Source organism: Aeromicrobium phragmitis, assembly GCF_003674095.1.
In the GTDB taxonomy this organism is placed as follows: Bacteria; Actinomycetota; Actinomycetes; order Propionibacteriales; family Nocardioidaceae; genus Aeromicrobium; species Aeromicrobium phragmitis.
Map to the genome: position 1 here is coordinate 54,666 of NZ_RDBF01000007.1, position 54,402 is coordinate 109,067.

Consider the following 54,402-nt stretch of genomic DNA (forward strand, 5'->3'; position numbering starts at 1 on the left):
CGTTGTTGAGCACGAGCACGACGAAGCGCGGGTCCGCCCAGTCCTGCCAGCGTGTCGCGACGGTGATGAGCTCGGACAGCCCGTTCATCTGCATGGCGCCGTCGCCGGCGAGGGCGACGAGAGGCCGGTCCGGGTGCAGCAGCTTGGCGGCGATCCCGTACGGCATCGCCGATCCCATCGAGGCGAGCGTGCTCGACAGATGCGCCGGTACGCCCGGTGGCAGCTGGACGTAACGGGCGTACCAGTACACGACCGAGCCGACGTCGACCGACACCTGGGCATCGGCGGGCAGGTGCGCGCTCAGCTCCTGCACCACGCGCTGCGGATTGAGCGCGGCGGTCTCCTGCTGGACGCGCTGTTCGGCCACCTCCTGCCAGGTCTGCACGAACCCCTCCACCTCCGAGCGCCAGCCCTGCCGTTCGGGGAGCAGGGGGAGGAGGGCGTCGAGCGTGTCGGCGGTATCGCCCACGAGCGCCACTTCCACCGGGTACTTCGCGCCGATGTTGCGCGCGGTGATGTCGATCTGCACGGCGCGGGCCTGGCCGGGGGCCGGGTAGAACTCCGTCCAGGGGTCGTTGCTGCCGACGATCAGGAGGGTGTCGCAACCCGCCATGAGGTCGGCGGAGGCGGTGGTGCCCAGATGCCCCATGACGCCGCAGTGATACGTCAGCGACTCGTCGAGCGCCGGCTTGCCCAGCAACGACGTCGTGACGCCTGCGCCGAGACGTTCGGCCAGTGCGCACACCTGATCGGCCGCTCCCACCGCTCCCTGTCCGACGAGGACGGCGACGCGTTCACCGGCGGCGAGGACGTCAGCCGCATACTGCAGCTGCGGCTCGTGAGGAGCGTGGTGTCCGCGGGCGAAGGCCGTGGAGGACGCGACCAGTCCGTGGGCCTGCTGGTCTCCCTCGGGCAGGTCGGCCTGCTGGACGTCGTGCGGGACGATGACACACACCGGGCTCGAGGTGGCCCGGGCGGTGCGGAAGGCGTCGTCGAGGACGTGGGGGAGCTGTTCGGGCGACATCACCGTCTGCACGTACTGGGCGCACACGTCCTTGAAGAGCGTGTGGAGGTCGACCTCCTGGAGGTAACCGCTGCCGAGTGCCGTGCTGACGACCTGGCCGACGATCGCGACGACGGGTTTGCGGTCGAGCTTGGCGTCGTACAAGCCGTTGAGCAGGTGGATCGCGCCCGGCCCCTGCGTCGCCAGGCACACGCCCACCTCGCCGCTGTACTTGGCGTGGCCGGTGGCCATGAACGCGGCCATCTCCTCGTGCCGCGCGGTCACCAGCTCCACCTGGTCCTCGCGCCGCCGCAGCGCCGCGAGCAACGGGTCGATCCCGTCGCCGGCGAAGCCGAACACGCGACCGACGCCCCACTGCGTCAACCGCTCCACCATGCCGTCTGCCACCGTCGGTGTATCCATGCATCGACCCCTCGCGCCGGACGTTCTCGCCCGTGCTGTGCCCCCGATCGGGCCGTCTGCAACGTCGCCCGGGCTGACCTAGCGTGGAGACATGCGTGCCATCGGAGTGACAGAGCCCGGAGGACCCGAGCAGTTGCAGGTGCTCGACGTGCCCGAACGCGAACCCGGACCAGGCGAGGTGCGGATCGCAGTGCACGCGGCTGCGGTGAATCCCACGGACGTCGGTCTTCGTGAGGGGAAGGGCATTCCCGACGGGCTCGAACCGCCGCACATCCCCGGGATGGACGCGGCCGGGGTCATCGACGCGATCGGATCGGGCGTCGAACTGTCCGTGGGAGACCGTGTCGCGGCCGTGGTGAACCCGAGGCGGCCGGAGGGCGGCGCCTACGCCGAACGGATCGTCGTTCCGCAGTCGGGTGTCGCGCTGGTGCCCGACGATCTCGACCTCACCGCCGCGGCGACCGTCCCGCTCAACGGTCTGACCGCACTGCGCGCGCTCGACCTCCTCGAGCTGCCGCACGCCGGGACCCTCGCCATCACCGGAGCCGCCGGCGGGGTCGGCGGCTACGCCGTGCAGCTTGCAACGGCACGCGGCTATCACGTCGTTGCGGACGCCAAGCCCGAGGACGAGGACCTGGTGCGAAGCCTCGGCGCAGACACGGTGCTGCCCCGCGGCGACGGGTTCGCCGATGCCGTCCGCGAGGCGGAGCCCGGTGGGGTCGACGGACTCCTCGATGCCGCCCTGCTTGGCCGCGCCGCGCTCGGCGCCGTTCGCGACGGCGGAGCGATCGCTGCGGTGCGCCCATTCGAGGGGGAGGCCGATCGTGGGATCCGGATCGGGCTCGTGCAGCCGAAGGACTATCTGGAGCACGGGGACCGGCTGGCCGAACTCTTGACCATGGCGGTCGACGGTGAACTGACGCCCCGCATCGCGGACACGCTTCCGGCCACCCAAGCCGCCGAAGCCCAGCAGCGCCTCGCCGCCGGCGGGGTGCGCGGTCGCCTCGTGCTGTCGTTGTGACCGTGGCCACGCCGACGAGACCACGGGCCGTCGTGCTCGGCCAGATCGGGCGCGACCTGGTGCTCGTGCTCGACGAGCTGCCTCCCGGGGGTGGAGCGGCACCCGTGCGCGAACGGCACGAGTGGTTGGGCGGCAAAGGCGCGAACCAGGCGCTGGCCTGTCGCCAACTCGGGGCCGACGCCGCACTGATCGGTGCCGTGGCAGATGACGACGCAGGACAGGCCGCCCTGGAGCAGGCACAGCACGACGGCCTCGACGTGACCGGCGTGGTGCGTCGCAGTAACGCGAGGACCGCGTTGCTCATCGATGTCGTCGCGCCGCCCGGCACCCGGCGCCTGCTGGAGGACATCGGTCCAGATGTCACGCTCACGCCTGCCGACGTGGCGGCGGTGCACGGTCTCATCGCCGGGGCCGACGTGATGGTGCTGCAACTGCAGCAGCCGGCCGACGCCCTGCTCGCCGCCATCGAGGTCGTCGAGGGGACCGATGTGCTCCTGGTCGCTGACGGCGCTCCCCCCGACGAGCAGGTGCGCGAAGCCCTGCTGCGTGCCGGTGCCGTACTCCGTGCCGACCAGCGCGAAGCTGCTCTCCTCACCGGACGGGAGCTGGCCGGCGCACCGGACACCCTCGTCGCGGCCGAGGACCTGGTGCGCCGTGGTGCCCGCGCCGTCGCCCTCTCGGCCGGTGCCGACGGTGACGTGGTCGCCTGGTCCGGCGGCCACGTCGTCACGCCACTGCTGGGCGAGCATCCCGTCGACCCCACCGGTGCCGGCGACGCGGCGACCGCCGCACTGGCGGTTGCGCTGAGCACGGGCGAGAGTCCAGAGCGGGCGGCATGGTGGGCGGCGGCCGCCGCGGCCCATAGCGTCGTGCAGGCAGGCGGGCGTGCTCGCCTTGACGCACGCGAGGTTCGGCGGGCTGCCGAGGAGGCTGAATCCGCCTCGGTGGCGAGCCTTCGCAGGAGGTCGTAGCGTGGAAAACGAGGCCGCTGGCGCTACCGGAACGGCGGTCTGGCTCGCGCAGCCCCGACGTTTCCGATCGATGAGAAGGGATGCACGCGTATGACGTCGCAGAGCACCACCACCGATCACGACGAGATCCGCCGCTGGGTCGAGGCGCACGACGGCACACCTGCGAGCGTCCGGTCCACCGAATCCGGCGACGATCCCGGCGTGCTGCGCATCGACTTCCCCGGAGGTGCCGGCGAGGACGACCTCGAGCACATCAGCTGGGGTCAGTGGTTCGACAAGTTCGAGGAGAACAACCTCGCGTTCCTGTACCAGGAGCAGAAGTCCGACGGCAGCGACAGCACGTTCTTCAAGCTCGTCAGTCGCTGACCACTCCTGATAGCGAAGTGGCAAAGGGGGAGGCGTGATGCGTCGACGCGACGTTGCCTGGTCCGGCGTCGACGCCGACAGCCATGAGATCTGCCGGCTCGAGGTTTCCGACAGTGGAGTCGTCGCGTCGGGGTCCATCAGCGGGCCGTCCGTCTCCTGCACCTACTCGGTGACGACGACTCCCGACTGGCAGTTCCGGTCGCTGACGTTGAACAGTCACGAACGGGAACTGCAGGTCGACTTCGACGGTGTGCGGTGGTGCGTCAATCACGAGGAACGGTCCGATCTCGCCGACGCAACGGAAGTCGATCTGTCCGTGAGTCCCTTCAGCAACACCCTGCCGATCCGGCGCCTGGCCCTCGCGCCGGGTGACCGGGCAGACATCCTCACCGCTTATGTGACCGTCCCTGACCTCGTGGTGACGACGGATCCGCAGAGGTACACGCGCCTCAGCGAGGATGAATATCTCTACGAATCACGCGACAGCGACTTCAGCCGGACCATCAGCGTGGACGCGGACGGCCTCGTCGTCACCTACCCGGGGCTCTTTCAGCAAGAGGCGACGTCGATCTGAGCCCGCCATGCTCGCGCGAGGTGGTGTCGGCGGGTTGAGCGGCACCACGCGTCAACGATGGACGCCGCGATTCGGTTCTCCTGGGCATGGGCAATGGCAGCCCACGAGTCCCGATCCGAGGAGAAGACATGACGTCCCTGGCCGACCAGACCACCGAGGAGCTCGGCGGGCGGCTCAGTGTGCTGTGGCGACAGAAGAGCGACCACATCGAGCTCGACCGGCTGTTGAAGGAGCTCGACGCCGCCACGACTCGCGAGGAGGAAGACCGTGTGCTGCAGCGGATCTACCGTCTGGTGTTTCCGCACGCCTTCGCCGAGGAGACGGTGCTGTGGCCGGTCATCCGGCGTCTGCTGCCCGAGGGAGAAGCGCTGACGTTGGAGGTGGAGCAGGAGCACCAGGAGGTCAACGAGCTGGTCCGGAGTCTGGAGGACGAGAAGGAGCCTTCGGCGGATCGCGCGCTGCGGATCGAGCGGCTGGCGGCGGTGCTGCGCGAGGACGTGCGCGACGAGGAGGACGAGTTGCTGCCGCGGCTGCAGGAGAAGCTCAGCGTGCCGCAGCTGCGCGCATTGGGCGTTGCCTGGGAGGCGGTCCGGCGGATCTCTCCCACGCGGGCCCATCCGGTCGTGGCTCGCCGTCCTCCGGGCAATGTCTTGTCCTCACTGCCGCTGTCGGCGGTCGACCGACTTCGCGACGGAGCCGACGTCCTCGCTCGCGGCGACGTCGCGCCGCACCTGGTCGAGCCGGCGCAGCGGGGACTCACCCGAGCGGCGCGCCGCCTCGAAGGGGTGGGCCCGTTCCGCCGCGGTGAGCACCCCTCGACGCACTCTGGGGACTGAGCGCCGACACGGACGAGGGCGGCCAGCTGTCACAGCCCGACCGCCCTCGTCGCGTGTCTCATGTCGTCGCATACCGCCTCCGACGCACGACCTGCAGCGCATGCGAACGATGAATGCCACAGAACGCCGCGAACGGCGCCAGCACCACCCCCAGCCCGCCACTGACGAGCAGGACGGCGGCCAACGCGAACCACACCGCCAGGTACGACCACTCTGTCGCGGTCATGACAGCGCGTCCTTCGCCTTGTCGACGAGGCCCTTGGTCTCCGTCAGCGGGTTGGTGCCGTAGAGACGGGGATCGCCGGGCGCGAGCTCGCGGGCTTCGCCGGTCGCCTGAATCAACGCGGAGCGGAAGTCGCCGCCGCCGTCGGGCGCGGGGCCGTTCGCCCACCGGCCCTCGGTCGCCGCTTCACCATCGGACGCCTGGATGAAGGTTCGAGCGAACTCGCCGAACTCCTCCTCCAGGGGGAACGCCTCGGGCACCGGGACGTTGTCGAGTCCGTCGGCCTTCAGCTCCTCGATCGCCGACAGCCACTGCATCTGGTGCATGTGATCACGCGTGATGAGGAAACGGATCAGATCCTTCATCCCGGGGTCGTCGGTCATGTGGAACAGCCGCGACACCTGCAACCGTCCCTGCATCTCCGCGGTGACGTTGAGGTGGAAGTCGGCCATCAGGTTGCCGCTGGCGGTGATGTAGGCGCCCGACCACGGGATGCCGTTGCTGTCGTGCGGATAGGCACCGCCGCCGTTCACGATGGTGTGCTGCGGGTTCTGCAGCCCGAACTCCGACGACTGGGTCGACCCGGTCGTGTCGTCGGGGGCCATGGGAGGTGCCTTGTCGAGCAGTTGGTCGATCGCCGTGACGATCATCTCGACGTGCCCGAGCTCCTCGGTGCCGATCGCCATCAGCATGTCGCGGTACTTGCCGGGCAGGCGCGCGTTCCAGCCTTGGTACAAGTACTGCATCGCTACGGTCATTTCCCCCCACTTGCCGCCGAGCACCTCTTGGAACCGGCGCGCGAACGCGGGATCGGGAGCGTGGGCTTTGACGTCGAACTGCGGGGCCTTCTGGTGAGTGAACATCTGCATCCTCTTCCTTGTCGGGTGCGCGAGGTTCCCCCGAGCCTGAGGACGTCCTCGCACGTGTTGGGACGCCTGTACCCGATTGGGTGCGCAGCTAATCACCGATCTCGACCGGTTCATCGGCGCGAGATCGGGGTACCGACCCGACATGACTTCTGCACCGCACGAGCACGACGACGGCAAGGACCAGGACAGCGGCGACGGTCGCCAGCCCGCCAACCAAGGGCCGGTTCCGCCGGAGCCTGAAGAGATGCCCGACACCGGCGAGGGGACGCTCGCGCCGGAGATGGGGGACGGGGACGTCGAAGAGGAGCGCGGCCACCACGGCTGACTCTCGGCGGGCTGATCGGTACCGAGGCCGCACCAGACAGGAGACGAGCCGCGGATGGAGTTTCAGGAACTGGTCGAGACCGCCGGGCGGGCCGTCGATCTCGCCGGCGTCGGCGCCGTGCTGGGCGGGGCGGTCCTCGCCACCGCGCTCGCGGTCGCTCGTCTCGTCCGTCGCGAACCGGGCACGTACCGGCGTTTCCGGCGGTTCCTGGGACGTTCGATCCTGCTGGGGCTCGAGCTCCTGGTCGCGGCCGACATCATCCGCACCGTCGCCGTCACGCCGACGCTGGAAAGTGTGGCCGTCCTCGCCGGGATCGTGCTCATCCGAACGTTCTTGAGCTGGTCGCTGGAGCTGGAGATCACCGGCCACTGGCCGTGGCAGAAGGGCGCCGCTACGGACTGACGTCCTCGGTCAGCAACCAGGTGTCCTTGATCCCGCCGCCCTGCGAGGAGTTGAGCTAGTAGGAGATCAGCTCCGGAACATGGCGGTACATCGCCTTGTCGTCGCCACGCCCGTGCCCGGCGGGTTGGTGAGCACGACCTCGCGCTGTGCCGCGACGCTGAGAATCACTTCGCCCAGTGCCTCGCCGTCTGGGCCACCAGCTCGGTGAGCTGCTCGTCTAGCTGCGACGGGTCACACGAACAGCATGTTCACGACGGCGACCGTGCCGACCACCACGATGACCGCGCGCAAGGCCGCGGGGGAGAGGCGTCGGCCGAAGCGCGCGCCGAGCACACCGCCGCCAGCGGACCCGAGCGCGATCAGTGCGACGACGATCCAGTCGATCGCGTCCCACGCCACGAGCACGAACACGACGGCAGCGATGCCGTTGACGCCGGTGACCAGGAGGTTCTTCATGGCGTTGATCGACTGCAATGATGCTGCGGTCAACATGCCGAGCATGCCAACCAGCAGAATGCCTTGCGCCGCACCGAAGTAGCCGCCGTAGATCCCGACCACGAACGTCGCGACCGTGACCGCGGCCAGCCGCTTCCCGTGTGCACCGCCGCGCGGCACCCCGCCGTTCCTGCGAGCCGCGCGCCGTTGCACGGCGGGACCAGCGACCACCATGACCAGCCCGAGCACCACCAGCACCGGCACGATCGCCGCGAACGCCTCTGCCGGAAGCGCGAGCAGGAGGGCAGCTCCGGTGATACCGCCGGCGATGGAGGAGGGCAGCAGCCGGCGTAGTAACCGCGGATTGCCTCCGAGCTCGCGCCGATAACCGAACGTTCCCGCAAGGTTGCCGCCCAGCAACCCGATGCTGTTCGACACGTTGGCTGCCAGTGGCGGGTAGCCCAGCAAGAGCAGCACAGGAAACGTCACCAGGGTGCCGGAGCCGACGATGACGTTGATCATCCCGGCCCACACGCCAGCGCCGGCGATCGCCATCCACTCGGTCCACATACGTCCCCCTGACGGGTGACCCTATCGATCGGTCGTGGCAAGCCACCGCTTGGCTCACACCGTGCAGGTGTGCCATTCTGTGCGGGTTTACCCTGGAATTGAGGAAAGGCGATCCCTTGTCCGACCAGACCTACCAGCTCGCGGCGCTCGTGATCTACTTCGCCGCCATGTTGGCGATCGGCTACTACGCCTACCGGCGTACGTCCAGCCACGAGGATTACATGCTCGCCGGCCGCAACCTGCCCTCGTGGGCGGCGGCCCTGAGCGCCGGCGCCTCCGACATGTCCGGCTGGCTCATGATGGGCCTACCGGGCGCCATCTACGTCGCCGGCCTCATCGAATCGTGGATCGCGATCGGCCTGACGATCGGCGCTTACCTGAACTGGCGCTTCGTCGCCCCCCGGCTGCGCGCCTACACCGAGGTCTCGCGGAACTCGATCACCATCCCGAGCTTCCTCGAGAACCGGCTGCGTGACTCCTCGCGCCTGCTGCGCGTGGCCTCGGGGATCGTCATCCTCGTGTTCTTCACCTTCTACGTGTCCTCGGGCATGGTCGCCGGGGGTGTGTTTTTCGAGAGCTCCTTCGATTCCAGCTACCTGTTCGGCATGGGCCTCGTCGCCGGGATCACCTTGCTGTACACCCTGTTCGGCGGGTTCCTCGGCGCATCGCTGACCGACGTCGTGCAGGGGGTCATGATGATGATCGCCCTCATCGTCGTCCCGGTCATGGCAGTCATCGCCCTCGGCGGTCCGGGCGAGGCGATCAGCGCCGTGCGCGAGCTCGAGCCGGGCCATCTGTCCTTCGCCGGAGGCACCGCGCTCACCACGACGGCCGTCGTCGGCATCATCTCGGCACTCGGTTGGGGTCTGGGCTACTTCGGCCAACCGCACATCATCGTGCGCTTCATGGCGTTGCGTAACCCGTCCGCCGCCACCGCGGCGCGCCGCATCGGCATGGGCTGGATGATCGTCTCGATGATCGGTGCCGTGATCGGCGGTCTGGTCGGCCTCGCGTACTTCGCCGAAGCCGGAAACGACGTCGGCGATCCGGAGACCGTCATCTTGACGATGGCGCAGCTGCTGCTCCACCCGGTCGTGGCCGGATTCGTTCTGGCGGCCGTCCTGGCGGCGGTGATGAGCACGATCTCCAGCCAGCTGATCGTGTCGTCGTCGGCGCTCGTCGAGGACCTGTACAAGGTCGTCGGCAAGTCCGCGCCCTCCTCGCGCGTCCTGGTGACGCTCGGTCGGGTGTGTGTGCTGGTGGTGGCCGTGGTCGCCGCGTTGCTCGCCCTCGATCCCGACGGAACCATCCTCAGCCTGGTCGGTTTCGCCTGGGCCGGATTCGGCGCATCGTTCGGCCCGATCATCCTGCTGAGCCTGTTCTGGCGCAAGCTCACCAACTGGGGTGCGCTGGCCGGCCTCGTGACCGGCGCGCTCACGGTGTTCGCGTGGGACGCCTGGGGGACCGACCTCTACGAGATCATCCCGGGCTTCCTCGTCAATCTCGTCGTCGCGGTCGTCGTCAGCCTCCTGACCTACCGCCGCGATGAGGAGATCGAGCAGGAGTTCGCCGACGCCGTGAAACTCGTTCAGGTCCGCGAGACGACGGCCTCCTGATTCGCCGGTCGCCCTCGCCCGTCTCAGTAGCCACGGAGGCGGTCGAGGGCCCGGCGGTCCTTCTTGGTCGGACGACCGGCGCCGCGATCACGTTGCGGCATCGCGAGGCGGTACTCACGCGGCGGCGGAGGCGGGGAGTGGTCCTCGTAGCACTCGCGCGCGACGGCCGCACCGACTCTGCGGTTGAGCAGCTTGGTCACGACGGCGACGCGTTCGCCCGAGGGTGCGGTGACCTCCACCTTGTCGCCCACGTGCACCGGCTGCGCCGGCTTGGCGCGCCGGCCGTTGACGTGCACCTTGCCGCCCTTGCACGCCGTCGCGGCAGCGTTGCGGCTGGGATAGAGCCGCACGGCCCACACCCAGACGTCGACTCGCACGCTGCTCGGTTCCACGCATCGAGGTTACCGCTGGCACAGTGGGGTCATGCCTGAAGACATCGAGGACGTGGTCATCAGTTCGGACGTGATCCGCCTCGGCCAGCTGTTGAAGTACGTCGGCGTCGCGGAGTCCGGCGCGCAGGCGGGGTCGTTGATCGCCGCGGGGGACGTGCGGGTCAACGGTGACGTCGAGACGCGCCGCGGGCGCCAGCTCGTCCGCGGCGACGTCATCGAGGTCGCCGTCCCCAGCGGCGCCTCCCGCCTCCGCATCGCCTGACCGGCGCGGCGGTCAGGACAGTCGTTCGCGCCATGCCGGAAGATCGTTCACGACGAACGCCGCCGCGTCGCCCATCCCGTTGTCGTCCCACGTCACCACGAGCAGTTCGCGGTTCGACGTGCGCCCCATGAAATGCCGGTCCGCGGTGACCGAGGTGATCGCGGACCGCTCGATCCGCACCTCCCGCTCGGGCATCAGTTGGACGAAGACGAGCGTGTCCGGTCCGAGGCCCAGCATCCCCGGTCCGGGTCGCTGATCGCGTCGGTCCGCCGCCCATCCGAACAAGGTGGCGGGATCGGACTCGCGGGTGCCGGCCGCTCCGAGTCGCGACCGCAGTCGTCGCCGCATCCGCAGCACCCGGGCCGCGCCGACGAGGAGCGCGAGCACCACGAGGGCTCCGAGGACGGCGAGCACGATCAGCACGATGTCGAGCATGCGGACATCCTGCCGTACCCCCGGCTCGTCGAGGATGCCGACGGGATCGGAGATGGCGACGTTCGCGTACGATTCCCGCGTGCCGCCCCGCTCTCCGCTTCCGCCGCGTCATGGGCTCGGCGCCGCCTGGGTCCGCACGCCCGACCGCGACAAGAACCGCCCCGCGCCGTGGCCGACGATGGGGGCGTGGCTGCGCGACAAACTCCCGGCGCACGTCGACGTAGCGGCGATGCTCCGGGAGCAGCGGTTCGTGTATGACAGCGGGCGGCCGGTGCGCGAGGACGACGCCTACCTGCCGCACACGTTCGTGTGGTTCCATCGCGAGCTGCGCGAGGAGCCCGACGTCCCCGGCGCCATCCACGTGGTCCACCGCGACGAGCGGATCGTGATCGTCGACAAGCCGCCGTTCCTGTCCTCGATTCCGCGCGGTCGGCACGTGCGCCAGAGCGTCGTGGTGCGCCTGCGCGAGGAGCTCGGCCTGCCCGAGCTGTCGCCGGTGCACCGTCTGGACCGGGTCACCTCGGGGCTGTTGATGCTCGCGGTCGAGCGGCGGTGGCGCGGCCCGTACCAGTCGCTGTTCCACGCCCGGCGGGTGAGCAAGGTCTACCGGGCGCTCGCTCCGGTGCGTGACGACCTCGCGTTGCCCGTGACCGTGCGCAACCACGTGCGGAAGGAACGAGGGCGCTGGCAGGCGGAAGTCGTCGAGGACGCGCCGGTCAACGCCGAGACCGTGGTGGAGCTCGAGTCGCGGCACGGGCGTTACGGGGTCTACCGGCTCAGCCCGTCCACCGGACGCACGCATCAACTGCGGCTCCACCTGCACGGACTCGGCATCCCCATCGTCGGGGACCCCCTCTATCCGGTGATGCTCGACGTCGCCATCGACGACTTCACCTCGCCGCTGCAGCTTCTCGCCAGTGAGCTGGCGTTCGACGATCCCGTCGACAGCATCCGCAGGCACTTCCGGTCCCGCCGATCGTTGCCGCTGGAGACCGAACCGACCTCGCTCGGTGCTGGCCGATCCGGCCTCTCGTGACATAGGTTCGGCCCCACCGAAAAAAGTCCCCGCACGGTGTCGATCGCGCGCTCTGCCGTTCGACGTCCAGGTAGAGAGAGGACGCAATGGGCGACCTCCCCACCGGAAGGAACCACCCCATGAAGTACATGCTGATCATGCGCACCACCGACGCCGCGGCCGACGCCGCCCACGACGTGGACTTCGAAGAGATCATCAACGCGATGGGCCGCTACAACGAGTCCATGATCAACGCCGGCGTCCTGCTGGCCGGCGAGGGGCTCAGCGACGCCTCCGAGGGCGCGGTCGTCGACTTCTCCGGCGACCAGCCGATCGTCACCGACGGTCCGTACGGCGAGACCCACGAGCTGTTCAACGGATTCTGGATCGTGCAGGTCGCGAGCAAGGAGGAGGCCGTCGAATGGGCGAGCCGCGCACCGCTCGGCCCGGGCAGCAAGATCGAGGTGCGCCGGGTGACCGACGAGAGCGACTTCGAGGACTACGCCGGCAACGAGTACCTCGAGAAGGAGAAAGGTTGGCGCGAGCAGCTCGGCACGCCGTGAACGCCGATCTCCAGCGCTCGATCGACGTCATCTGGCGCATCGAGGGGGCGCGAGTCGTCGCGACTCTCGCCCGCATGGTCGGCGACGTCGGTCTCGCCGAGGACCTGGCTCAGGACGCCGTGGCTGACGCGTTGGAGCAGTGGCCCGAGTCAGGCGTCCCGCGAAACGCGGGCGCCTGGCTCACCGCCGTCGCCAAGCGCAAGGCGATCGACGCGTGGCGCCGCCGGGAGCGCCTCGACGAGCGCTACCGCGCCATCGCCCACGATCTCGACGTCGTCGTCGACGACGCGTGGGAGCCGATCGCCGATGACGTGCTCAAACTCGTGTTCGCGGCGTGCCATCCGGTCCTGAGTCGAGAGGCGCAGGTGGCCCTGACGCTACGGGTGGTGGGTGGCTTGACGAGCGAGGAGATCGCCCGGATGTTCCTCGTGCCGGTCACGACGATGCAGCAGCGCATCGTCCGGGCGAAGAAGACCCTCACCGCCGCGCGCGTGCCGTTCGAGATCCCCGAGCCGCGGGAGTGGCCGGAGCGCATGGCCGCGGTCCTGAGCGTGATCTACCTCGTGTTCACCGAGGGCTATTCGGCCACGTCCGGTGACCGGTGGATCCGGCCCGACGTTGCCGCCGAGGCGCTTCGGCTGGGTCGCATGGTGGCGGCACTGGCACCGCGCGAGCCTGAAGCCCACGGACTCGTGGCCCTCATGGAGTTGCAGGCCTCTCGCTTTCCGGCGCGCCTCGGCACGCAGGGGCGGCCGATCCTGCTGGGCGACCAGGATCGGACACGCTGGGACCGCGCTCAGATCACCCGCGGCCTGGACGCGCTCCACCGCGCTGACGCGATCGGCCGGGGGCGCGGGCCGTACGCCTTGCAAGCGGCCATCGCCGCATGCCATGCCGTCGCGCCGAGCGTCGCGAAGACGGACTGGGAACAGATCGTGACCTTGTACGAGGCGCTGGACCGGCTCGCCGGCAATCCGGTGGTCACCCTCAACCGCGCGGTCGCCGTCTCGATGGCGTCCGGCCCTGACGCGGCTCTGGCGATCGTCGACGGGCTCGCCGACGAAGGACGTCTGCGGAACTCGCACCTGGTGCCGAGCGTCCGCGGCGAACTCCTCCTGCAGCTCGGCCGGATCGACGAGGCCCGCGACGAGCTGCGGCGCGCAATCGACCGCGTCGGCAACGATCGGCAGCGTGACGTGCTGATGGAGAAGCTCGCGCAGTTGTGACGTCCGCGCGGTCCCAGGACTGCTGGCAGACTGAGCCTATGAACGGAGCCGGTGACGCGCGCGAGTTCTGGGAGTCCCGCTACCGCGAACGGGAGCAGACGTGGTCGGGTCGGCCCAACCAGTCACTCGTCGATGTCGTCGACGACATGCTGCCGGGCCGCGCCTTGGATCTGGGATGCGGCGAGGGCGGCGACAGCATCTGGCTCGCCGCACAAGGGTGGTCGGTCACCGCGGTCGACGTCTCCCCGACAGCGCTCGAACGCGCACGGCGGGCCGCAACGGACGCCGGCCTCGCGGACAACATCAGCTGGCGCGTGCACGACCTCGCGGCCTGGGAGCCGGAGGGGGAGTTCGACCTCGTCTCGGCATGCTTCCTCCAGTCTCCCGTCGAGTTTCCGCGGTACGAGGTCCTGCGATCGACAGCCGAACGCCTCGCCCCGAACGGCCATCTTCTCGTCGTCGCTCACGCCTCGGCTCCACCCTGGGCTCGCGACCGACACGAGGGCCACGGTCCGCCGCTGCTCAACGCCGAAGAGGAGGTCGCCGCCCTCTCCCTGCCCATCGAGCAGTGGGAGGTCGTCGTGGCGGAGAACCGCCCCCGCCGGGTCACCGGTCCCGACGGGGAGCAGGCCGAGATCCTCGACGCCGTCGTCCTGGTGCGCCGGCGCTGATGCAGGTCCGGATCGGGGTCTCGGGCTGGAGTTATCGGTCCTGGCACGGCGACTACTACCCCTCGTCGGTGCGTCAGCGAGACGAACTCGCCTACCTGGCCGCGCGGCTGTCGACGGCGGAGGTCAACGCCAGCTTCTACCGGCTCCAGCGGCCGAGCACCTACCAGCGGTGGTACGAGACGGTGAGCGCGGACTTCCGGTTCGCCCTCAAGGGCGGCCGTTACCTGACGCATCTTCGGCGACTGCGCGATCCCCGCCAGCCGCTCGCCAACTTCCTGGGGTCGGGTGTGCTCGCCCTGCGTGATCGGCTCGGGCCGATGTTGTGGCAACTGCCGGCCGACTTCGACCTCACCTCGCCCGACGTGCCCGCCTTCCTCGCCATGCTGCCGCGCACGTATGCGCAGGCGCGCGAGATCGCCCGGGAGCACGGCCCGGCGCTCGCCGCCGCGGACCGTCACTGGTTCGGTGACGGGGAGCACGACGCCCTGCCGCTGCACCACGCCCTGGAGGTGCGGGGGGAGGCGGGGCTCGACCGTCTCCTACCGGTGTTGGCCGAGTACGACGTGGCGCTCGTCGCCTCCGACGGTGCCGGCACCTGGCCGGTGTTCACCGAGCCCACGGCCTCGTTCGCCTACGTCCGCCTCCACGGCCCGGAGGTCCTCTACCACGGCGGTTACGACGACGCGTTGCTCGAGGAATGGGCCGATCGGATCGTGGCCTGGGGACGCGACACCTGGGTCTACTTCGACAACGACGCCGACGGGCGCGCCCCGCATGACGCTGAGCGACTGAGCACGATCCTGCGTGGTCGGTCGGAATGCGTGGTACCCGGAGCCGTGTGAGGCTGGAGGCTCCGAGAACCTCACGACCCAGGAGGTATCGACTCCGTGAAAACCGATGGACTAGCGCCACTGTTCGACGATCCGGGTCCGTTCGCCACGGCCTATGTCGACGTCAGCCGTGACGTGGAGAACCCCAGCAGTGCGGCGGACCAGATCGCTCGCGCGGCGACCGACCGGCTGAGCGACGAGGGAGCCCCCGATGCGTTGCAGCAGTCGATCGCGGACCGGCTGACTCAGCAGACGGGGCTTCCCGCGCCGACCAGTCGCTGCGTGGTGGCCACCGAGAACGGGGGTATTCTGCTCGACGAGGTGACACGCACCGAGCGGACGTCCCCGCACGGGTCCTGGGGCCCGCTGCCCGATCTCCTGCCCTGGATCGCCGACGCCGACGCCACCGTGCCCTTCGTGCTCGCCCTGATCGATCACGAAGGCGGCGACGTGGCGGTGCACCGGTCCGGCGTTCATCGTGCCTCGACGACCACCGAGGCCGGTGGCGAGACGATGTACGAGAACAAGGTGTCCGGTGGCGGCTGGGCCCACCTGAAATGGCAGCACTCGACCGAGAATGTCTGGGAGCGCAACGCGCAGGAGGTGGCCAAGGAGATCCGTCACCACGTGACGCAGGAGGGCATCGATCTGGTGCTGATCGCCGGAGAAGCCGACAGCCGCTCCCAGGTGCGCGAGGCCCTGAGCGACATGCTCGACGTGACGATCATCGACCTCGAGGCCGGCGCTCGTAACGCCGACGGCGGGGACGCCGCGCTCGCCGAAGCGGTCGAGCGGACGTTGGACGAGGTGCTCGGGACTCGTGCGGTCGAGCGGAATGAGGAGCTCGCCGAGCGGTTGGGTCGCGACGACGCCGTCGCGACCGGGTTGAACGACGTCCTCAACGCCTTCGTGTCCGGTCAGGTCGAGCGGCTGCTCGTCGACCCGGACGCGCTGGCCGATGTCGAGGTCGAGCCCCGTCACTATCCGGGGCTCGCGTTCGGCTCGATCACCGACGTCCCCGAGCGGCTGCCGGCCGGACCGGTTCTCGTCGCGGCCGCCACGCTCACGGGCGCCGCAATCGAGGTCGTGCCGCGAACGATGCAGTTCGATGCGCCCGTCAGCGCCTTGCTGCGCTGGAACGCCCCGCCAGCCGAAGGAGTCAACCCGTGACCCACGAAGCACCCCTGCCGGACTACGACGAATTGACGACGTCCGCGATCCAGTCGCAGATCCGTACGCTCGACGCCGAAGCGCTCGACCAGCTGTTGGCGTACGAGCGCGCGCACGCCGACCGCCCGCTCGTCGTGCAGACGATCGAGCACCGTCTCGATGCGCTCCATTCGGGGGAGTCGCCGAGCGGCGGTGATCCCACGGGAGCGGCACCGGGCGCCGGGGAGAGCGTGGATGTGCCGCGGCAGACCGACGGTCATACGGATGCGCCGCCGGTGAATCCGCCGTCGCACGGCGACCCGACGAACCCGGCGCAGCCGCGGGACTAGTCGGTTCCCCAGCCAGTGAGGACGGTCGTGGCGAGCTGGCCCGAGCTGGCGTCCACTCGGGTCAGTTGACGCGAAGGGTCTCGCCGCGCTCTGGCTGTGCGCACGAGTCCGGCGACCTCGGCGGTGGTGCGGTGTTCGCGGTGGTGGCGACGCGAGAAGCGCATGCTTCCCGACCAGTTCGTCATCGTTCGGCTCATCCCCGGCCACCCTAGGGCCGACTCGTGGTCGCCGCAGCGTGATGAGATGGAGGCATGATCGCCGCCTTCAGCATCTCGCCCTTGACCCCCGACGACTCCGGCAGCGTCTCCTCCGCCGTGGCCGAGGCGGTGCGGATCGTCCGCGACTCGGGGCTGCCGTATGAGACGAACGCGATGTTCACGAACCTCGAGGGGGAGTGGGACGAGGTCATGGCCGTGGTCACGCGCTGCGTGGACGCTCTCACGGCGTCCTACCCGCGCGTGAGTCTGGTGCTGAAGGCCGACATCCGACCCGGCTACACCGGGCAGCTGAGCGCGAAGGTCGACCGGGTCAACCGCCTCGTGGCGGGGGAGGGCGACGCGTGAACCACGACGACGTCGACCTCGCCGCGCGCCTCGTGCGCGAAGCGGCCGAGCTCGCCGCGCGGATGCGCGCCGACACTCAGCTGACGATCGCGCAGAAGACGTCGATCTCGGACATCGTGACCTCCGCGGACACGGCCGCGGAACGCCACATCGTCGAGACCTTGGCCGCTGAGCGCCCCGACGACGGCATTCTCGGCGAAGAAGGAGCCCGGCATGAGGGAACCAGCGGTCGCCGGTGGATCGTCGATCCGGTCGACGGCACCTACAACTTCGCCTCGGGCTCCGACTACTGGTGCTCTGCTCTCGCCCTCGTCGACGGCCTCGAACTCGTCCTCGGCGCCGTCGCCCACGCGAGGACGGGCGATGTGTTCGTCGGCGGTCCGCGCCATCCGTCCACCTGCAACGGCGCCCCGCTCGGGCCGATCCCGGATCTTCCGCTCGCCGGGATCAGCGCCGCCACCTACCTGCACCCGCCGCGCATGCGGGAGTCCGTCGTCGCCGAACCCTTCCGTCGCGCGGCACAGCTTCCCGCGACCATCCGGATGCTCGGCTCGGGGTCGATGGATCTCGTCGGCGTGGCGACCGGTCTGCTCGGCTGCTGGTTCCAGCACACCGTCGCCGATTGGGACTGGCTGCCGGGCGCCGCGATCGTCGCCGGAGTCGGTGGTGCCACCCGCCAGCTCGACGTCGGCGGGGTGACCTGGTCCGTCGCGGGACCGCCCACCGCCGTCGAGGAGCTGGCGTCCGCACTGATGGCAGAGGGCTGAGTCTCGGGTCACACGGCCCGCCACATCGGGGCCCGAATGGTCAGGTAGTGTGCCCACCAATGGAACGCCGATCACAGTCCGTACTGGAGGGACTGCGGCGGCGTGTTCGTACGAGAGGACAGAACAGACCGATGGTGGATGTGGACAAGGTCCTGGACGAGGCCGGCCTGACGAACCCCCACGTGCGCGAGTACGTCAAGGAGTGGGCCGCGATCACGACCCCCGACCGGATCGAGGTCGTCAGCGCGGCTGACGATGCCCGGTTGATTCAGGAGTCGCTCGACGCGGGCGAGATCGAGCCCGCCGGTGAGGGTCTGTACTACTCGCGCTCCTACTACAAGGACACCGCGCGCTCCGAGGAGCGCACGATCGTGGCGACGAACAAGCCCTCCGACAAGGGTGCCTACAACAACTGGCGACCCGCCGACGAGATGAAGCCGCTCATGCTCGAGCGCATGAAGGGCGCATCGGCCGGCAAGACCATGTACGTGGTGCCCTACCTCATGGCCCCTCCCGGCTCGCCGCTCGAGGCGTACGCGGCCGGTGTCGAGCTGACCGATCACCGCACGGTCGTCCTCCACATGATCCGCATGGCGCGCGTCGGTGTCGACCTCATCGACAACCTGGCCGACCCCGACAGCTTCGTCCGGGCCGTGCACGTCACCGGTGATCTGCCGAACCTGGGTCAGGGCACGCCCGAGGACGAGCGCTACTTCGTGACCGTGGCCGACGAGCGCACCATCTTGCACTACGGCTCCTCGTACGGCGGCAACGCGCTGCTCGGCAAGATCGCCCACGGTCTGCGCCAGGCCTCGTACGATGGCTGGGCCTCTGGCAAGTTCCTCGCCGAGCAGTTCATGCTCCTGGGCATCACGGACAAGCAGACCGGCAAGAAGTACCACATCTGCGGTGGCTTCCCGAGTGCCTCGGGCAAGACCAACCTCGCCATGACGCTCGCCCCCGACGCGCTCGGCGACCGTTACTACGTCGAGTTCTACGGTGACGACATCGCGTGGCTGTGGGTCGGCGAGGACGGCAAGCTCTACGGCATGAACCCGGAGAACGGCGTCTTCGGCGTGGCCAAGGACACCAACGAGCTCACCAACCCCACTGCTCTGGACTCCATCCAGCCCGGCACGCAGGCGCTGTTCACCAACGTCGCGTACAACGAGAAGACCCACGAGGTGTGGTGGGAGGGCAAAACCAAGAACCCGCCCGAGGACCTCGACGGTTGGCGGGACTGGAAGGGCAGCCTCATCGCCGAGCGCACGCCCGAGGACCAGAACGAACCGTGGGCCCACCCCAACAGCCGGTTCACGACCGCGCTGTCGAACGTGCCGAACGTCGCCGGCGACTACGACGACCCGAAGGGCGTGCCGATCGACGGCATCATCTTCGGCGGCCGCACCCGCGACCGTGAACCTCTCATCCGCGCGATCGACGACATCGCCGAGGGCGTCTACGACGGCCTCACCCTGGGCGCCGAGGCGACCTTCGCCGCCGAGGGTGTCGAGGGCCAGCTGCGCTACGACCCCATGTCGATGCGGCCGTTCATGTCGTACGCGGAGGGTGCGTACGCCGCGCATTGGCTGAAGATCATCGGTCAGGCGACCGAGAAGCCGGTCTTCGCGCACGTCAACTGGTTCCAGCGCGACGCGGAGGACGGCCACTTCCTGTGGCCCGGCTACCGGGAGAACCTGCGTCCGCTGCTGTGGCTCATGCAGTACAAGAACGGCGAGGTCACCGGCCGCAGGACCCCGGTCGGCGTGCTGCCCACGGAGGAGGAGCTCGACCTCAACGGCCTCGACCTCCCGCAGGAGGACCTCGATCGCATCCTGACCATCGACGTCGAGCGTTGGCGTCAGGAGATGGGCTTCCGCGAGGAGCACCTCCAGCAGTTCGAGGGCTTGCCCGAGGAGATCTGGGAGGCTCACCGCCGCGTCGCCAAGGCGCTCGACGACGAGGCCTGATCCGCCGGTCTTGAAGGGGCGGTTCCTGCGATGGCAGGAGCCGCCCCCTCGTCGTTCTAGGATGGGCCGGTGAGTTCTTCGCCGGTCGTCCACGTCGCCGCCGCGATCATTCTCGATGCTGAGGGCCGTGCCCTTATGGTGCGCAAGCACGGGACCGGCACCTTCATGCAGCCGGGTGGCAAGCCCGAGCCGGGGGAGCGGCCCGTCGACACGATCCGGCGCGAACTCGCCGAAGAACTCGAACTCGACCTGTCCGAGGACGACGTGGAGTACCTCGGCGCCTTCGAGTCCGCCGCCGCCAACGAGCCCGGACACCGCGTCCGCGCCGACGCGTTCCGGGTCCGCCCGGTGGCCCCCGCGGTGGAATGTGCCGCCGAGATCGCCGAGCTGCGCTGGATCGGCCCCGCCGACCTCGACATCGTGCCGATCGCTCCCCTCAGCACAGAGTTCCTCCTCCCGCTCGCCTGGGCCCCCGGATCACCGCACGCGGCCGAGTAGCGACGGCCCCCTTGTAGGTGGTCGAGTAGCGGCCGAGGAATGAGGGAGCGTATCGAGACCACGTCGCGCAATGTGGTCTCGATACGGCCTCCGCAGAGCTCCGGCCTACTCGACCAGCTACGTCGCTGGGTGGGGTCTTGGTGGTCGAGTAGTGACCGAGGTACGAGGGAGCGTATCGAGACCACGTCGCGTGAATGTGGTCTCGATACGGCCTCCGCAGAGCTCCGGCCTACTCGGCCACCTGGGGGCGGGTCAGGCGGTGAGGGCGTCGGCGAGGGCGTCGATGGCGTGGTCGATCTCGTCGCGTTCTATGACCAGCGGGGGAGCGATGCGCAACGTGCGCTCGTGGGTCTCCTTGCAGAGCACTCCGCGATCGCGCAGCAGCATCGAGACCTCCCGTCCGGTCTTGGCGAGCGGATCGATGTCGACACCGGCCCACAAGCCTCGGCCGCGGACCGCCGCCACGCCCTTGCCCTCGAGTTCGGCGAGGCGTCGGTGCAGATGCTCGCCGAGTTCGGTGGCGCGGCGTTGAAACTCCCCGGTCGCGAGCAGGCCGACGACGGCGCGCCCCACGGCGCAGGCAACCGGGTAGCCACCGAAGGTCGAGCCATGCTGTCCCGGCTTGAGTACGCCGAGCACGTCGGCGCGGCCGATGACTGCTGACACCGGGACGATGCCACCGCCGAGGGCCTTGCCGAGGGTGTACAGGTCGGCGCGCACGCCCTCGTGATCGAGGGCGAACAGCTTTCCCGTCCGCGCGAGACCCGACTGGATCTCGTCGGCGATCATCAGCACGTTGTGCTCGTCGCAGAGTTCGCGCACCGACGCCCAGAAACCGGACGGGGGCACGATCACGCCGGCCTCGCCCTGGATCGGCTCCATCAACACCGCGGCCGTGTTCGGCCCGATGGCCGCTTCGACCGCGGCCGCGTCCCCATACGGCACCGTCACGAAGCCGGGCGTGAACGGGCCGTAGTTGTCATGTGCGACCGGGTCGTCGGAGAACGAGACGATCGTGGTGGTCCGCCCGTGGAAGTTGTTCGTGGCGACGATGATCTCGGCGGCGTCGGTTTGCACGCCCTTGACCTCGTACGCCCACTTGCGCGCCACCTTGATGGCCGACTCGACCGCCTCGGCCCCGGTGTTCATGGTCAGCACCATCTCGGTGCCGGTGAGCTGGGCCAGGTCCTCACAGAACCGTCCGAACTGGTCGTTGTGAAACGCCCGGGAGGTCAGGGTCAGCCGGTCCAGCTGCTCATGAGCCGCGCGGACGAGCGCCGGATGGCGGTGTCCGAAGTTCAGTGCGGAGTAGCCCGAGAGGAAGTCCAGATAACGCCGGCCGTCCACGTCGGTCACCCACGCGCCCTCGCCGCGAGCGATGACGACGGGCAACGGATGGTAGTTGTGCGCCCCCCAGCGCTCGTCGCGGGTGATGTACTCGCCGGTCTCCTGCAACTCTCCCTGCTGATCCATGCGTTCACGGTAAGCAGAGCGGCGGCTGAGGCCAAGGGCCTCGCGGGTATTCTCGAGACGTCCCCGTCATCGTCCCTGGGAGTCGTCATGTCCGCGGCCTGCCGCCGGTTGTTGTCCGTCCTCGCGATCGCATCGACGATGGTGCTCCTGATCGCCCCAGGGGCGAACGCGCATGCCGGGCTGGTCGGCGTCGACCCCGAAGACGGATCGCAGCTCGAGGCGCTCCCTTCGCAGGTGACCTTCACGTTCAATGAGGACATGCGCGAGCCGGCGTTCGCGAGCGTCGTGGTCGACGGCCGCCCGGTCTCGCTGCCGGCGGGCGACCCGACGATCGACGGTGAGAACGTGATCGTCGACCTCGCCGGGGTGACGACCGAGGGACGTGACTGGACGGTGTCCTACCGGGTGGTGTCCGCCGACGGTCATACGGTCGAGGGCAGCACGAACTTCACGATCCCCTCCGCGGAGGTCAACGACGATCCCATCGCCGCCGACAGCGAGGAGGACGGTGGCGTCTGGTCGTCCCCGTGGCTCTGGGTCGCCATCGTGCTCGTGCTGGCGGTCGCCGCGATGCTGCTGGTGCGTGGCCGTCGGGCCCCGTCCTCCCGCGACGCAGCATGAGAGCGCCGGCCCGTCTGGCCCTCGCCGGACTCCTCGTCGGCCTCGCCGTCGTCGTCGCCGCGATGACCCTCGCGGGCACCACTCCCGAAGCGGCGCCGCCGGGCATCCCCGATCCGGGCCCCTTCGTGGGATGGGCGCTTCCGATCGCCCGGCTGTTGACCGATCTCGGCGCCGTCGCGACGGTCGGATTCCTGCTCGTCGCTGTGCTCTTTCTGCCCTCGGGTGCGCAATTGCAGGGCTTGTCGGTGCAGGCCGTCCGGCTCGCCTCGTGGACGGCGATCGGCTGGGCCGTGGCCGGCACGACGCTCCTCGTCCTCAACGTCTCGGATGTCTTCGCCCGACCCGTGAACGGGTTGAACGTCAACCTCATCGGGTCGTTCGTCATCGACTTCGCGCCCGGACGCGCCTTCGCGCTGCAGGTGCTCGGCGCGATCATCGTCGCAGTGGTGTGTCGATGGACCCTCGCCGTACGTCCGCTGGCGGTCACGCTCGGCATTGCGGTGGCGACGGTCGTGCCGGTGGCGTTCGCCGGCCACGCGGCCAACGCCGGTTCGCACACGCTGGCGGTGTTCAGTCTCATGCTGCACCTCGTCGGCATCGTCGTGTGGGTCGGTGGTCTGCTCGCGCTGGCGTGGGTCGCCCTGCGCGGCAGCAAGCGCCTCCACGAGGCCATCGTGCGCTACTCGCCGATCGCGCTGTGGGCATTCGTCACCGTCGGCGCCTCGGGGGTCATCAACGCGGCGATCCGATTGGGCAGCTGGTCGCAGATCACCAGTTCCTACGGTCTGCTGGTGGTGGCCAAGACGGGCGCACTCGTCGCCCTGGGCGCGTTCGGTTTCCTGCAGCGCCGGCGCATCGTCGCGGCGGGTTCGGGTTTCGCGCGTCTGGCCGTGACCGAGTTGTTCGTCATGATCTCGGCGATGGCGCTGGCCGTGGTGCTGTCGCGCACGCCGACACCGGTGGGCGAGGACGTGCTGCAGACGCCGGCCGAGCGACTGCTGGGGGCTCCGATGCCCGAGGAGCCCACCGTGGCGCGGATCTTCCTCGGCTGGAGCGCCAACGGCTTCGGCCTGGTGTTCACGGTCTTCGCACTCGCCCTCTACGTGACCGGCCTCGTGGTGCTGCGCCGTCGCGGGGACCGCTGGCCGATCGGCCGCACGGTGTCGTGGTGCGTGGGCGTCCTGGTGGTCGCGTGGGCCACGATCGGCGGTATCGGCGAGTACTCGCACGTCATGTTCAGCATGCACATGATCTCGCACATGATGCTGTCGATGATCGCGCCGATCTTCCTCGTGCTCGGCGCACCGATCACGCTCGCCCTGCGGACCCTTCCTGGGGCCCGCCGACCGGGGGAGCACTCGCCGCGCGCCCTCCTCATGGCGTTCGTGCACTCGCGGCTCGCGCGCTTCTTCACGCACCCCGTCGTGGCCGCGATCATCTTCATGGGCAGCCTCTACGCCCTCTACTTCAGCAGCCTCTTCGAGGTCCTCATGCGGACCCATTCGGGGCACGTGTTCATGGAGGCGCACTTCCTGCTGGCCGGGGTGCTGTTCTACTACGTCGTGATCGGCGTGGACCCCTCGCCGCGTTCAGTGCCGCCGCTCGTGCGGTTCGGCTTGCTGATGATCTCGATCCCGTTCCACGCCTTCTTCTCGGTCGCGGTGATGGGCGCCGACTACGTCATCGCCGAGGGGTTCTACACCGCGCTCGACCGCCCCTTCGCCACCGACCTGCTCGCCGACCAGTACCTCGGCGGCGGCATCGCGTGGGCGACCGGCGAGGTGCCACTCGTGCTGGTCATGGCAGCGATCTTCGTGCAGTGGTTCCGGTCCGACTCCCGAGAGGCGCGCCGCCTCGATCGCAAGGCCGACCGTGACCACGATGCGGAGCTGGAAAAGTACAACGCCTACCTCCAGTCCTTGGACCGGAAGTAGGCGTCGTACGTCGCTGCTCAGCGGCTCAGAAGAGCACCTGACCACCCGAGGTGGCGGCGGTGAAGCGCTCCTGCGCGTCGGCCCAGTTGGCGATGTTCCAGAACGCCTTGACGTAATCGGCCTTGACGTTCATGTAGTCGAGGTAGAAGGCGTGCTCCCACATATCCAGCTGCGAGATCGGGATCAGCGTCGCCGGGATGTTGTTCTGCTGATCGTAGAGCTGAACGATGACGAGGCGCTGGCCCAACGTGTCCCAGGCGGTGATGGCCCAGCCCGAACCCTGGATGCCGAGCGCGGTGGCCTCGAACTGGGCGCGGTAGGCGTCGAACGATCCGAAGTTGTCATCGATGGCCGCGGCCAGCTCACCCGTGGGCTTGTCGCCGCCCTCCGGAGAGAGGTTCTTCCAGAAGATCGAGTGGTTGATGTGTCCGCCGAGGTTGAACGAGAGGTTCTTCTCCAGCAGGTTGACCGTCTCGAAGGAGCCGGTCGAGCGGGCCTCCTCGAGCTTCTCCAAAGCGGTGTTCAAACCGTTGACGTAGGTCTGGTGGTGCTTCGTGTGGTGCAGCTCCATGATCTTGCCCGAGATGTGCGGATCAAGTGCGCCGTAGTCGTACGGCAACTCGGGCAGGGTGTATTCAGCCACGCGTCCTCCTTGAGTGTGGTGGGCCGCTCGGCCCACGGCTGCGACGTAGAGGTGTCTGTCCACAGTCTGTCAGCCCAGATCACCCGCGCAAGAGCGGGTCGACCTTCGAGACAGCCTGCGCCGGCGGTGGCAGGCCATGGCCTAGGCTGGGACGCACACGAGCGAGCGAGGAGGGCGGGTGCCAGAACCGAGGGCGGAACGGTTGATGACCGTCCCCAACGTCTTGAGCCTCGTGCGCATAGCGCTCGTGCCGTTGTTCCTGTGGCTCGTGCTGGGGCCGCAGTGGGACGTCGCGGCGCTCGCCGTCCTGGTGGTCTCGGGCATCACCGACTATCTCGACGGCAAGATCGCCCGCTCGCTCGGCCAGACCTCGCGGTTGGGGGCGATCCTCGATCCCGTCGCCGACCGCCTCTACATCCTCGCGGTCGTCATCGGCCTCGGCCTGCGGGAGATCATTCCGTGGTGGCTGGCGATCATCCTGCCGCTGCGTGACGTCTTCTTGTTCTCGCTCGTGCCCTTCTTGCGCACGCGCGGGTTCAGCGCGCTCCCGGTCCACTTCCTGGGCAAGGCGGCGACCGCCGGCCTGCTCTACGCCTTCCCCCTGCTGCTGCTCGGGGACGGCACCGGGGTGGTGGCGGACCTGGCCAACGTCTTCGGCTGGGCCTTCACTATCTGGGGCGTCGGGCTTTACTGGTGGGCCGGCATCCTGTACACCTTCCAGTTGCGGCACCTGCTCACCACGATGCCGCCGGTGCGGTCGACATGACCACGCCGCCCTCGGGCGGGCGTGACGCCGAGGCCCTGCTCGACCAGCTGTGGCGGACCGCACTCGACGACGACTACTACGCGGTGCGGGACCGTTCCCCGCGCCGCTACTCGCGCGTGCTGAGCGGTGTGACGCTGCTGGCCTTCGGTCTCCTCATCTCCACGGCGGCGGTGCAGACGGCGACGGACCAACCCGCCACCGACCTCGAGCGCGCCGCCCTGATCGACGACATCGAGGCCCGCGAGGAACTCGTCCATCGCCAGCGCGGCCGTGTCGAAGAGCTCACCGCCGAGGTGGAGGCGTTGCGCGAGGCTGCAGCCGGCACGGACGTCGATGAGCGTGCCGCGGCCGTCGTCGCCGCGGACGAACCGGCCGTGGGCCCGGGCATCGTCATCACCGCGCGCTCCGGTGACCGTGGGGCGTCGGCGCAGATCTCCGATCTCGACCTCCAGCTGCTTGTCAACGGCCTGTGGTACGCCGGCGCCGAGGCGGTGGCCATCAACGGGCAGCGCATCGGGAGCATGACGGCGATCCGGTGGGCTGGCGAGTCGGTGACGGTGAACTACCGCACCCTCAACGAGCCGTACAAGATCACCGCGATCGGCCCACCCGAACTCGAAGAGAGCTGGACCGCCAATCCGTCCGGTCGGCACTGGCAGCATCGGTCCGACGCCAGCGGCGTGAGCTGGGATATCGTCACGGACGACGAGCTCACCGTCCCGGCCGTGCCTCGTGCGAGGCTGAGCCTGACCCACGCCACGTCGATGGAGGAGGTGCCGTGATCCCGATCATCGGCTTGGTCGTCGGCATCGTCGCCGGCTTCATCCTGCAGCCCACGGTCCCCGCGCCGCTGGAGCCGTACGTCCCGATCGCGATCATCGCGGCATTGGATGCCGTCGTGGGCGCTGTGCGGGCGCTGGGGGAGAAGCGCTTCGACGACCGGGTGTTCGTCATCTCCTTCGTGTCCAACGTGCTGATCGCGGCCGCCATGGTCTACCTGGGCGATCAGCTCGGCGTCGGTTCGCAGCTGTCCACCGGAGTGATCGTCGTACTCGGCATCCGGATCTTCGCCAATGCAGCCGCTATCCGCCGGCAGGTCTTCCATGCGTGAGCGGCGCCGGGTCGGCCGGCCGCTACAGCTCCTGGCGGGGGTGCTCGTCGCCGTGCTCGCGTTCGCGATCGTCGCGCAGTGGCGGCAGGACGAGCGGGAGGACTTCTCCGGGGTCCGCGGCGCCGAGCTGGGAGAACTGCTCAAGTCCCTCGACGCGTCCAACCAGCGACTCGCGCGCCAGATCGAGGAGCTCAGCGCCACGCGTGACGAGCTGCGCGATTCCTCGGCGAGTTCGGAGCAGGCGGAGGAGGCTGCCCGCAAGCGGGCGGCCGAACTGGCGATCCTGGCGGGGACGTCGGCGGCGGCAGGTCCGGGTATCGCCGTGGAGCTGTCCGGCCCGGAGGACGCCGTCACGGCGGCGATCCTGCTGGACTCGGTCGAGGAACTGCGCGACGCCGGAGCGGAGGTCATCGCGATCAACGGCGCCGCTCGCGTCGTCGCCCAGACGTACTTCCTCGACGATCGCGACGGCGTGCGCGTCGGCGGGCGTCTGCTCGAACCGCCGTACGTCATCGAGGCGATCGGCGACCCGCACACGATGGCCGAGGCCGTGCGATTCCGCGGCGGGTTGGCCGATCGTGTCGAGGATCGCGGCGGTACGGTGACTGTCGAGCAACGCGACCGGGTGGCGATCACGGCTCTCGCCGACGTCCCCGAGCCGCAGTACGCTCGTCCCGCATCGTGAGCCCTGACGAGGAGACGCCGTGATCCCTGAAGACCTGTACTACAGCCGCGAGCACGAGTGGGTGCGCCTGGAGGGTGACATCGCCGTCGTGGGCATCACCGACTTCGCGCAGGACCAGCTCGGCGACATCGTCTTCGTGGATCTGCCCGACTCGGGCGACGCCGTCGAGGCCGGCGCCGTGGTGGGCGAACTGGAGTCCACCAAGTCGGTGTCGGACGTGTTCTCGCCGGTCGACGGCGAGGTCGTCGCCCGTAACGACGTGCTCGAGGCGACCCCGGAAGTCATCAATTCCGACCCGTACGGCGAAGGCTGGCTGCTCCGGGTGAGGGTCTCCGGCGACCCCACGGAGGAGCTTCTCGACGCGGACGCCTACACGGCCCACACCGCGGGTTGACCACGCGGTGAACTCCTGGCCGAAGGGCCTGCCGATCGCTGGGCGTGAATGCTAGGTTGGACGCACCAACCTGAACGTGACCTTGAGACCTTTGGAGGAGTTGGTGATCGATGTCCACGCCGGGTGGAACTGAGGACACGAACATGTTCCCGGCGATCGACGCCGACACCGAGGAGATGTCCGCGACCGATCTTTCGGCCGTCGAGAGCCTCCCCGAAGGCAGCGCGATGCTCTTGGTGCAGCGCGGGCCCGACGCCGGATCGCGTTTCCTGCTCGATGACGATCACATCTCGGTGGGCCGTCATCCCTCGAGCGACATCTTCCTCGACGACATCAGCGTGTCGCGACGACATGCGACGTTCACGCGGCGCGACCGCGGCTTCGTGGTCTCCGACCTCGGCAGCCTCAACGGCACGTACGTGAACCGCGATCGCATCGACGGGGACATCCTGCTCAGCGGTGGCGACGAGGTCCAGATCGGCAAGTACCGGCTCATCTACTTCCCGGGCGCGTCCGCCCAGGACGGGCCCCAGTGAGCCAAGCGCTCCCGGAGCCGAGCGCGCGCCTGGGGATCGGCAAGGTCCTCGACGAACTGCGCCCGGATTTCCCCGAGTTGACGCTCAGCAAGCTGCGCTACCTCGAGCAGGAGGGGCTCGTGGAGCCCGAACGCACTGCTTCGGGGTACCGGAAGTACTCCTACGCCGACGTCGAGCGGCTGCGATTCGTGCTGCGCATGCAGAAGGAGCGGTTCTGGCCGCTGGGCCACATCCGGCAGGTGCTGGACGAGATCGATCGCGGTGTGCTGCCTGATCTCGCCGACGACGACGTCGCCTGGTTCGTCCCCGAGGTCACGGTCAGCTCGGCCGACGGCATGCCGACGGCGGCCACCTTCTCCGAAGGCCAGGGAGCGACCCGCCTCTCGCGAGATGAGCTGCTCGAAGCGGCCGACATCGACGCGGAGACGCTCGAAGCCATCGAGGAGTTCCAGCTCATCCGCCGGCGGCCGCAACAGCGCTACTACAGCCGCGACGATCTGCTCATCGCCTCGCTGGTCGGGAAGATGGCGACCTTGGGTATCGAGCCACGGCACCTGCGAGGTTTCCGCGCTGCGGCCGACCGCGAAGTCTCGTTGCTCGAACAGGCGGTGCCCTCCGCCTCGCGCACCAACCCGAACGCCGCCGCCACGCTGGCCGAGCTCGCCGCCACGCTGGTGCGGCTGCACACCGTCCTGGTCCGCAACGAGCTCCGGGGGAGCTAGCCATGCGCGAGCTGGAGGTCATCGGGGTCCGGATCGAGATGCCGACCAACCAGCCGCTCGTGCTGCTGCACGAGGTCGAGGGTCTGCGCTACCTCCCGATCTGGATCGGTGCCGTCGAGGCATCGGCCATCGCCCAGGCGCAGCAGCAGATCATGACCCCTCGTCCGCTCACGCACGAGCTGCTCACCTCGGTCATCGCCGAGCTCGGCGACGAGATCGAAGAGATCCGCATCGTCGACGTGAGCGACGGCGTCTTCTACGCCGAGATCGTGTTCGCCTCCGGCGCGGTGGTCGAGTCGCGGCCCAGCGACGCGATCGCGCTGGCGCTGCGGGTCACGGCGCGCATCGTGTGCGCCGAGGACGTGCTCGACGAGGCCGGGATCAGCTCCACGCGGGACGAGGAGGCCGAGGTCGAACGGTTCCGCGAGTTCCTCGAATCGGTCGACCCCGAGGACTTCGAGCGCTGAACCGGCGCGACACGCCGCGTCGGTTCTTGGTGAACCCTCAGGTTCAGCTTTACCTTGAGGGAGCACGCGAAGCACACGAGTGTCGTTTCGCGAGGTAGACTTCCCCCTACGGCACGCAGGAAGGCGCACGATGATCGATCCGACCACGGGAGACGACACGGCGGAGGCCCGTTCGCGCGCGGGCGACCAGGGCCTGTTGTTCACCGACGATCTCGCGCCCTTGCCCGAGGACACCGGCTTCCGCGGCCCTACCGCGTGCAATGCCGCCGGCATCACCTACCGCCAGCTCGACTACTGGGCCCGCACCGGTCTCGTCGTCCCCACCATCCGGTCGGCCACCGGCTCGGGTACCGCGCGGCTCTACTCCTTCAAGGACGTCCTGCTGCTCAAGATCATCAAGCGTCTGCTCGACGCGGGGGTCTCGCTCCAGCAGATCCGCACCGCCATCGACCACCTTCGTGAGCGCGGCACCGACGACCTCACCCAGGTGACGCTGATGAGCGACGGCGCGAGCGTCTACGAGTGCCGATCGGCCGACGAGGTCATCGATCTGCTCCAGGGCGGCCAAGGGGTCTTCGGCATCGCCATCGGCGGCGTGTGGAAGGAGATCGAGGGCACGCTGCTCGAGCTGCCGACCGAACGCGCCGAAAGCCAGCCGCAGGTGGCCGACGAACTGGCCGCGCGTCGGGCACGGCGCACCAGTTAGACTCGCACTGCTGCTGACACGTGTGGGAGAGACCGCGTCCAGGGCGCGGCGCCGAAGGGGCAATTCCTCCCCGGAACCTCTCAGGCACCCGGACCACACGAACGAGGCATCTCTGAAGCGCTGCGACAGAGGGGGAGGGGTTGTGACCGCCGACCCTGGAGCCCACTGTGACCACGCCCTTCGCCGCCCGCCACATCGGTCCCCGACCTAGCGATCAGTCGGTGATGCTCGAGCGGCTCGGCTACGACTCGCTCGACGCCCTGATGGCAGCCGCGGTACCGCAGGCCATCCGCCATGACGAAACGCTCGCGTTGCCGGACGCGCTGGACGAGACCGCCGCCATCGCCCGGCTGCGCGCACTGGCGGCACGCAATCGCCCCGGGGTGGCGATGATCGGGCTCGGATATCACCCCACGCTGACGCCGGCGGTCATCCGCCGCAACGTCCTCGAGGACCCGTCGTGGTACACCGCCTATACGCCCTACCAGCCCGAGATCTCCCAGGGCCGGCTCGAGGCGCTGCTGAACTTCCAGACCATGATCGGTGACCTCACCGGGCTGCCGACGGCCAACGCCTCGCTGCTCGACGAGGGAACAGCGGCGGCTGAGGCGCTCACCGTGATTCGGCGCGCCTCGCGAGGCAAGGATCTGCGCCCCATCGCGGTCGACTCGCGATTGGCACCCCAGACGCTCGCGGTGCTGCGCACCCGCGCCGAAGCGGTGGGCATCGAATTGCAGGAGCTCGAGCTCTCCGGGGCCGGTGGGGTCGAGGACGTGGCGGGCGTCGTGGTGGCCTACCCGGCAGCGGACGGTGCCGTGACCGATCCGTCGGCCGTGATCGACGCGGTTCACGCGGCCGGCGGACTCGCCGTCGTCGTCGCCGATCCGCTCGCGCTCGTGGCGCTCACGTCGCCAGGCAGTATGGGCGCTGACATCGTCGTCGGGTCCACTCAACGCTTCGGTGTGCCGATGTTCTACGGCGGTCCGCACGCCGCGTACATGGCGGTGCGCGACGGACTGGAACGGCACCTGCCGGGCCGGCTGGTGGGGGTGTCGGTGGACTCGGCCGGCGTCCCGGCGTACCGCCTCGCGCTGCAAACCCGCGAACAGCACATCCGCCGTGAGAAGGCCACCTCGAACATCTGCACCGCGCAAGTCCTCCTCGCCGTCGTGGCGGGCATGTACGCCGTCTACCACGGTGCCGAGGGCCTTCGGCAGATCGCGCTGACCGTGCACCAGCACGCGGCCACGCTCGCGGAGGCGCTGTGCGACGGTGGCGTCGAGATCGTGCACGAGGAGTTCTTCGACACCGTCGTGGCGCGCGTGCCCGGTCGGGCGGGCAGCATCGTGGCAGCCGCGCGGAAGTCGGGGGTCCACCTGTGGCAGGTCGACGGCGACCACGTGCAGGTCGCCTGCTCCGAGGCGACGACGTTGGAGCACCTGGAAGCGGTGCTGCGAGCGTTCGGGGTGTCGGCGCCAGGGATGCTCTCCGGACGGGCCTATCTGCCCGAACCGCTCCTGCGTCGCGACGAGATCCTGACCCACCCGGTGTTCTCCGAGCACCGCAGCGAGACGCAGCTCCTGCGGTATCTGCGCAAGCTCAGCGACCGTGACTACGCGCTCGATCGGGGGATGATCCCGCTCGGCTCGTGCACGATGAAGCTCAACGCCACGACCGAGATGGAGCCGATCAGCTGGCCGGAGTTCGCCGAACTCCATCCGTTCGTGCCGGCCGAGGACGCCGCCGGCATGATCGAGCTCGTCGAGACGCTCGAGGGCTGGCTCGCCGAGGTCACCGGCTACGCCGCGGTGTCCGTCCAGCCAAACGCCGGCTCGCAGGGCGAGTTCGCCGGGCTGCTGGCGATCCGGGCCTACCACTGCAGCCGGGGTGACGAGGCGCGCGACGTCTGCCTCATCCCATCGTCGGCTCACGGAACGAACGCCGCGTCCGCGGTCATGGCCGGGATGCGCGTCGTCATCGTCGCCGCGAACGAGTCCGGCGAGGTCGACCTCGCCGACCTTCGCGCCAAGTGCGACCAGCACCGCGACGACCTCGCCGCCATCATGGTCACGTATCCGTCGACCCACGGCGTCTACGAGCACGGCATCGGCGAGTTGTGCGACATCGTCCACGAGGCCGGCGGACAGGTGTACGTCGACGGCGCCAATCTCAATGCGCTGCTCGGGCACGCCCGCCCGGGCGCCTTCGGCGGCGATGTCTCGCACCTCAACCTCCACAAGACGTTCTGCATCCCGCACGGTGGCGGTGGTCCCGGCGTCGGTCCGATCGCCGTGGCAGAGCACCTCGTACCGTTCCTGCCCAGCCACCCGCTGCACCCCCGCGAGGAGCGCCGCGAGGGAATCGGTGCGATCAGCGCCGCTCCCTACGGATCGGCGGGAATCCTGCCCATCCCGTTCGCGTACGTCTCCATGATGGGCCCGCAAGGGCTCACCGACGCCACGTCCGTGGCGGTTCTGTCGGCCAACTACGTCGCTGCGCGGCTGCGTGACGCGTTCCCGGTGCTGTATGCGGGCGACCACGGTCTCGTCGCCCATGAGTGCATCGTGGACGTGCGCGAGGTGACCAAGCGGACCGGCGTGTCGGTCGAGGACGTCGCCAAGCGCCTCATCGACTACGGGTTCCATGCGCCGACGATGAGCTTCCCGGTCGCAGGGACGCTGATGGTGGAGCCGACCGAGTCGGAGGACCGCGCTGAGCTCGATCGGTTCTGCGACGCGATGCTCGCGATCCGCGCCGAGATCGATCGCCTCGCCGACGGCGGCTACGCCGCGGACGACAACCCGCTGGGCAACGCTCCGCACGCCGCCCGCGAACTGCTCGAGTGGTCGCACGGGTACTCGGTCGCCGAGGGCGTGTTTCCGGCCGGGGCGACGCAGGACAAGTACTGGCCGCCCGTCGGGCGAATCGATCAGGCGTACGGCGACCGCAACCTGGTCTGTTCGTGCCCGCCCGTCGAAGCGTTCGACGCGGTCAGCGACTGACGTCCGCCCACCAGGTGACGACCTGGTCGACAACAGGGTCGGGCGTCTTCGCCCAGAACACGTGGTGGGTCGAGCCGCCTTCGGGCGTGTCGGCTCTGCGATAGTCCCAGCGCGTCAACGCACTGGGCTCGATGAGGGTCCGCTCGAAGTGCCGCGAGGCGGCCGCCACCGCGTAGCGGTCGCCTTCGAGGTCGATCGCGAGGGTCGGTGTGTCGATCCGGTGGGGGACCGGGAACGGCGCCCCGCCTGTGCGCGCCACGTGGGCCCACTCGCGCATGAGCGTGCGGGCTCCCGGCGCGCCGAACAGCGGTGGCGGCACGAAGCCGCGAACCGCCGATGCCAGCGGCACGAGCAGGCCCATCGTGAGGAGTCCGAGGCCGGCATGCGGGTAATACCGGAAGTGCGGCAGCGACGCGCCGACGAGGACGATGCCGTCGGCGGGCTCGTGGGTGAGCTGGTGGCCCACCGCGACGTGCCCGCCGAGACTGTGCCCGAGCAGGAGCACGGGATGGTCGGGGAACTCCGCCCGCGCCTTGGCGACTGCCTCGGCAGTGTCGGCGATCTCGTCGGCGTAGGACCAGTCGTGGCGGCGCGACGCCCGCACGCCGTCACGCTCGAAACCTCGGCGCGGAAGGGCTCGCGCATGCCAGCCCCGGGACTCGAACGCCTCGACCACGCGACCGTAGAAGTGCGAACCGATAGCCATGGCAGGAGAGACGAGGACGACCGGAGTGTTCACGTCGCTCATTGTGACAGTAATGCTGTCAGTGTTGCCACCCTCGGTCCAGTGGTCGTCTGCCGCATGGAACACTTTCCTGCGTCGAGTCTTCGGAGGTGGCGGTGAGCGCGCTGGTGGTCTACGCGACCTGCGCCTATGCGCTCGCGGTCGGCGCGTACGCGGCATGGCACAGCTGGCGCGGCTATCGGTTCAGCAACCCGTTGTTCTACGCGATCGCGCTGCTCGAAGTCGGGCTGATCGCGATCACCGTCGGCTCGGCGATGGCCTACAACGGGCGCGATCACGAGGTGGACGGCATCCTGTTCTTCTCGTACCTGGCGACGACGCTCGTCATTCCACCGGCGGCGGTGTTCTGGGGCGTGGTGGAGAAGACGCGCTGGGGGACCGGCGTCGTCACGATCGCGATGATCACCGTCGCCGCGCTCATGCTCCGGCTTCACGGCATCTGGGAGGGGCCCGCTCGTGGCTGACGCGCACACCTCACACGGTTTCGGCCGCCTTCTCGTCGCGGTGTACGCGGTCTTCGCGCTCTCGGCGTCCGCCCGCTCGCTGTACCAGCTGGCGACTCACGCGGAGGACGCGCCGTTCGCGTACTCGCTGTCGGCGCTGGCGGGACTGGTGTACGTGCTCGCGACCTACGCCCTGGCGACCAACCGGCAGCGGCTCGCGTCATGGACGATCGGGTTCGAACTCGTCGGCGTGCTCGCCGTCGGCCTGCTGACGGTGCTCGATCCTGCGCTCTTTCCCGAGGCGACCGTGTGGTCGCTGTTCGGCATCCAGTACGCGTTCGTGCCGCTCGTCCTGCCGCTGATCGGCCTGTGGTGGGTCTACCGGCGACGCGCCGTCAGCCGGGCCTGACCGTGGAGGTCGAGCCATACGAGTTCCGGTCCCGGTGGGAGCTGCCGGTCGACCGCGCCCACCTGTGGAACGTCGTCGAAACGTCGCTCGCGGCCGACGACCCGCTCCCGTGGTGGAATCTCGTCCAGGTGGTGGGACGCGACGACGGCGCACTGCACCTCATGGCCCGCAGTGGCCTGGGGTATCGGCTGCGCTTCACGATCGACGACCTGCGGCTACGCCGGCCCGGCCAGATGACGTTCACCTCGACCGGGGACCTCGTCGGGCGCGCCGTCTTGCGCTTCGTACCGGTCGGCCGACGCCGAACGGTGCTACTGATCGACTGGCATGTCGAAGTGACGCGGCCGTGGATGCGACGAACCGACGTCGTCTTGCGACCGGTCTTCTCCGCAGCGCACGCGGTCGTCATGCGTCGTGGAGAACGTCGCCTGCGGCGATGGCTGGGAGAATCGGGCCGCTGACGCTAGGCTCCTGTCGGGCACGTACCGGCACGAGGGGGCACACATGGCCGATCTGTTCGTCGACACCGATCTGCTGCGCCGAGCGCAACGGGATCTCGACCGCATCGAGCCGCTGCTGCGCGCGCCGACGGAGGGCATGGCGGACCTGGCCGGTAGCGCGACCGAGGTCGTTCGGCTGCGCGAGGCGCTGCGCGAGTTCGGCGACGAATGGGACTACGGCATCGGCAAGCTGGCGAACTTCACCGGCGGTCTCGCCGAAGCGCTGCAGACGATCCGCGACACGTTCGACGAGGCCGAACGCCAGCTGAGCGGGGCGTTCGAGCAGTGACCGCTTATCCCCATCTGGGTTTCGATCCCGTCGCCAGCGACGAGGGCTCCGGCGCGAGCATCGCCTACCAGCTGCGTCGCACCGCGAGCCGACTCGACGAGATGATCGGCCTGCTCGAGGGCAAGGACGGGACGTGGCAAGGCCGGTCCGCGGAGGCGTTCCGTGCGTCGGTGGACGATGAACTCCTGCCGCGCGCCCGGGAGGCACGCGAGAGCTTCTCGCTCGCCGCTCGCGCCGTCGACGGCTGGGTCGGCGATGTCCCGGGATTTCGTCGGCGCGCACAACTGCTGGAGGACGAAGCGGCCGCGGCGGCGTCGCAGGCGGTCGCGGCTCAACAGCGCCTCGACGGACTCGTGGCGCCGGCGGAGGACGCTCCCGAGCGCGAACAGTTCGACCGCGACCGCCGTGCAGCGGAGCGTGCCGTCAGCGCGGCGCAGGGCGACATCTCTCGCATCCTCGAGGACGCGCGGCGTCTGCAGGACGACGTCGAGGCGCGCGGCGCGGAGGTCGCCACGTCACTGACCACGGCGATGAACATCGCCCCGGACAAGCCGGGGCTCTTCGCGAGCCTGGCCGACTTCGACATCGGCGAATGGCTCAGCGACGCCGCCGACTGGTTCATGGACGACTTCCTGCCCGCGTTGCAGGAACTCGCCCGCGTCGTGGGTGCCGTCGCGACCATCGCCGCGTTCGTCTGCACGATCCTCACCCCGTTCTTCCCGGCGCTGGCCGCCCTGGCCGGGGCGTTCGCGCTCATCGGCCGCATCGCCGGTCTGGTCGACCTCGCCGTCTCGGGCATCAACATGCTGGCGGGGAAGGAAGGCGCGTTCGGCGAGTTCCTCGTCGGAGCGGTGTCCACCGTCGTCGGCGCGAAGATCGGCAGCATGGTCGGGCCCATCGTCGAGGCCAACCTCAACATGGGGGCGCTCGTCCCGGTCATCGCGGGGGTGGGGAGCAGCGGTACCGCCACCCTGGCGTTCCAGGTGAACCAGAACTTCCTTCCGTCGGCGGTCTACTGGGGGATCACCAACTTCCGCGACGTCTCCGGGGCCGTCGACGAGCTCGACCCGCGCCGCGAGGAGGCACGGTGAGCACCCCGATGCTCGCGACCCCCCTGCCGTTCGGGTGGTTGGAGATCGGCGCGTTCGAGGACGCCGACACGGTCGAGGCGTTCGTACGCTCCCGGCTCGACACCGATCCCGCCGACCTTCCGGCCGAGGTGACGGCTCAGGTCGCGGCGGCGTTGCGCGAGGCCCACGCCTGGACCACCAGTGTCTCGTGGCACCACCTGGGCGTTCTCGTCACCTCGGTGAGCGAGCAGACCGGATCGGATCAGCGCCGACCGACGGCGTGGACCGTGGGAGTGACCACGATGCCCGCGCCCCCGTCGCGCGAGATCAATCCCGCCGGGCTCATCGAACGGCTGCTCCCGAGCCGGGGTCCGGCCATGGACATCAGCACCGTGCGGCTCCCTGACGGGCGCGACGCCGTGTCGGGCACGGGGACGCTGTCCGCCGCGCGCGCGGCCGACACTGACCACCGCGTCGAGCTCCCGCGCTACGATCCGTCAGCACTCGGCCTCGTGACGACGTGGGTTCCGCTGCCCGAGAGCACCGTCCTCCTCGGCGTCGTCGCGGTGGCGCTCAGCGCTGACGAGCTCGCCGCACTGCAGCTGCTGACCGTCGAGATGGCCGCGGGCGCGCAGCTGGTGGACGACCCCTCGACCCTGCCCTCCGAGCGGGTGCTCGTGGACCCGGATCGTCGAGTGCACCCGGACGGCTACCTGCCGCCGGCTCTGGAGCACGTCGCCCACGAGGCGAACTCGTGATGTGGCTCGTCGGCAGGCAGGCGCGAGCGCTCGTCGATGGCTCCACGGCGGCCCCGGGAGACCATCGCGAACAGCTGATGACGCTCGACCGAGCACTGGCGTCGCCGCTGCGGCTGGCCGTCGGTGGCGTCGCCCTCGTCGTGGCCGGCCTGGCCAGTCTCGTGGTCGGACTGGCGGCGATCACGATCGTCGACGGCCGGATGGACGTCGCCTCGTGGCTTCTCCTCGGCGTCGCCCTCGTGGTCTACGCAGGTGCGATGGCCGCGCTCATCGTGCTCGGTCGCTCCGGTTCGCGGCTGGTGGACGCCTGGTTGCGGTGGTTCGGCGCGCACCGCGAACCCGTCGGTCGTCGCGGGATCTGGGGGCGCTTCTTCACGCTGGGGTCGTGGGTTCGGGCGGTGGCGACGGCACTCGTCCTCCTCGCGGCGTTGATGGCCGCGGGCCTGGTCGTGGCGGGCGCGAGTCCGGGGAATCCGGCCGGGTTCGACGGCGATGGTCGGGTGTTCAGCGTGGCGCTCGGTCTCGCGTGGGGCATCCCGCTGCTGGCGACCACCGTGACGTTCGCGAGGGGCGACTTCCGGACGATGGCGGCGATCGGGCGCCGGGTCCGTGATGAGTATGCCCGCCGTTGATCTCAGGAGGACAGCGCCGTGACGACGTCGCCCACGACGACGATCGCCGGCGCGCTCGCCCCTGCCTGCGCGGCGCGCCCGGCGATGTCGGCGAGGACGCCGGTCGTCACCCGCTGATCGGGCAGGAATCCGCGCTCGATGACGGCCGCGGGCGTCGATCCCGCGTGTCCCGCAGCGATGAGCTCCTCGGTGGTCTGCGCCAACCGTTTGACGCCCATCAGCAGGACGAGGGTGTGGTCGCTGCGGCGGGGGAGCTCGGCGAGCTCCTCGTGGCCCGTGACGACGGTGAAACCGCGCGCGACCCCGCGATGGGTCACCGGGATGCCGGCCGCCGCCGCGACGGCGATGGCGCTGGTGACGCCCGGAACGACCTCGACCGGGATTCCCGCGGCGCGGCAGGCCAGTAGCTCTTCGCCGCCACGGCCGAACACGTACGGGTCGCCGCCCTTGAGTCGCACCACGATGTTGCCCTCGCGCGCACGGTCGACCAGGATCGCGTTGATCTGCTCCTGGGGAACGGGATGGCGGTCGGGCATCTTGCCGACGTCGATGACCTCGACGTCCTCGTCGAGCTCCTCGAGCACGGCCTGCGGTGCCAGCCGGTCGACCACGACGACGTCCGCCTCGGCGAGGAGCCGCCGACCGCGCGTGGTGAGCAGACCGGGATCGCCGGGCCCGGCGCCGACCAGGGCGACCTTGCCCCCCGGGTGATGAGTCCGATGGCGCAACGGAAGCTCGCCGGACTCGACCGCCGCGACCACCGCATCGCGCAGCGTGGCGGCGCGCCGAGCGTCCCCGCCGGCGTTGATCGCGACCGCCACGTCGTCGACGCGCCCGGTGGCCGGCATCCACGCCGTCGCGGCCTCGGGATCGCCCCCCTTGAGACACCACAGATGTGCCTTCTCGGCGTCGCGCGCGACCGCGTCGTCGGTCGCCGGATCGGCGGTGGCCGTCTGCACCAGCCATGCACCGTCGAGATCGCCGGGCTGATAGGCGCGCGCCACCCACGTCACTTCGTCACGTTCCACCCGCGCGGTCAGGGCGGGGGAGAGTTCCGGGGCGATGACCACGACGTCGGCACCCGCCTCGACGAGCGACGTCGTCCGTCGGGACGCCACATGGCCGCCACCGACGACCACGACGCGGCGCCCGGTCAGGCGCAGCGAGATCGGGAAGAGGGGAGCGGTCACGGTCAGACGGTAGCGGTCGCGAGCAGCGCGTCGCCGACCATCCCGGCGGCGAGCGTGGTGCCGTCGTGGGCGTCGACGAGCAGGAACGCTCCCGTGCTGCGCGCCCGGACGTACGGCTCCGCGGGGATGGGGGAGGCGAGGCGCAAGGTGACGTGGCCGATGTCGTTGAGTTCGAGCGCGTCGGCGGGTCGCAGCTCGGTCGCATCGAGGTCGAGGCGCCCGGAGATCGTGCGCACGAGCGCCTGCACCGTCCGAGTGCCGTGCTTGAGGAGCACCTTCATGCCCGGCCGGAGAGCGTGGTCGGCGAGCCAGGCGACCGTGCCGTCGACGTCGTGGACGGGCTCGGGGGGGTCGGCAGCGGCGGCGATGAGGTCACCGCGGCTGATGTCGATGTCGTCGGCGAGTCGCAGGGTGACCGACTGGGGTGCGAACGCCTCGTCCAGTTCCTGGCCGGCTTGGTCGATGCCGACGACGGTGGAGCTGCGACCGCCGGGCAGGACGGCGACCGCGTCGCCGACTCGGACGACGCCGGAGGCGACTTGCCCCGCGTACCCGCGGTAGTCCCGGTAGCGCTCGTCGGCAGCGCTCTGCGGACGGATGACGAGCTGGACCGGGAACCGCAGCGGTTCGTGATCGGGGTCGCCCTTGGCGGGCAACCCTTCCAGCAGCTCCAGCAGGCTGGGGCCGTCGTACCAAGGAGTCCGTGCCGAGCGGGTGACGACGTTGTCCCCTTCGAGGGCCGAGACCGGAAGCGTCAGCGCCTCGGGCATGCCGAGATCGCGCGCTGCGGCGATCACCTCGTCGGAGACGCGAGTGTAGGTGTCGTGGTCGTAGTCGACGAGGTCGATCTTGTTGACCACGACCACGACGTGCGGGACGCGCAGCAGCGAGGCGACGGCGAGGTGTCGCCGGGTCTGCTCCTGCAGACCCTTGCGCACGTCGACCAGCAACACGACGACGTCGGCGGTGCTCGCCCCCGTGACGGTGTTGCGCGTGTACTGCACGTGGCCGGGGCAGTCAGCGAGGATGAAGGTCCGGTTCGCGGTGGCGAAGTAGCGGTAGGCCACGTCGATCGTGATGCCCTGCTCACGTTCGGAACGCAGGCCGTCGGTGAGCAGCGCGAGATCGGCCGACGCCAGGCCGCGATCGCGGCTGACGCGCTCGACAGCGTCGAACTGGTCGGCCAGCACCGACTTCGAGTCGTAGAGCAGCCGACCGACCAGCGTGGACTTGCCGTCGTCGACCGACCCGGCCGTGGCCAGGCGCAGCAGCGTGCTCATCAGAAGTAGCCTTCCTTCTTCCGGTCTTCCATCGCCGCCTCGGAGATGCGGTCATCGGCACGGGTGGCGCCCCGCTCGGTGACGCGCGTCGCCGCCACTTCGGCGATGACGTCTTCGACGGTGGACGCCGGACTGTCCACGGCGCCGGTGCAGGACATGTCGCCGACCGTGCGATAACGGACCCGCCGGGTCGTCACCGTCTCGCCCTCGCGCGCGGGGGAGTGAGGCCCGACGGCGAGCAGCATGCCGTCGCGCTCGACGACCTCGCGCTCGTGCGCGTAGTACAACGGCGGGAGCTCGACCTTCTCCGCACCGATGTACTGCCAGATGTCGAGCTCGGTCCAGTTGCTCAGCGGAAACACCCGCACGTGCTGCCCGGGTGTGTGCCGGCCGTTGTACAGGTTCCACAGTTCCGGCCGTTGGTTGCGCGGGTCCCACTGGCCGAAATCGTCGCGCAGACTGAACACCCGTTCCTTCGCGCGAGCCTTCTCCTCGTCGCGGCGGCCACCTCCGAAGACCGCGTCGAAGCGGTGGTGTGCGATCGCGTCGAGCAGCGGCTGGGTCTGCAGGGGGTTGCGGGTGCCGTCGGCCCGTTCGCGCAGTCGGCCGTCGTCGATGTAGTCCTGCACCGAGGCGATCTCGAGCCGCAGGCCGAGCCGCTCCACCGTCTCGTCACGGAAGCGGAGCACCTCGGGGAAGTTGTGCCCGGTGTCGACGTGGAGCACGGCGAACGGGACGCGGGCGGGCCAGAACGCCTTGACGGCCAAGTGCAGCATCACGACGGAGTCCTTGCCGCCGGAGAACAGGATCACCGGACGCTCGAACTCCGCAGCCACTTCGCGGATGATGTGGATGGACTCGGACTCGAGCCACTGCAGTTGGCTGAGTTCGCGGGAAGGGGTGAGGGTCATCGCTCAGCTCTCTCAGGTGTGCAGGCCGCACTCGGTCTTGTCCAGACCGGCCCATCGGCCGGCGCGGGGATCTTCGCCAGGCGCCACCCGGCGTGTGCAGGGCGCGCAGCCGATAGACGGGTAACCGTCCTGCACGAGCGGATTGACGATCACGCCGTGCTGTTCGGCGTAGTCGAGCAGTTCGTCGAACGTCCACGCAGCCAGGGGATTGACCTTGACGAGCCCGTTCTTCGCGTCCCAGCTGACCAGGGGCGTGTCGGCACGGGTGGGACTCTCCTCGCGACGGACGCCGGTGATCCACACCTCGTAGTCCTGCAGGGTGCGGTGCAACGGCTCGACCTTGCGCAGCTGGCAGCACAGGCCGGGGTCACGCTCGTACAGCCGCGGACCTTGCGCCGCGTCCTGCTCCTCGACGCTCTGTGCGGGGGTGACGTCGACGATGGTCAGTTCCATCCCCGCCTCGACGGCGTCCCGCGTTCCGATCGTCTCGGCGAAGTGATACCCCGTCTCGAGGAAGAGGGTGTCGACCCACGGCAGGTGCCGCGCCACGACGTGGGGGAGGACGGCATCGGCCATCGAGCAGGCGACGGCCGTCCGGTAGCCGAACTCCTCGGCCACCCAGGCCAGTACCTCGTCCGTTGACGCTTCCGCGAAACGCGTCGACGCGTCAGCGGCGATCACCTGGAGTTCGGAGGTGTCGCGCTGCGGGCGCAGGAGGTCGGAGCGACGGGCGTGGTGCTCGTCGCGGGCGCGATCGTGTGCCCGTTGGCGTTCACGCCGTTCGGCAAGGCTCGACACAGGAGTGCTCATCGCGCTCCACCCTAGGGTCGGGTCTTCCTCCTCAACCCGCTGTCCGCATGCCGGACGCCGGGGGATCGCGTGGGCCCCGACGGTGCTCGCAGTGCGGACGCGGTCGTATCACGACATGCTGGAGGGATCAACGAAGGGAGACTCCCATGTGGGCAACCATCTTGTGGATCGCGGCCGTCATCATCGGCCTTCTCGGAATCGTGCGTCTCGTACAGCGCGACTTCATCATGGGCATCGTGCTAATCGTGGTCGCGCTGCTCATCGGACCCGGCGGCGTGAGCATCTTCACCTGACGAATCGACGCCATGACCCGTTCGGCCTAGGGTCGAACCATGGCTCGCTTCATCGACATCCACCCGGTCAATCCGCAACAGCGCTCGGTCGACCAGGCCGTCGCGGTCCTCGGTGACGGCGGTCTCATCGCCTACCCGACGGACTCCGGCTACGCCCTGGGCGCCCGGCTCGGCAATGCCGAGGCGCTCGACCGCATCCGCTCCATCCGCGACCTCGACGCGAAGCACCACTTCACGCTCGTGTGCCGCGACTTCTCGCAGCTCGGTCAGATGGTGCACGTCGACAACGCGGTGTTCCGCGCAGTCAAGGCCGCCACCCCGGGCCCGTACACGTTCATCCTCCCGGCCACCCGCGAAGTACCCAAGCGGCTGCTCCAGGAGAAGAAGAAGACGGTCGGGGTGCGGATCCCCGATCACAAGATCAGCCTCGCGCTGGTCGAGGCGCTCGGCGAGCCCTTGCTGTCGACGACCCTCATCCTCCCCGGCGAGACCGAGGCCATGACGACCGCGTGGGAGATCAACGAAGCGCTCGACGGCCGGGTCGAGGCGATCATCGACGCGGGGGACGACGTGGTGGGCACCCCGACGACCGTGGTCGACCTGTCCGAAGGTGTCGCCAACGTGGTCCGCGTCGGGGCGGGAGATCCCGCGCCGTTCCAGTGAGGACGGCTTTGATTAGCATGGGTAATGAGCTATGCTTAAGGCATGCCCACCGATTCCCAGAAACTCGCTCTGGCGGTGGCCCGACTCAACCGGCGGCTGCGCCAAGAGCGCCAGTCTGATCTGACCCCGACGCAGCTCTCCGTCCTCGGTACCGTCGCCAAGATCGGCCCGGCCACGCCCGGTGCGATCGCGGCGCGGGAACGAGTCCGGCCGCCGTCGATCACCCGCATCCTGAACCAGCTCGTCGACTGCGGTTACGCGACCAAGTCTCCGTGCCCCGATGACGGCCGTCAGGTGCTCGTCGCGCTGGCCGATCACGGTGAACGCATTCTCGATGACGAGCGCCAACGCCGCGACGCCTGGTTGGAACGCCAGCTCGGCGAACTCGACCGCGAGGAGCGCGAGCTGCTCCGCCGGGCGGTGCCGTTGCTCACCCGGTTGGCGGAGGCCGAGTGAGCCCGACGTTCAGCGCACTCGCCGTTCGCAACTACCGCATCTACGCGACCGGCGCCCTCGTCTCGAACGTCGGCACCTGGCTCCAGAACACCGCGCAGGCGTGGCTCGTCCTCCAGCTCACCGGCAGCGGGGCGGCGCTCGGCTTCGTCGTCGCACTCCAGTTGCTGCCGTCGCTGCTGTTCTCGCCGCTCGCCGGTCTCCTGGCCGATCGAGTCGCGAAGCGCCGCCTGCTCGGCTGGATGCAAGTGGCGATGGCGCTACCCTCGGCCGCCCTCGGCGTGCTCGCGATCCTCGGGGTCGCCGAGCCGTGGCACGCTTACGTGCTCGCCTTCGTGTTCGGCACCGCTCGCGCTTTCGAGGCGCCCGCGCGTCAGTCGTTCGTCAGCGAGATGGTCGACGCCGAGCAGCTCTCCAACGCGGTCGCGCTCAATTCGGCCTCGTTCAACTCGGGCCGGCTGATCGGCCCGGGGCTCGCCGGCCTGCTGATCGCCGCCCTCGGCTCGGGTGTCGAGGCGACCGGATGGGTCATCCTCGCCAATGCCCTCAGCTACGGCTTCGTGCTCGTGGCGCTGCTGCTCATGGATCCCAGTGGTCTTCATCCCGCGCCGCTCGCCGAGCGGCACCGCGGGGCCGTGCGCGAGGGAGTGCGGTACGTGGCCGGGCGGCCCGACCTCGTCCTGCTGTTCACCTGCGTGTTCTTCCTCGGCGCGTTCGGCATGAACTTCCAGATCACGTCCGCGCTCATGGCGACCGACGTGTTCGGCAAGGGCGCCGGGGAGTTCGGGATCCTCGGTTCGATCCTCGCGATCGGTTCACTGGCCGGAGCGCTCCTCGCGGCACGCCGACCCAAGCCGCGCCTGCGGTTCATCGTCGGCGCCGGGCTGACGTTCGCCCTCGCTCAGATCGCCTCGGGACTCATGCCGACGTACGCGACGTACGCGGCGGTGCTCCCGCTCGTGGGGCTCAGCGTGCTCACCACGATCACCACTGCCAACGCCCTCATCCAGCTCACGTCGGCGCCCTCGATGCGCGGTCGGGTGGTGTCGTTGTACCTCATGGTGTTTTTGGGCAGCTCGCCCTTGGGTGCGCCGTTGATCGGCTACATCGGTGAGCACCTCGGCGCCCGCTGGGCACTCGTGATCAGCGGTGTCATCGCGGGCGCAGGAGTCGCCGTGGCGGGCCTCGCCTACGCGAAGATCCGCAAGGTGACGCTCCGCTCGCTGGTGCTGCGTGCCTGAGCGGGTCTCGCGACCCGACCGATATCCTGACGCGGTGAGTGTCCACGACGTCATCGCCCACACGATCGAGGTGATCACCCCCGATCTGATCGAGCTCCGTCGCGACCTCCACGCCTTCCCCGAACTGTCCTGGCAGGAACACCGCACCACCGACGTCGTGGCCGCGCAGCTCGAGAAGTCCGGGCTCGCGCCCGAACGGCTCGGCTCAGGCACGGGACTCACCTGCGATCTCGGCCCGGACAAGGGCCCGATCGTCGCCCTGCGTGCAGACCTGGACGCGCTGCCCGTCCTCGACACCACTCAGGACCCGTGGCGCTCACGGCAGCCCGGTATCGCGCATGCCTGCGGCCACGACGTCCATGTCGCGGCTCTGGTCGGCGCGGCCCACGCGCTCGCCCGCGTGGAGGAGACGATCGGACTGCGTCACCGGGTGCGCCTGCTGTTTCAGCCCGCGGAGGAAGTCATGCCCGGAGGCGCCCTTCGGGTGCTGCGCGAGGGCGCGCTGCAGGGTGTGAGCCGGATCTACGCCCTGCACTGTGATCCCTCCCTGGACGTCGGGCAGGTGGGGCTGCGCGAAGGCCCCATCACCGGAGCCTCCGACCACATCCACGTCGTGTTGAGCGGCCGGGGCGGACACACCTCGCGTCCGCACCTCACCGAGGACCTAACGTATGCGCTCGGGAGCCTCATCACCCAGATGCCTGCCGTGCTGTCGCGACGTTTCGACCCGCGCGCCGGAGCGAGCCTCGTGTGGGGTCAGGTGTCGGCCGGCAACGCGGCCAACGTCATCCCTTCGGTCGGCGAGCTGACCGGCACGCTGCGGATGCTGGATGCCGCTGCCTGGCACGAGGCCGAACGACTCGTGCGCGGACTCATCGCCGACATCATCGAACCCTTCGGCGTGAGCGCGGAGGTGACCTACACACGGGGCGTCCCGCCGGTGGTCAACGACTTCGCGGCCACGCAGACGTTCCGCCAGGCGGTGGCCCAGACGCTCGGCCCGGCGGGCACCGCCACGACGCTGCAGAGCCTCGGTGGCGAGGACTTCGCGTGGTACGTCGAGTCCATTCCCGGCGCGATGGGCCGCCTCGGTACGCGCACCCCGGACGGCCCGACCTACGACCTGCATCAGGGCAACCTGCGCGTCGATGAGCGCGCCATCGCCGTCGGCGCCCGCGTTCTCGCGGCCGCCGCCTCGCTCGGCGCGAACTGACCGCCCGCCGGCGGCCAGTGGGTCAGTCGAGGTCGAGGGAGCGCTCGGCGTCGGCCGGGTCGTCCGCACCGCGGACGACGACCACGGGACACTTGGCGTGGCGGACGACGGCCTCGCTGACCGAACCCAGGACGAGGCCCTTGAATCCGCCGAGACCGCGAGGTCCGACGGCGACGAGCGCGGCGTCCTCGGACAGCTCGAGCAGTCCGTTCGCGGCGGGTCCGCGCGGCGTGGCATACGAGACCTCGACGCCGGGGTGATGCGTGACGAGGTCGGCCACGTCCGCCACGAGCCGCTCGCGGACCGCAGCGGCGAAGTCGTCCACGGGGGGCACGTATCCCGGCTCCCAGGTGCTCGGTCGCGGAGCGGTACGCAACGTCCAGCTGCGGGCGACCGTGACGCTCAATCCGGCCTTCTCGGCCCAGTCCAGAGCCCACTCGAGGGCGGTGTCGGCGAAGCGGGAGCCGTCGTGGCCGACGACGATCGTGGAGGCTGCGGTGCTCATGACCTCAGCGTAGTGGCAGCACTCGTCCGGGCCCTGTGATGCGAGCAGGTTACAAATCGGTGTCAGCCCCGCTCAATAGCCGCGATGCCCTCCCCAACGGCACCTGCCCGCGGATAAGGTCTGCTGGGTGCAGTGGACGCGCCGGACCACCTGGCGCGGGACGAGGAGGAGAAGTGCGTCGTTTGACCAGGGCTGCCGCTCTCGCGGGCGCGGCCGCATTGGCGCTGAGTGCCTGTGGCACGGCAGCGGACAACGATGGCGACGGTGAGGACACCAACGCCCAAGAGTGCGAGGTCACTCAGATCGAAGGCGATCCCAAGGTCGCGCTCGCTTACGACGTGGGCGGTCGTGGTGACCAGTCGTTCAACGACGCCGCGTACGCCGGTTTCGAGCAGGCCCAGACCGAGTTCGGCTTCGAAGGTACCGAGGGTGAGGCCAGCTCCGACGAGAGCGAAGAGGTACGCGAGCAGCGTCTGCGCGGCTTCGCCGGCGACGGCTACAACGTCATCGTGGGCGTCGGCTTCGCCTACAGCGAGTCGGTCGACAAGGTCGCGCCGGACTACCCGAACGTGGCATTCGCCGTCATCGACGGGTTCGACCCGACCGAGGACGAGCAGAACTGCAACGTCGCGTACCTGACGTTCGCGGAGAACGAGGGGTCGTTCCTCGTCGGCGTCGCCGCCGCGGAGCAGACCGAGAGCAACACCGTCGGGTTCGTCGGCGGTGTCAACAACACGCTCATCCAGAAGTTCGAGGCCGGCTTCGCCGCGGGCGTCGAAGCGGTCAACCCCGATGTCGAGGTCGTCTCGACCTACATCGAGGAGACCGATCCCCGCGGATTCGGCGACCCGGCCGGTGGCCAGGCCGCCGCCGAGGGCCTGATCAACGACGGCGCGGACGTGATCTTCCACGCGGCCGGCGCCTCGGGCATCGGCGTCTTCGACGCGGTGACCAGCGCGGACCTCTGGGCGATCGGCGTCGATTCGGATCAGTACCTGACCGCTTCGCCGGAGCAGCAGCCGCACATCCTCACGTCGATGCTCAAGCGCGTCGACGTCGCGACCTACGACTTCATCAAGTCGGCGGTCGACGGGGAGCCGCTGTCGAGCTACTCGCTGTTCACGCTCGCCGACGAGGGCGTGGGCTACTCGACGTCCGGTGACCTCCTCTCCGAGGAGATCATCGCCACCATCGAGGACTACGAGCAGCAGATCATCGACGGGGAGATCGAGGTCCCCGAGCAGCCCTGAGGCTGATCGAGCGAGGCCCGGGGCCGCACCGATCGGTGCGGCCCCGGGCCTCGGCCAGCGACACGGAGAGGGAGACAGGCGAGCATGCACGTGGAGTTGCGGGGGATCGAGAAGCGCTTCCCCGGCGTCGTCGCGAACCACGACGTCGACCTCACCATCCGTCCCGGCGCTGTTCACGCCCTGATCGGCGAGAACGGTGCGGGCAAGTCGACGCTCATGAAGATTCTCTACGGCGTCCAGGCGCCGGACGGCGGCACGATCGTCGTGGACGGGGCGGAACGCCGCTTCGCATCACCCACCGACGCGATCGACACCGGTATCGGCATGGTCTTCCAGCACTTCATGCTGGCTGACAACCTCACCGTCCTGGAGAACGTCGTTCTCGGCGCGGAGAAGCTGCACGGCATCGGCGAGTCGGCGAGGTCGCGGGTCCGGGAGATCTGCGAGGCCTACGGGTTCGAACTCGATCCCGACGCGCTCGTCGCGACGCTCGGCGTCGCCGCCCGTCAGCGTGTCGAGATCCTCAAGGTGCTGTACCGCGGCGCTTCCCTCATCATTCTCGACGAGCCGACCGCGGTCCTCGTTCCGCACGAGGTGGAGGCGCTGTTCGCCAATCTCCGTGATCTCGTGGCCAGCGGCCGTTCGGTGCTGTTCATCTCGCACAAGCTCGACGAGGTGCTCGATATCGCCGACGACATCACCGTCATGCGCCGCGGCACGACGGTCGGTACCGCCGATCCGCGCTCGGCGACCAAGCACGAGTTGGCCGAGCTCATGGTCGGTGCGGAACTGCCCAGCCCGGACCTGAGCGAGGACACCGTCACCGACGTCCCCATTCTCGCGTTGCGAGGGGTCGCGTTGGCCAGCGACGGGGGGCGCCGGTTGCTCGACGACGTCGACCTCACGGTCCACCGCGGCGAGATCGTCGGCATCGCGGGCGTCGAGGGCAACGGCCAGACCGAGCTGGTCGAGGTCATCATGGGCATGCGCCGGGCCACCAGCGGCACGATCACGCTCGCCGAGGAGGACATCACCCGGCTCGCCACCCGCAAGGTGCGCGAACGTGGCGTCGGATTCATCCCCGAGGACCGGCACCGCCACGGCGTGGTGCTCGACTTCCCGCTGTGGGAGAACCGCATCCTCGGACACCAGACGAAGCGGCCCGTCACGCGCGGACCGCTGCTCAACCCCGGCGGGGCACGCGAGGACGCCGAACGGATCGTCGCCGAGTACGACGTCCGCACTCCCTCGGTGCACACCTCCGCGCGCGCCCTGTCGGGCGGCAACCAGCAGAAGTTCATCGTCGGGCGCGAGATGAGTGGGGATCCCGTGCTGCTGGTCGCCTCGCATCCCACGCGTGGGGTCGACGTGGGTGCTCAGGCGGCCATCTGGGACCACATCCGGCGCGCCCGTCACGACGGCCTGGGCGTCTTGCTGATCTCGGCGGACCTCGACGAGCTCATCGGGCTGTCGGACCGCCTCGAGGTCATCTTGCGCGGCCGGATCACCGCCCACTTCGACCCCGACGACGTGTCGGCGCAGGATCTGGGCGCCGCGATGACAGGAGGCGCCGCGTGAGCGGGCAGCGGAACGGTCAGGTGGGGCGGCGGATCACGCAGGCCGTCACGTACTCGATCCTGCCGACGGTCGTCGCGATCGTCGCGGCGCTCGTCGCGACGAGCATCGTCGTGTGGGCGACGGGTGCCCCGATCGGCGGCTTCGTCGACACCATGCTGTCGGTGCCGAGCCACCGCGACACCATCATCATCGTGAACCAGGCGTCGATGATCGCCCTGTCGGCCTTCGCCGCCGCGATCTGCTTCCGCATGGGACTGTTCAACATCGGGGTCGAGGGGCAGTACATCGTCGGCGCGTGCGCGGGCGCCTTCTTCGCCGGCGCGGGCATCGTGCCAGGGCCGTTGAACATCCTCGCCACGCTCGTCGTCGCGATGTTCGCCGGCGTCGTCTGGGCGATGATCGCGGCGATCCTCAACGTCACCCGCGGCGTCAGCGAGGTCATCTCCGCGATCATGCTGAACTACGTCGCGCTGACGCTCGCCGGTTACCTCGTGAAGAACTACGGAGAACGCAGCGGCTACACGTTCACCACCCCCAAGATCGCGCCGTCGAGCCAGCCGCTGGGCTTCGGTCTGTTCGCGGACGCTCCGGACATCTGGGCGCTGGCGATCCTGGCCGTCATCGTCGGCATCGGTTACGCGTTCCTGCTGGGCTGGACCCGTTTCGGCTTCGACCTGCGCACCACGGGCGAATCGCGTACCGCCGCGCTCGCCAACGGCATCGACCCGCGCCGGATGGTGCTCGTCGTCATGGCCATCTCCGGCGCGATCGCCGGCCTGGTGTGGATGCCGAGCTTCTTCGGCAGCACGCACACGTTCGGCATCCCGGAGTACTTCCAGCGCGGACTCGGGTTCACCGGGCTCGCGGTGGCACTGCTCGGACGCAACACCTCGCTGGGCATCGGCTTCGGGTCGCTGCTGTTCGCCTTCCTCGCCACCCAGTCCAACCGCCTGCAGAGCGTCGGCGTGGCGCGCGACGTCGTCGAGATCACCCAGGGCGTCGTCGTTCTCATGGTGGTCATCGCCTTCGAGATCGCACGGCGGATCAAGGTCCGGCGCGAGCAGGAACGGGTGGCCCGAGAACTCGAGCCCGCGACGACAGGAGCTCCGGCATGACGATCCTCGCTTCGGCTCCCTCGGCGATCCGCCAGTACCGCCACCTCACGCTGGTCCTCGCGCTCGCTGCGATCGTGACGGTGTCTCTCGTGCGCGTGTTCACCGACCAGAGCCGGATGACCACGCCGGGAACCTTGCGGCTCGCGCTGATCGCCGCGTGCCCGATCCTGCTCGCCGGCCTCGGCGGTCTGTGGGCCGAGCGCGCCGGCATCGTCAACATCGGGCTCGAGGGCCAGATGCTGCTCGGTACGTGGGGCGCGGCCTTCTTCGCCTACCACTTCGGTGCCTGGGTCGGCGTCCTCGGCGCCCTGCTGATGGGAGCCCTCGGCGGTCTGCTGCATGCGGTCGCCACCATCACCTTCGGGGTCGACCACATCATCTCCGGTGTGGCGATCAACATCGCCGGACTCGGTGCCGTGGGCTATCTCGCACAGACCTTCTTCACCGATCTCGACGGTGGCGGTCCGCGCAACCTCTCGGGCTACGCCGTCCCCACGGAGGTCACGATTCCGGGGATCTCCGACGGTGCCCGATGGGTTTCCGAGCAACGGTGGTTCCTCATCTCCGACGTGGCCGCAGCGGTAGCCGGCGTGACCACGCGGCTGTCGCTGCTGACGATCCTGGCAGTGGCGCTCGTCGCCGTGACGGCGTGGGTGCTGTGGCGCACGCCGTTCGGATTGCGCCTGCGCTCGTGCGGGGAGAACCCGCAGGCGGCGGAGACGCTCGGCGTCAACGTGTATCGCTACAAGTACATCGCGGTACTCATCTCCGGGGCGTTCGCCGGTCTCGGCGGCGCGTACCTCGCGATGGTCGCATCGTCGTCGTTCACCACCGGGCAGACCAACGGTCGTGGCTACATCGGCCTGGCGTCGATGATCTTCGGCAACTGGAATCCCACCGGCGTGCTGGCCAGTTCGCTCATGTTCGGTTACGCCGACGGGGTGAGCCTGCTGTCGGACAACGGCCCGCTCGTCCACGCTCTGCTGCTCCTGTTGTCGCTCATCCTGCTCGGCTACGCGGCCCTGAAGTACGTCGGCGGCGAGCGGGTGACGGGCCTGGTCGTCGCGCTCATCGCGGTGGCGCTGCTGGTCTGGTACCTCGCGGTGGATTCCGTGCCGTCCGATTTCACCGGCATGACCCCGTACGTGCTCACCTTGTTCGTCCTCGCCGTCGCCTCACAACGACTACGGATGCCGGCGGCGAGCGGAAAGTCCTATCGACGGGGGCAAGCCGGATGAACGCCGGATTCGGATTCACGCCGGCGGACGCACCGGTGGACTGGGAAGCGCTGCGCCGCTACGCGACCGAGGTCATGCAGCGCGCCTACGCGCCGTACTCGGAGTACAAGGTCGGCGCGGCCGGACTCGTCGCCGACGGCCGGGTCGTGCTGGGCTGCAACGTGGAGAACGCCGCTTACGGCGTCGCCCTGTGCGCCGAGTGCGGCATGATCTCGGCACTGCACTCGACCGGCGGCGGAAGGCTCCGGGCGGTCGTGTGCGTCGACGGAAAGGGCGAGCCGGTCATGCCGTGCGGCCGCTGCCGCCAGCTCCTGTGGGAACACGGGGGAGCCGAGTGCGAGCTCCTCACCAGCCGCGGTCCTGTGTCGATGGCCGACGTGCTTCCCGACGCCTTCGACGTGACAGACTTGCGGCAGTGAACACCCTGCTCGACACCACCGATCCGCAGTTCCTCGCCGACCCGTACCCGGTCCTCGCCGCGTTGCGCGCGCAAGCGCCGATGGTGTGGCATGAACCGTGGGGGCTCTGGCTCGCGACGACGCACGGATCGGTCAGCGCCGTGCTGCGCGATCGCCGGTTCGGCCGGCTGTGGTCCGATCATCAGCCGGTCGAGCAGATGGCGCCCTTCAACGCCCTGCACCGCCACCAGATGATGGAGAACGAACCGCCCGCGCACACGCGATTGCGGCGTCTCGTGGCGGGCGCGTTCGGCCGGGGTCACGTCGAGCGGATGCGTCCGCGGATCGCCGAGCTCGCCGCCGAGATGCTCGACGCTCCCGGCGCTGTGGGGGAGCAGCTGCGGTCGGCGGGACCCGTCGACATTCTCGCGGAGTACGCAGAGCCGATGCCGGTGTTCGTCATCGCCGATCTGCTCGGGGTGCCACGGCGCGATCATCATGATCTGCGGCGGTGGTCCCAGGCGATCGTGCGGATGTACGAACCTGACGTCGACGAGACCACCCGCCAGGCCGCCGTCGCAGCCAGCGAGGACTTCTCCGCCTACGTCCGCGACGTGGTGGCCCATCGTCGCGACCACCCCGGCGACGACCTCATCACCGACCTCATCGCCGAGCGCGACGGCGGAACGCGGCTCTCCGAGGACGAACTCGTCGCCTCGGTCGTGCTGCTGCTCAACGCCGGGCACGAGGCATCGGTCAACGTGTTCGGGAACGGGATGCACGCTCTGCTGGCCGACCGCGGGCAGCTCGCCCGGGTGACGGGCGGCGAGGTGACGGTCGAGACGGCGCTGGAGGAGCTGATCCGGTACGACGCGCCGCTGCAGCTCTTCGAACGCACCGCGACCGAGGACGTCGAGGTGGCCGGAGTGACCGTGCGGGCGGGCCATAAGGTCGCCTGCCTCATGGGCTCGGCCAACCGCGACGGCGCGGTGTTCGCTGAGGCGGATCGATTCGACGTCGCCCGTGATCCCAATCCCCACGTCGGCTTCGGCATGGGCCTGCACTTCTGCCTCGGGGCGCCGTTGGCCCGTCTCGAACTCCAGATCAGCATCGACGAGTTGCTTGCGCGCTTCCCGGCACTGGCGCTCGGCGGTGATGCGCCCCGTCGTCCCACCTGGGTGCTGCGCGGATACGAGAGCATCCCCGTCACCGCCAAGGAGTCTTGAGCATGAGCATCGAGCCGTTCGCCGCCACCGAGGTCATCGCCGCCAAACGCGACCGCAAAACGCTCACGGACGAGCAGATCGACTGGGTCGTCGACGCGTACACCCGCGGGGTGGTCGCCGACGAGCAGATGTCGGCCCTCGCGATGGCGATCTTCCTCAACGGGATGAGTCGGGCGGAGATCGCCCGCTGGACCGCCGCCATGATCGCGTCGGGGGAGCGCATGGACTTCTCGTCCCTGTCTCGCCCCACCGCCGACAAGCACTCGACAGGTGGGGTCGGAGACAAGATCACGCTGCCCCTCGCGCCGCTTGTGGCGGCGTGCGGTGTCGCCGTGCCGCAGCTGTCCGGCCGGGGGCTCGGACACACCGGTGGCACCCTCGACAAGCTCGAGGCGATCCCCCGGTGGCGAGCCGCACTCAGCAACGAGGAGATGTTGCGCCAGCTCGAGGACGTCGCCGCCGTCATCTGCGCCGCCGGCTCCGGGCTCGCGCCCGCCGACAAGAAGCTCTATGCGTTGCGTGACGTGACCGGCACGGTCGAGTGCATCCCGCTCATCGCCAGCTCGATCATGAGCAAGAAGATCGCCGAGGGCACCGGCGCGCTGGTGCTGGACGTCAAGACCGGGTCCGGTGCCTTCATGAAAAAGGAGGCCGAGGCGCGCGAGCTCGCCGAGACGATGGTCGCGCTCGGCACCGACGCCGGTGTCCGTACCGTCGCGCTCCTCACCGAGATGGGCACGCCCTTGGGGCTCACCGTCGGCAATGCCCTCGAGGTGCGCGAGTCGGTCGAGGTACTCGCCGGAGGAG

Annotated in this window: 65 protein-coding genes and 1 riboswitch (2 of these 66 running past the window's edge); of the genes, 51 read left to right on the forward strand and 14 right to left on the reverse strand. The window is 69.4% G+C overall.

The features are described 5' to 3' along the window. A protein-coding gene (locus D9V41_RS10525) for a thiamine pyrophosphate-requiring protein (protein ID WP_121794520.1) crosses the window boundary here: on the reverse strand, window positions 1-1,426 show its 5' portion. It extends 344 nt beyond the left edge of the window; 1,426 of the gene's 1,770 nt are visible here — the first part of the coding sequence; it begins with the start codon at window positions 1,424-1,426; the stop codon falls past the left edge of the window. Window positions 1,427-1,517: 91 nt separating this feature from the next. On the opposite strand from D9V41_RS10525, the gene D9V41_RS10530 reads away from it, so the two are divergent. The 5 genes from D9V41_RS10530 (at window position 1,518) to D9V41_RS10550 (ending at window position 5,194) form a co-directional block, all read left to right on the forward strand. Next, window positions 1,518-2,447, forward strand: a complete 930-nt coding sequence (locus D9V41_RS10530) for an NADP-dependent oxidoreductase (protein ID WP_121794521.1) — start codon at window positions 1,518-1,520, stop codon at window positions 2,445-2,447. A 2-nt stretch (window positions 2,448-2,449) separates the two neighbouring features. Beyond that, window positions 2,450-3,418, forward strand: coding sequence for a PfkB family carbohydrate kinase (locus D9V41_RS10535; protein WP_121794522.1), 969 nt, complete (start codon window positions 2,450-2,452; stop codon window positions 3,416-3,418). A 90-nt stretch (window positions 3,419-3,508) separates the two neighbouring features. After that, the gene (locus D9V41_RS10540) at window positions 3,509-3,784 is read left to right on the forward strand and encodes a hypothetical protein (RefSeq protein WP_121794523.1); all 276 of its coding nucleotides are present in this window, start codon (window positions 3,509-3,511) and stop codon (window positions 3,782-3,784) included. Window positions 3,785-3,821: 37 nt separating this feature from the next. Further along, window positions 3,822-4,358 carry a putative glycolipid-binding domain-containing protein gene (locus D9V41_RS10545; protein ID WP_121794524.1) on the forward strand — a complete coding sequence of 179 codons (537 nt, stop codon included), beginning with the start codon at window positions 3,822-3,824 and terminating at the stop codon, window positions 4,356-4,358. A gap of 128 nt (window positions 4,359-4,486) precedes the next feature. Then, a complete protein-coding gene (locus D9V41_RS10550; RefSeq protein ID WP_121794525.1) occupies window positions 4,487-5,194 on the forward strand; it encodes a hemerythrin domain-containing protein in 708 nt (235 codons plus the stop codon). A 58-nt stretch (window positions 5,195-5,252) separates the two neighbouring features. On the opposite strand, the gene D9V41_RS17815 is transcribed toward D9V41_RS10550, so the two are convergent. Continuing rightward, entirely contained in the window at window positions 5,253-5,420 is a 168-nt protein-coding gene (locus D9V41_RS17815; RefSeq protein ID WP_166375999.1) for a hypothetical protein, read from the reverse strand. Continuing rightward, complete coding sequence (locus D9V41_RS10555) at window positions 5,417-6,280, reverse strand: manganese catalase (protein WP_121794636.1); 864 nt, start codon at window positions 6,278-6,280, stop codon at window positions 5,417-5,419. Before D9V41_RS10555 ends, D9V41_RS17815 begins: the two co-directional genes overlap by 4 nt. A gap of 148 nt (window positions 6,281-6,428) precedes the next feature. On the opposite strand from D9V41_RS10555, the gene D9V41_RS10560 reads away from it, so the two are divergent. Both D9V41_RS10560 and D9V41_RS10565 read left to right on the forward strand, forming a co-directional pair. Then, on the forward strand, window positions 6,429-6,611 hold the full coding sequence (locus D9V41_RS10560) for a hypothetical protein (RefSeq protein WP_133434169.1): 183 nt from the start codon (window positions 6,429-6,431) through the stop codon (window positions 6,609-6,611). Window positions 6,612-6,665: 54 nt separating this feature from the next. Beyond that, window positions 6,666-7,013 carry a DUF1622 domain-containing protein gene (locus tag D9V41_RS10565; RefSeq protein ID WP_121794527.1) on the forward strand — a complete coding sequence of 116 codons (348 nt, stop codon included), beginning with the start codon at window positions 6,666-6,668 and terminating at the stop codon, window positions 7,011-7,013. 231 nt (window positions 7,014-7,244) lie between these two features. Here the strand turns inward: D9V41_RS10565 and D9V41_RS10570 are convergent, their stop codons facing one another. Then, complete coding sequence (locus D9V41_RS10570; protein ID WP_121794528.1) at window positions 7,245-8,018, reverse strand: sulfite exporter TauE/SafE family protein; 774 nt, start codon at window positions 8,016-8,018, stop codon at window positions 7,245-7,247. Window positions 8,019-8,134: 116 nt separating this feature from the next. On the opposite strand from D9V41_RS10570, the gene putP reads away from it, so the two are divergent. Next, window positions 8,135-9,634, forward strand: coding sequence for a sodium/proline symporter PutP (gene putP / locus D9V41_RS10575; protein WP_121794529.1), 1,500 nt, complete (start codon window positions 8,135-8,137; stop codon window positions 9,632-9,634). A gap of 23 nt (window positions 9,635-9,657) precedes the next feature. On the opposite strand, the gene D9V41_RS10580 is transcribed toward putP, so the two are convergent. Beyond that, complete coding sequence (locus D9V41_RS10580; protein WP_121794530.1) at window positions 9,658-10,026, reverse strand: RNA-binding S4 domain-containing protein; 369 nt, start codon at window positions 10,024-10,026, stop codon at window positions 9,658-9,660. 31 nt (window positions 10,027-10,057) lie between these two features. Between D9V41_RS10580 and D9V41_RS10585 the strand changes: the two genes are divergently transcribed. Beyond that, complete coding sequence (locus D9V41_RS10585) at window positions 10,058-10,288, forward strand: RNA-binding S4 domain-containing protein (RefSeq protein ID WP_121794531.1); 231 nt, start codon at window positions 10,058-10,060, stop codon at window positions 10,286-10,288. 12 nt (window positions 10,289-10,300) lie between these two features. On the opposite strand, the gene D9V41_RS10590 is transcribed toward D9V41_RS10585, so the two are convergent. Next, a complete protein-coding gene (locus tag D9V41_RS10590) occupies window positions 10,301-10,723 on the reverse strand; it encodes a hypothetical protein (protein ID WP_121794532.1) in 423 nt (140 codons plus the stop codon). Between the two features lie 178 nt (window positions 10,724-10,901). Here D9V41_RS10590 and D9V41_RS10595 point away from each other — a divergent pair, with 178 nt between their 5' ends. From D9V41_RS10595 to D9V41_RS10650, 11 genes are all read left to right on the forward strand, one after another. Further along, entirely contained in the window at window positions 10,902-11,759 is an 858-nt protein-coding gene (locus D9V41_RS10595; RefSeq protein WP_208006836.1) for a pseudouridine synthase, read from the forward strand. 119 nt (window positions 11,760-11,878) lie between these two features. Continuing rightward, on the forward strand, window positions 11,879-12,301 hold the full coding sequence (locus D9V41_RS10600) for a YciI family protein (RefSeq protein ID WP_121794533.1): 423 nt from the start codon (window positions 11,879-11,881) through the stop codon (window positions 12,299-12,301). Further along, entirely contained in the window at window positions 12,274-13,527 is a 1,254-nt protein-coding gene (locus D9V41_RS10605) for an RNA polymerase sigma factor (protein WP_243697234.1), read from the forward strand. The genes D9V41_RS10600 and D9V41_RS10605 overlap by 28 nt, the downstream gene beginning before the upstream one ends. Window positions 13,528-13,565: 38 nt before the next feature. Continuing rightward, entirely contained in the window at window positions 13,566-14,198 is a 633-nt protein-coding gene (locus tag D9V41_RS10610; RefSeq protein ID WP_121794535.1) for a class I SAM-dependent methyltransferase, read from the forward strand. Then, entirely contained in the window at window positions 14,198-15,040 is an 843-nt protein-coding gene (locus D9V41_RS10615) for a DUF72 domain-containing protein (RefSeq protein ID WP_121794536.1), read from the forward strand. Before D9V41_RS10610 ends, D9V41_RS10615 begins: the two co-directional genes overlap by 1 nt. 45 nt (window positions 15,041-15,085) lie before the next feature. After that, window positions 15,086-16,198 (forward strand): baeRF2 domain-containing protein, encoded by a 1,113-nt coding sequence (locus D9V41_RS10620; RefSeq protein WP_121794537.1) that lies wholly within the window; start codon window positions 15,086-15,088, stop codon window positions 16,196-16,198. Next, window positions 16,195-16,527 carry a DUF8129 domain-containing protein gene (locus tag D9V41_RS10625; protein ID WP_121794538.1) on the forward strand — a complete coding sequence of 111 codons (333 nt, stop codon included), beginning with the start codon at window positions 16,195-16,197 and terminating at the stop codon, window positions 16,525-16,527. Before D9V41_RS10620 ends, D9V41_RS10625 begins: the two co-directional genes overlap by 4 nt. A 251-nt stretch (window positions 16,528-16,778) precedes the next feature. Beyond that, complete coding sequence (locus tag D9V41_RS10635) at window positions 16,779-17,090, forward strand: MTH1187 family thiamine-binding protein (RefSeq protein ID WP_121794540.1); 312 nt, start codon at window positions 16,779-16,781, stop codon at window positions 17,088-17,090. After that, window positions 17,087-17,857: an inositol monophosphatase family protein gene (locus tag D9V41_RS10640; protein ID WP_243697235.1), complete on the forward strand. Its 771-nt coding sequence runs from the start codon at window positions 17,087-17,089 to the stop codon at window positions 17,855-17,857. Before D9V41_RS10635 ends, D9V41_RS10640 begins: the two co-directional genes overlap by 4 nt. Window positions 17,858-17,988: 131 nt before the next feature. After that, window positions 17,989-19,827, forward strand: a complete 1,839-nt coding sequence (locus D9V41_RS10645; RefSeq protein ID WP_121794541.1) for a phosphoenolpyruvate carboxykinase (GTP) — start codon at window positions 17,989-17,991, stop codon at window positions 19,825-19,827. A gap of 69 nt (window positions 19,828-19,896) precedes the next feature. Then, the gene (locus tag D9V41_RS10650) at window positions 19,897-20,325 is read left to right on the forward strand and encodes an NUDIX hydrolase (RefSeq protein WP_208006831.1); all 429 of its coding nucleotides are present in this window, start codon (window positions 19,897-19,899) and stop codon (window positions 20,323-20,325) included. A 252-nt stretch (window positions 20,326-20,577) separates the two neighbouring features. On the opposite strand, the gene rocD is transcribed toward D9V41_RS10650, so the two are convergent. Next, window positions 20,578-21,798 carry an ornithine--oxo-acid transaminase gene (gene rocD, locus D9V41_RS10655; protein WP_121794542.1) on the reverse strand — a complete coding sequence of 407 codons (1,221 nt, stop codon included), beginning with the start codon at window positions 21,796-21,798 and terminating at the stop codon, window positions 20,578-20,580. Window positions 21,799-21,885: 87 nt separating this feature from the next. Between rocD and D9V41_RS10660 the strand changes: the two genes are divergently transcribed. Beyond that, entirely contained in the window at window positions 21,886-22,419 is a 534-nt protein-coding gene (locus tag D9V41_RS10660) for a copper resistance CopC family protein (protein WP_166376001.1), read from the forward strand. Beyond that, window positions 22,416-24,353, forward strand: coding sequence for a bifunctional copper resistance protein CopD/cytochrome c oxidase assembly protein (locus D9V41_RS10665; RefSeq protein ID WP_121794544.1), 1,938 nt, complete (start codon window positions 22,416-22,418; stop codon window positions 24,351-24,353). The genes D9V41_RS10660 and D9V41_RS10665 overlap by 4 nt, the downstream gene beginning before the upstream one ends. A gap of 25 nt (window positions 24,354-24,378) precedes the next feature. Here the strand turns inward: D9V41_RS10665 and D9V41_RS10670 are convergent, their stop codons facing one another. Further along, a complete protein-coding gene (locus tag D9V41_RS10670; RefSeq protein WP_121794545.1) occupies window positions 24,379-24,996 on the reverse strand; it encodes a superoxide dismutase in 618 nt (205 codons plus the stop codon). Window positions 24,997-25,201: 205 nt separating this feature from the next. Here D9V41_RS10670 and clsA point away from each other — a divergent pair, with 205 nt between their 5' ends. The 10 genes from clsA to gcvP all read left to right on the forward strand — a co-directional run bounded on the left by clsA (window position 25,202) and on the right by gcvP (window position 33,385). After that, window positions 25,202-25,762 carry a cardiolipin synthase ClsA gene (gene clsA / locus D9V41_RS10675; protein ID WP_121794546.1) on the forward strand — a complete coding sequence of 187 codons (561 nt, stop codon included), beginning with the start codon at window positions 25,202-25,204 and terminating at the stop codon, window positions 25,760-25,762. Beyond that, window positions 25,759-26,544 carry a DUF881 domain-containing protein gene (locus D9V41_RS10680; protein ID WP_121794547.1) on the forward strand — a complete coding sequence of 262 codons (786 nt, stop codon included), beginning with the start codon at window positions 25,759-25,761 and terminating at the stop codon, window positions 26,542-26,544. The genes clsA and D9V41_RS10680 overlap by 4 nt, the downstream gene beginning before the upstream one ends. After that, on the forward strand, window positions 26,541-26,873 hold the full coding sequence (locus D9V41_RS10685) for a small basic family protein (protein ID WP_121794548.1): 333 nt from the start codon (window positions 26,541-26,543) through the stop codon (window positions 26,871-26,873). The genes D9V41_RS10680 and D9V41_RS10685 overlap by 4 nt, the downstream gene beginning before the upstream one ends. After that, entirely contained in the window at window positions 26,866-27,558 is a 693-nt protein-coding gene (locus D9V41_RS10690; RefSeq protein ID WP_166376002.1) for a DUF881 domain-containing protein, read from the forward strand. The genes D9V41_RS10685 and D9V41_RS10690 overlap by 8 nt, the downstream gene beginning before the upstream one ends. A gap of 19 nt (window positions 27,559-27,577) precedes the next feature. Further along, a complete protein-coding gene (gene gcvH, locus D9V41_RS10695; protein WP_121794550.1) occupies window positions 27,578-27,952 on the forward strand; it encodes a glycine cleavage system protein GcvH in 375 nt (124 codons plus the stop codon). A gap of 110 nt (window positions 27,953-28,062) precedes the next feature. After that, window positions 28,063-28,488 (forward strand): FHA domain-containing protein, encoded by a 426-nt coding sequence (locus tag D9V41_RS10700; RefSeq protein WP_121794551.1) that lies wholly within the window; start codon window positions 28,063-28,065, stop codon window positions 28,486-28,488. Beyond that, window positions 28,485-29,210: a transcriptional regulator FtsR gene (gene ftsR, locus D9V41_RS10705; RefSeq protein WP_121794552.1), complete on the forward strand. Its 726-nt coding sequence runs from the start codon at window positions 28,485-28,487 to the stop codon at window positions 29,208-29,210. The genes D9V41_RS10700 and ftsR overlap by 4 nt, the downstream gene beginning before the upstream one ends. A gap of 2 nt (window positions 29,211-29,212) precedes the next feature. Next, window positions 29,213-29,677, forward strand: coding sequence for a bifunctional nuclease family protein (locus D9V41_RS10710; protein WP_121794553.1), 465 nt, complete (start codon window positions 29,213-29,215; stop codon window positions 29,675-29,677). A gap of 130 nt (window positions 29,678-29,807) precedes the next feature. Further along, window positions 29,808-30,383, forward strand: a complete 576-nt coding sequence (locus D9V41_RS10715; RefSeq protein WP_121794554.1) for a MerR family transcriptional regulator — start codon at window positions 29,808-29,810, stop codon at window positions 30,381-30,383. A 13-nt stretch (window positions 30,384-30,396) separates the two neighbouring features. Continuing rightward, window positions 30,397-30,489, forward strand: a riboswitch (glycine riboswitch). A 61-nt stretch (window positions 30,490-30,550) separates the two neighbouring features. Then, window positions 30,551-33,385, forward strand: coding sequence for an aminomethyl-transferring glycine dehydrogenase (gene gcvP, locus D9V41_RS10720; protein ID WP_279432343.1), 2,835 nt, complete (start codon window positions 30,551-30,553; stop codon window positions 33,383-33,385). On the opposite strand, the gene D9V41_RS10725 is transcribed toward gcvP, so the two are convergent. After that, the gene (locus D9V41_RS10725; protein ID WP_243697236.1) at window positions 33,375-34,124 is read right to left on the reverse strand and encodes a serine aminopeptidase domain-containing protein; all 750 of its coding nucleotides are present in this window, start codon (window positions 34,122-34,124) and stop codon (window positions 33,375-33,377) included. The two genes, gcvP and D9V41_RS10725, sit on opposite strands and share 11 nt — an antisense overlap. A 101-nt stretch (window positions 34,125-34,225) precedes the next feature. On the opposite strand from D9V41_RS10725, the gene D9V41_RS10730 reads away from it, so the two are divergent. The 7 genes from D9V41_RS10730 to D9V41_RS10760 are packed head-to-tail and all read left to right on the forward strand — an operon-like array spanning window position 34,226 to window position 38,231. Further along, a complete protein-coding gene (locus D9V41_RS10730; protein ID WP_133434170.1) occupies window positions 34,226-34,594 on the forward strand; it encodes a hypothetical protein in 369 nt (122 codons plus the stop codon). Then, window positions 34,587-34,982: a hypothetical protein gene (locus tag D9V41_RS10735; protein ID WP_121794558.1), complete on the forward strand. Its 396-nt coding sequence runs from the start codon at window positions 34,587-34,589 to the stop codon at window positions 34,980-34,982. The genes D9V41_RS10730 and D9V41_RS10735 overlap by 8 nt, the downstream gene beginning before the upstream one ends. 2 nt (window positions 34,983-34,984) lie before the next feature. Further along, window positions 34,985-35,443: an SRPBCC family protein gene (locus tag D9V41_RS10740; protein ID WP_121794559.1), complete on the forward strand. Its 459-nt coding sequence runs from the start codon at window positions 34,985-34,987 to the stop codon at window positions 35,441-35,443. Window positions 35,444-35,486: 43 nt separating this feature from the next. Continuing rightward, window positions 35,487-35,771 (forward strand): hypothetical protein, encoded by a 285-nt coding sequence (locus D9V41_RS10745; RefSeq protein WP_121794560.1) that lies wholly within the window; start codon window positions 35,487-35,489, stop codon window positions 35,769-35,771. Further along, window positions 35,768-36,862, forward strand: a complete 1,095-nt coding sequence (locus D9V41_RS10750; RefSeq protein ID WP_121794561.1) for a hypothetical protein — start codon at window positions 35,768-35,770, stop codon at window positions 36,860-36,862. Before D9V41_RS10745 ends, D9V41_RS10750 begins: the two co-directional genes overlap by 4 nt. Beyond that, the gene (locus D9V41_RS10755) at window positions 36,859-37,599 is read left to right on the forward strand and encodes a hypothetical protein (protein ID WP_121794562.1); all 741 of its coding nucleotides are present in this window, start codon (window positions 36,859-36,861) and stop codon (window positions 37,597-37,599) included. Before D9V41_RS10750 ends, D9V41_RS10755 begins: the two co-directional genes overlap by 4 nt. Further along, window positions 37,596-38,231 carry a hypothetical protein gene (locus D9V41_RS10760; protein WP_133434171.1) on the forward strand — a complete coding sequence of 212 codons (636 nt, stop codon included), beginning with the start codon at window positions 37,596-37,598 and terminating at the stop codon, window positions 38,229-38,231. Before D9V41_RS10755 ends, D9V41_RS10760 begins: the two co-directional genes overlap by 4 nt. A gap of 2 nt (window positions 38,232-38,233) precedes the next feature. On the opposite strand, the gene cobA is transcribed toward D9V41_RS10760, so the two are convergent. From cobA to D9V41_RS10780, 4 genes are read right to left on the reverse strand one after another with little or no spacing between them, the layout of a single operon-like run. Then, a complete protein-coding gene (cobA, locus tag D9V41_RS10765) occupies window positions 38,234-39,421 on the reverse strand; it encodes a uroporphyrinogen-III C-methyltransferase (protein ID WP_121794564.1) in 1,188 nt (395 codons plus the stop codon). A gap of 2 nt (window positions 39,422-39,423) precedes the next feature. Then, complete coding sequence (locus tag D9V41_RS10770) at window positions 39,424-40,701, reverse strand: sulfate adenylyltransferase subunit 1 (RefSeq protein ID WP_121794565.1); 1,278 nt, start codon at window positions 40,699-40,701, stop codon at window positions 39,424-39,426. Further along, a complete protein-coding gene (cysD, locus tag D9V41_RS10775; RefSeq protein ID WP_121794566.1) occupies window positions 40,701-41,612 on the reverse strand; it encodes a sulfate adenylyltransferase subunit CysD in 912 nt (303 codons plus the stop codon). Before cysD ends, D9V41_RS10770 begins: the two co-directional genes overlap by 1 nt. A 12-nt stretch (window positions 41,613-41,624) precedes the next feature. Next, window positions 41,625-42,422, reverse strand: coding sequence for a phosphoadenylyl-sulfate reductase (locus D9V41_RS10780; protein WP_121794567.1), 798 nt, complete (start codon window positions 42,420-42,422; stop codon window positions 41,625-41,627). 146 nt (window positions 42,423-42,568) lie between these two features. Between D9V41_RS10780 and D9V41_RS17820 the strand changes: the two genes are divergently transcribed. The 5 genes from D9V41_RS17820 to D9V41_RS10800 are packed head-to-tail and all read left to right on the forward strand — an operon-like array spanning window position 42,569 to window position 46,285. Then, window positions 42,569-42,715, forward strand: a complete 147-nt coding sequence (locus D9V41_RS17820) for a GPGG-motif small membrane protein (protein ID WP_166376003.1) — start codon at window positions 42,569-42,571, stop codon at window positions 42,713-42,715. Between the two features lie 39 nt (window positions 42,716-42,754). Beyond that, complete coding sequence (locus D9V41_RS10785; protein ID WP_121794568.1) at window positions 42,755-43,378, forward strand: L-threonylcarbamoyladenylate synthase; 624 nt, start codon at window positions 42,755-42,757, stop codon at window positions 43,376-43,378. Window positions 43,379-43,420: 42 nt separating this feature from the next. Continuing rightward, window positions 43,421-43,834 (forward strand): MarR family winged helix-turn-helix transcriptional regulator, encoded by a 414-nt coding sequence (locus D9V41_RS10790; protein WP_121794569.1) that lies wholly within the window; start codon window positions 43,421-43,423, stop codon window positions 43,832-43,834. Further along, entirely contained in the window at window positions 43,831-45,072 is a 1,242-nt protein-coding gene (locus tag D9V41_RS10795) for an MFS transporter (RefSeq protein WP_121794570.1), read from the forward strand. The genes D9V41_RS10790 and D9V41_RS10795 overlap by 4 nt, the downstream gene beginning before the upstream one ends. A gap of 34 nt (window positions 45,073-45,106) precedes the next feature. Further along, the gene (locus D9V41_RS10800; RefSeq protein ID WP_121794571.1) at window positions 45,107-46,285 is read left to right on the forward strand and encodes an amidohydrolase; all 1,179 of its coding nucleotides are present in this window, start codon (window positions 45,107-45,109) and stop codon (window positions 46,283-46,285) included. Window positions 46,286-46,307: 22 nt separating this feature from the next. Here the strand turns inward: D9V41_RS10800 and D9V41_RS10805 are convergent, their stop codons facing one another. Then, entirely contained in the window at window positions 46,308-46,790 is a 483-nt protein-coding gene (locus tag D9V41_RS10805) for a universal stress protein (protein WP_121794572.1), read from the reverse strand. 173 nt (window positions 46,791-46,963) lie between these two features. On the opposite strand from D9V41_RS10805, the gene D9V41_RS10810 reads away from it, so the two are divergent. The 7 genes from D9V41_RS10810 to D9V41_RS10840 form a co-directional block, all read left to right on the forward strand. Continuing rightward, window positions 46,964-48,040: a BMP family lipoprotein gene (locus D9V41_RS10810; RefSeq protein WP_243697237.1), complete on the forward strand. Its 1,077-nt coding sequence runs from the start codon at window positions 46,964-46,966 to the stop codon at window positions 48,038-48,040. 84 nt (window positions 48,041-48,124) lie between these two features. Beyond that, the gene (locus tag D9V41_RS10815) at window positions 48,125-49,618 is read left to right on the forward strand and encodes an ABC transporter ATP-binding protein (protein WP_121794574.1); all 1,494 of its coding nucleotides are present in this window, start codon (window positions 48,125-48,127) and stop codon (window positions 49,616-49,618) included. After that, window positions 49,615-50,733, forward strand: coding sequence for an ABC transporter permease (locus D9V41_RS10820; protein ID WP_243697238.1), 1,119 nt, complete (start codon window positions 49,615-49,617; stop codon window positions 50,731-50,733). Before D9V41_RS10815 ends, D9V41_RS10820 begins: the two co-directional genes overlap by 4 nt. Continuing rightward, on the forward strand, window positions 50,730-51,971 hold the full coding sequence (locus D9V41_RS10825; RefSeq protein ID WP_121794575.1) for an ABC transporter permease: 1,242 nt from the start codon (window positions 50,730-50,732) through the stop codon (window positions 51,969-51,971). The genes D9V41_RS10820 and D9V41_RS10825 overlap by 4 nt, the downstream gene beginning before the upstream one ends. Next, window positions 51,968-52,390: a cytidine deaminase gene (locus D9V41_RS10830; protein WP_121794576.1), complete on the forward strand. Its 423-nt coding sequence runs from the start codon at window positions 51,968-51,970 to the stop codon at window positions 52,388-52,390. Before D9V41_RS10825 ends, D9V41_RS10830 begins: the two co-directional genes overlap by 4 nt. After that, window positions 52,387-53,595, forward strand: a complete 1,209-nt coding sequence (locus D9V41_RS10835) for a cytochrome P450 (protein WP_243697239.1) — start codon at window positions 52,387-52,389, stop codon at window positions 53,593-53,595. Before D9V41_RS10830 ends, D9V41_RS10835 begins: the two co-directional genes overlap by 4 nt. Before the next feature lie 2 nt (window positions 53,596-53,597). Further along, window positions 53,598-54,402, forward strand: partial view of a thymidine phosphorylase gene (locus D9V41_RS10840; protein ID WP_121794577.1) — the 5' portion only. 482 nt of this gene lie beyond the right edge of the window; 805 of the gene's 1,287 nt are visible here — the first part of the coding sequence; the start codon lies at window positions 53,598-53,600; the stop codon falls past the right edge of the window.

What these genes read in the sequence shown, in the direction of transcription:
- D9V41_RS10530 (WP_121794521.1), top strand. Translation starts at nt 1,518, where the DNA reads ATGCGTGCCATCGGAGTGACAGAGCCCGGAGGACCCGAGCAGTTGCAG.
- D9V41_RS10540 (WP_121794523.1), top strand. Translation starts at nt 3,509, where the DNA reads ATGACGTCGCAGAGCACCACCACCGATCACGACGAGATCCGCCGCTGG.
- D9V41_RS10545 (WP_121794524.1), top strand. Translation starts at nt 3,822, where the DNA reads ATGCGTCGACGCGACGTTGCCTGGTCCGGCGTCGACGCCGACAGCCAT.
- D9V41_RS10550 (WP_121794525.1), top strand. Translation starts at nt 4,487, where the DNA reads ATGACGTCCCTGGCCGACCAGACCACCGAGGAGCTCGGCGGGCGGCTC.
- D9V41_RS17815 (WP_166375999.1), bottom strand. Translation starts at nt 5,420, where the DNA reads ATGACCGCGACAGAGTGGTCGTACCTGGCGGTGTGGTTCGCGTTGGCC.
- D9V41_RS10555 (WP_121794636.1), bottom strand. Translation starts at nt 6,280, where the DNA reads ATGTTCACTCACCAGAAGGCCCCGCAGTTCGACGTCAAAGCCCACGCT.
- D9V41_RS10560 (WP_133434169.1), top strand. Translation starts at nt 6,429, where the DNA reads ATGACTTCTGCACCGCACGAGCACGACGACGGCAAGGACCAGGACAGC.
- D9V41_RS10565 (WP_121794527.1), top strand. Translation starts at nt 6,666, where the DNA reads ATGGAGTTTCAGGAACTGGTCGAGACCGCCGGGCGGGCCGTCGATCTC.
- D9V41_RS10570 (WP_121794528.1), bottom strand. Translation starts at nt 8,018, where the DNA reads ATGTGGACCGAGTGGATGGCGATCGCCGGCGCTGGCGTGTGGGCCGGG.
- D9V41_RS10585 (WP_121794531.1), top strand. Translation starts at nt 10,058, where the DNA reads ATGCCTGAAGACATCGAGGACGTGGTCATCAGTTCGGACGTGATCCGC.
- D9V41_RS10590 (WP_121794532.1), bottom strand. Translation starts at nt 10,723, where the DNA reads ATGCTCGACATCGTGCTGATCGTGCTCGCCGTCCTCGGAGCCCTCGTG.
- D9V41_RS10595 (WP_208006836.1), top strand. Translation starts at nt 10,902, where the DNA reads ATGGGGGCGTGGCTGCGCGACAAACTCCCGGCGCACGTCGACGTAGCG.
- D9V41_RS10600 (WP_121794533.1), top strand. Translation starts at nt 11,879, where the DNA reads ATGAAGTACATGCTGATCATGCGCACCACCGACGCCGCGGCCGACGCC.
- D9V41_RS10610 (WP_121794535.1), top strand. Translation starts at nt 13,566, where the DNA reads ATGAACGGAGCCGGTGACGCGCGCGAGTTCTGGGAGTCCCGCTACCGC.
- D9V41_RS10615 (WP_121794536.1), top strand. Translation starts at nt 14,198, where the DNA reads ATGCAGGTCCGGATCGGGGTCTCGGGCTGGAGTTATCGGTCCTGGCAC.
- D9V41_RS10635 (WP_121794540.1), top strand. Translation starts at nt 16,779, where the DNA reads ATGATCGCCGCCTTCAGCATCTCGCCCTTGACCCCCGACGACTCCGGC.
- D9V41_RS10645 (WP_121794541.1), top strand. Translation starts at nt 17,989, where the DNA reads ATGGTGGATGTGGACAAGGTCCTGGACGAGGCCGGCCTGACGAACCCC.
- rocD (WP_121794542.1), bottom strand. Translation starts at nt 21,798, where the DNA reads ATGGATCAGCAGGGAGAGTTGCAGGAGACCGGCGAGTACATCACCCGC.
- D9V41_RS10660 (WP_166376001.1), top strand. Translation starts at nt 21,886, where the DNA reads ATGTCCGCGGCCTGCCGCCGGTTGTTGTCCGTCCTCGCGATCGCATCG.
- D9V41_RS10665 (WP_121794544.1), top strand. Translation starts at nt 22,416, where the DNA reads ATGAGAGCGCCGGCCCGTCTGGCCCTCGCCGGACTCCTCGTCGGCCTC.
- clsA (WP_121794546.1), top strand. Translation starts at nt 25,202, where the DNA reads ATGACCGTCCCCAACGTCTTGAGCCTCGTGCGCATAGCGCTCGTGCCG.
- D9V41_RS10680 (WP_121794547.1), top strand. Translation starts at nt 25,759, where the DNA reads ATGACCACGCCGCCCTCGGGCGGGCGTGACGCCGAGGCCCTGCTCGAC.
- D9V41_RS10690 (WP_166376002.1), top strand. Translation starts at nt 26,866, where the DNA reads ATGCGTGAGCGGCGCCGGGTCGGCCGGCCGCTACAGCTCCTGGCGGGG.
- D9V41_RS10700 (WP_121794551.1), top strand. Translation starts at nt 28,063, where the DNA reads ATGTCCACGCCGGGTGGAACTGAGGACACGAACATGTTCCCGGCGATC.
- D9V41_RS10710 (WP_121794553.1), top strand. Translation starts at nt 29,213, where the DNA reads ATGCGCGAGCTGGAGGTCATCGGGGTCCGGATCGAGATGCCGACCAAC.
- D9V41_RS10715 (WP_121794554.1), top strand. Translation starts at nt 29,808, where the DNA reads ATGATCGATCCGACCACGGGAGACGACACGGCGGAGGCCCGTTCGCGC.
- D9V41_RS10745 (WP_121794560.1), top strand. Translation starts at nt 35,487, where the DNA reads ATGGCCGATCTGTTCGTCGACACCGATCTGCTGCGCCGAGCGCAACGG.
- D9V41_RS10770 (WP_121794565.1), bottom strand. Translation starts at nt 40,701, where the DNA reads ATGAGCACGCTGCTGCGCCTGGCCACGGCCGGGTCGGTCGACGACGGC.
- cysD (WP_121794566.1), bottom strand. Translation starts at nt 41,612, where the DNA reads ATGACCCTCACCCCTTCCCGCGAACTCAGCCAACTGCAGTGGCTCGAG.
- D9V41_RS10780 (WP_121794567.1), bottom strand. Translation starts at nt 42,422, where the DNA reads ATGAGCACTCCTGTGTCGAGCCTTGCCGAACGGCGTGAACGCCAACGG.
- D9V41_RS17820 (WP_166376003.1), top strand. Translation starts at nt 42,569, where the DNA reads ATGTGGGCAACCATCTTGTGGATCGCGGCCGTCATCATCGGCCTTCTC.
- D9V41_RS10785 (WP_121794568.1), top strand. Translation starts at nt 42,755, where the DNA reads ATGGCTCGCTTCATCGACATCCACCCGGTCAATCCGCAACAGCGCTCG.
- D9V41_RS10790 (WP_121794569.1), top strand. Translation starts at nt 43,421, where the DNA reads ATGCCCACCGATTCCCAGAAACTCGCTCTGGCGGTGGCCCGACTCAAC.
- D9V41_RS10805 (WP_121794572.1), bottom strand. Translation starts at nt 46,790, where the DNA reads ATGAGCACCGCAGCCTCCACGATCGTCGTCGGCCACGACGGCTCCCGC.
- D9V41_RS10815 (WP_121794574.1), top strand. Translation starts at nt 48,125, where the DNA reads ATGCACGTGGAGTTGCGGGGGATCGAGAAGCGCTTCCCCGGCGTCGTC.
- D9V41_RS10825 (WP_121794575.1), top strand. Translation starts at nt 50,730, where the DNA reads ATGACGATCCTCGCTTCGGCTCCCTCGGCGATCCGCCAGTACCGCCAC.
- D9V41_RS10830 (WP_121794576.1), top strand. Translation starts at nt 51,968, where the DNA reads ATGAACGCCGGATTCGGATTCACGCCGGCGGACGCACCGGTGGACTGG.